Origin of the sequence: Halomonas elongata, assembly GCF_029081005.1 — a bacterium.
GTDB classification, from domain to species: Bacteria; Pseudomonadota; Gammaproteobacteria; order Pseudomonadales; family Halomonadaceae; genus Halomonas; species Halomonas elongata_B.
This window is the reverse complement of record NZ_JAJQTQ010000006.1, coordinates 110,843-168,513: the sequence shown is the minus strand read 5'-3', so window position 1 is coordinate 168,513 and position 57,671 is coordinate 110,843. Positions and strand designations below refer to the sequence as shown.

Annotated in this window: 51 protein-coding genes (2 of these 51 running past the window's edge); 27 read left to right on the top strand and 24 right to left on the bottom strand. The window is 64.2% G+C overall.

The features are described from left to right. Positions 1-415 carry the 5' portion of a glutamate racemase gene (gene murI, locus LU493_RS06785; RefSeq protein ID WP_275287031.1) on the bottom strand. The gene continues 362 nt to the left of window position 1, outside the view, so the window shows 415 of its 777 coding nt (coding positions 1-415); its start codon is at positions 413-415; the stop codon falls past the left edge of the window. Positions 416-567: 152 nt separating this feature from the next. After that, a complete protein-coding gene (locus LU493_RS06780; protein WP_275287042.1) occupies positions 568-1,113 on the bottom strand; it encodes a hemerythrin domain-containing protein in 546 nt (181 codons plus the stop codon). Between the two features lie 180 nt (positions 1,114-1,293). Between LU493_RS06780 and LU493_RS06775 the strand changes: the two genes are divergently transcribed. Further along, positions 1,294-2,634, top strand: coding sequence for a replication-associated recombination protein A (locus LU493_RS06775; RefSeq protein ID WP_275287030.1), 1,341 nt, complete (start codon positions 1,294-1,296; stop codon positions 2,632-2,634). Between the two features lies 1 nt (position 2,635). On the opposite strand, the gene LU493_RS06770 is transcribed toward LU493_RS06775, so the two are convergent. Then, positions 2,636-4,018, bottom strand: a complete 1,383-nt coding sequence (locus tag LU493_RS06770; RefSeq protein WP_275287029.1) for a PLP-dependent aminotransferase family protein — start codon at positions 4,016-4,018, stop codon at positions 2,636-2,638. Between the two features lie 131 nt (positions 4,019-4,149). Here LU493_RS06770 and LU493_RS06765 point away from each other — a divergent pair, with 131 nt between their 5' ends. Then, positions 4,150-5,307, top strand: a complete 1,158-nt coding sequence (locus LU493_RS06765) for an MFS transporter (protein WP_275287028.1) — start codon at positions 4,150-4,152, stop codon at positions 5,305-5,307. Between the two features lie 70 nt (positions 5,308-5,377). On the opposite strand, the gene lolA is transcribed toward LU493_RS06765, so the two are convergent. Further along, a complete protein-coding gene (lolA, locus tag LU493_RS06760) occupies positions 5,378-6,007 on the bottom strand; it encodes an outer membrane lipoprotein chaperone LolA (protein ID WP_275287027.1) in 630 nt (209 codons plus the stop codon). A 111-nt stretch (positions 6,008-6,118) separates the two neighbouring features. Beyond that, positions 6,119-9,268, bottom strand: a complete 3,150-nt coding sequence (locus LU493_RS06755; RefSeq protein WP_275287026.1) for a DNA translocase FtsK — start codon at positions 9,266-9,268, stop codon at positions 6,119-6,121. 405 nt (positions 9,269-9,673) lie between these two features. Between LU493_RS06755 and aat the strand changes: the two genes are divergently transcribed. The 3 genes from aat to infA all read left to right on the top strand — a co-directional run bounded on the left by aat (position 9,674) and on the right by infA (position 11,527). Next, entirely contained in the window at positions 9,674-10,411 is a 738-nt protein-coding gene (gene aat / locus LU493_RS06750; RefSeq protein ID WP_275287025.1) for a leucyl/phenylalanyl-tRNA--protein transferase, read from the top strand. Positions 10,412-10,441: 30 nt separating this feature from the next. Next, on the top strand, positions 10,442-11,179 hold the full coding sequence (locus LU493_RS06745) for an arginyltransferase (RefSeq protein ID WP_275287024.1): 738 nt from the start codon (positions 10,442-10,444) through the stop codon (positions 11,177-11,179). Between the two features lie 129 nt (positions 11,180-11,308). Continuing rightward, on the top strand, positions 11,309-11,527 hold the full coding sequence (infA, locus tag LU493_RS06740) for a translation initiation factor IF-1 (protein WP_013332816.1): 219 nt from the start codon (positions 11,309-11,311) through the stop codon (positions 11,525-11,527). A gap of 143 nt (positions 11,528-11,670) precedes the next feature. Here the strand turns inward: infA and clpA are convergent, their stop codons facing one another. The 3 genes from clpA to LU493_RS06725 form a co-directional block, all read right to left on the bottom strand. Continuing rightward, the gene (gene clpA / locus LU493_RS06735) at positions 11,671-13,950 is read right to left on the bottom strand and encodes an ATP-dependent Clp protease ATP-binding subunit ClpA (protein WP_275287023.1); all 2,280 of its coding nucleotides are present in this window, start codon (positions 13,948-13,950) and stop codon (positions 11,671-11,673) included. A gap of 138 nt (positions 13,951-14,088) precedes the next feature. After that, on the bottom strand, positions 14,089-14,454 hold the full coding sequence (clpS, locus tag LU493_RS06730; RefSeq protein WP_275287022.1) for an ATP-dependent Clp protease adapter ClpS: 366 nt from the start codon (positions 14,452-14,454) through the stop codon (positions 14,089-14,091). Between the two features lie 215 nt (positions 14,455-14,669). After that, the gene (locus LU493_RS06725) at positions 14,670-16,904 is read right to left on the bottom strand and encodes an NADP-dependent isocitrate dehydrogenase (RefSeq protein WP_275287021.1); all 2,235 of its coding nucleotides are present in this window, start codon (positions 16,902-16,904) and stop codon (positions 14,670-14,672) included. Between the two features lie 277 nt (positions 16,905-17,181). On the opposite strand from LU493_RS06725, the gene LU493_RS06720 reads away from it, so the two are divergent. From LU493_RS06720 to LU493_RS06675, 10 genes are all read left to right on the top strand, one after another. After that, positions 17,182-17,787, top strand: a complete 606-nt coding sequence (locus LU493_RS06720; protein ID WP_275287020.1) for a pseudouridine synthase — start codon at positions 17,182-17,184, stop codon at positions 17,785-17,787. Further along, positions 17,784-18,233: an NUDIX domain-containing protein gene (locus tag LU493_RS06715; RefSeq protein ID WP_275287019.1), complete on the top strand. Its 450-nt coding sequence runs from the start codon at positions 17,784-17,786 to the stop codon at positions 18,231-18,233. The genes LU493_RS06720 and LU493_RS06715 overlap by 4 nt, the downstream gene beginning before the upstream one ends. Before the next feature lie 141 nt (positions 18,234-18,374). Continuing rightward, positions 18,375-19,487, top strand: a complete 1,113-nt coding sequence (mnmA, locus tag LU493_RS06710; RefSeq protein ID WP_275287018.1) for a tRNA 2-thiouridine(34) synthase MnmA — start codon at positions 18,375-18,377, stop codon at positions 19,485-19,487. After that, a complete protein-coding gene (gene hflD, locus LU493_RS06705; protein ID WP_275287017.1) occupies positions 19,484-20,122 on the top strand; it encodes a high frequency lysogenization protein HflD in 639 nt (212 codons plus the stop codon). Before mnmA ends, hflD begins: the two co-directional genes overlap by 4 nt. Positions 20,123-20,150: 28 nt before the next feature. After that, positions 20,151-21,530, top strand: coding sequence for an adenylosuccinate lyase (gene purB, locus LU493_RS06700; protein WP_275287016.1), 1,380 nt, complete (start codon positions 20,151-20,153; stop codon positions 21,528-21,530). A 164-nt stretch (positions 21,531-21,694) separates the two neighbouring features. Then, a complete protein-coding gene (locus LU493_RS06695) occupies positions 21,695-22,870 on the top strand; it encodes a cupin domain-containing protein (protein WP_275287015.1) in 1,176 nt (391 codons plus the stop codon). 4 nt (positions 22,871-22,874) lie between these two features. After that, the gene (locus LU493_RS06690) at positions 22,875-23,309 is read left to right on the top strand and encodes a GNAT family N-acetyltransferase (protein ID WP_275287014.1); all 435 of its coding nucleotides are present in this window, start codon (positions 22,875-22,877) and stop codon (positions 23,307-23,309) included. A gap of 328 nt (positions 23,310-23,637) precedes the next feature. Beyond that, positions 23,638-25,236, top strand: coding sequence for an isocitrate lyase (locus LU493_RS06685; RefSeq protein ID WP_275287013.1), 1,599 nt, complete (start codon positions 23,638-23,640; stop codon positions 25,234-25,236). Positions 25,237-25,670: 434 nt separating this feature from the next. Then, positions 25,671-25,892: a hypothetical protein gene (locus LU493_RS06680; RefSeq protein ID WP_275287012.1), complete on the top strand. Its 222-nt coding sequence runs from the start codon at positions 25,671-25,673 to the stop codon at positions 25,890-25,892. Positions 25,893-26,151: 259 nt separating this feature from the next. Continuing rightward, the gene (locus tag LU493_RS06675) at positions 26,152-26,619 is read left to right on the top strand and encodes a glycine zipper 2TM domain-containing protein (RefSeq protein WP_275287011.1); all 468 of its coding nucleotides are present in this window, start codon (positions 26,152-26,154) and stop codon (positions 26,617-26,619) included. Positions 26,620-26,710: 91 nt separating this feature from the next. Here LU493_RS06675 and LU493_RS06670 read toward each other — a convergent pair whose 3' ends face one another. Further along, positions 26,711-26,992, bottom strand: a complete 282-nt coding sequence (locus tag LU493_RS06670; protein ID WP_275287010.1) for a hypothetical protein — start codon at positions 26,990-26,992, stop codon at positions 26,711-26,713. A 211-nt stretch (positions 26,993-27,203) separates the two neighbouring features. Here LU493_RS06670 and LU493_RS06665 point away from each other — a divergent pair, with 211 nt between their 5' ends. Continuing rightward, the gene (locus tag LU493_RS06665; protein ID WP_275287009.1) at positions 27,204-27,698 is read left to right on the top strand and encodes an FKBP-type peptidyl-prolyl cis-trans isomerase; all 495 of its coding nucleotides are present in this window, start codon (positions 27,204-27,206) and stop codon (positions 27,696-27,698) included. 144 nt (positions 27,699-27,842) lie between these two features. Here LU493_RS06665 and LU493_RS06660 read toward each other — a convergent pair whose 3' ends face one another. After that, on the bottom strand, positions 27,843-28,472 hold the full coding sequence (locus LU493_RS06660; RefSeq protein WP_275287008.1) for a CDP-alcohol phosphatidyltransferase family protein: 630 nt from the start codon (positions 28,470-28,472) through the stop codon (positions 27,843-27,845). Positions 28,473-28,489: 17 nt separating this feature from the next. Continuing rightward, positions 28,490-30,724, bottom strand: a complete 2,235-nt coding sequence (locus LU493_RS06655) for an FAD-dependent oxidoreductase (protein WP_428994533.1) — start codon at positions 30,722-30,724, stop codon at positions 28,490-28,492. Positions 30,725-30,795: 71 nt separating this feature from the next. On the opposite strand from LU493_RS06655, the gene msrA reads away from it, so the two are divergent. Continuing rightward, a complete protein-coding gene (msrA, locus tag LU493_RS06650) occupies positions 30,796-31,419 on the top strand; it encodes a peptide-methionine (S)-S-oxide reductase MsrA (RefSeq protein WP_275287006.1) in 624 nt (207 codons plus the stop codon). On the opposite strand, the gene LU493_RS06645 is transcribed toward msrA, so the two are convergent. Then, positions 31,341-32,636, bottom strand: coding sequence for an MFS transporter (locus LU493_RS06645; protein ID WP_275287005.1), 1,296 nt, complete (start codon positions 32,634-32,636; stop codon positions 31,341-31,343). The two genes, msrA and LU493_RS06645, sit on opposite strands and share 79 nt — an antisense overlap. 87 nt (positions 32,637-32,723) lie before the next feature. On the opposite strand from LU493_RS06645, the gene LU493_RS06640 reads away from it, so the two are divergent. Continuing rightward, on the top strand, positions 32,724-33,602 hold the full coding sequence (locus LU493_RS06640) for a LysR family transcriptional regulator (RefSeq protein ID WP_275287004.1): 879 nt from the start codon (positions 32,724-32,726) through the stop codon (positions 33,600-33,602). A gap of 173 nt (positions 33,603-33,775) precedes the next feature. Here the strand turns inward: LU493_RS06640 and LU493_RS06635 are convergent, their stop codons facing one another. Then, on the bottom strand, positions 33,776-34,417 hold the full coding sequence (locus LU493_RS06635; protein WP_275287003.1) for a C40 family peptidase: 642 nt from the start codon (positions 34,415-34,417) through the stop codon (positions 33,776-33,778). 295 nt (positions 34,418-34,712) lie between these two features. Further along, the gene (locus LU493_RS06630) at positions 34,713-37,172 is read right to left on the bottom strand and encodes a DUF1266 domain-containing protein (RefSeq protein ID WP_275287002.1); all 2,460 of its coding nucleotides are present in this window, start codon (positions 37,170-37,172) and stop codon (positions 34,713-34,715) included. 195 nt (positions 37,173-37,367) lie between these two features. Between LU493_RS06630 and LU493_RS06625 the strand changes: the two genes are divergently transcribed. Then, positions 37,368-38,813: an NAD-dependent succinate-semialdehyde dehydrogenase gene (locus LU493_RS06625; protein ID WP_428994530.1), complete on the top strand. Its 1,446-nt coding sequence runs from the start codon at positions 37,368-37,370 to the stop codon at positions 38,811-38,813. Between the two features lie 34 nt (positions 38,814-38,847). After that, a complete protein-coding gene (gene gabT / locus LU493_RS06620) occupies positions 38,848-40,146 on the top strand; it encodes a 4-aminobutyrate--2-oxoglutarate transaminase (RefSeq protein ID WP_275287001.1) in 1,299 nt (432 codons plus the stop codon). A gap of 281 nt (positions 40,147-40,427) precedes the next feature. Here the strand turns inward: gabT and LU493_RS06615 are convergent, their stop codons facing one another. After that, on the bottom strand, positions 40,428-41,852 hold the full coding sequence (locus LU493_RS06615; RefSeq protein WP_275287000.1) for an FAD-binding oxidoreductase: 1,425 nt from the start codon (positions 41,850-41,852) through the stop codon (positions 40,428-40,430). A gap of 93 nt (positions 41,853-41,945) precedes the next feature. On the opposite strand from LU493_RS06615, the gene LU493_RS06610 reads away from it, so the two are divergent. Together LU493_RS06610 and LU493_RS06605 are read left to right on the top strand one after the other, a co-directional pair. After that, the gene (locus LU493_RS06610) at positions 41,946-42,803 is read left to right on the top strand and encodes a winged helix-turn-helix transcriptional regulator (protein WP_275286999.1); all 858 of its coding nucleotides are present in this window, start codon (positions 41,946-41,948) and stop codon (positions 42,801-42,803) included. 18 nt (positions 42,804-42,821) lie between these two features. Beyond that, the gene (locus LU493_RS06605) at positions 42,822-43,025 is read left to right on the top strand and encodes a hypothetical protein (protein WP_275286998.1); all 204 of its coding nucleotides are present in this window, start codon (positions 42,822-42,824) and stop codon (positions 43,023-43,025) included. Positions 43,026-43,064: 39 nt separating this feature from the next. Here LU493_RS06605 and LU493_RS06600 read toward each other — a convergent pair whose 3' ends face one another. Beyond that, complete coding sequence (locus LU493_RS06600; RefSeq protein WP_275286997.1) at positions 43,065-43,307, bottom strand: GlsB/YeaQ/YmgE family stress response membrane protein; 243 nt, start codon at positions 43,305-43,307, stop codon at positions 43,065-43,067. A 51-nt stretch (positions 43,308-43,358) separates the two neighbouring features. Beyond that, positions 43,359-43,904 (bottom strand): DUF924 family protein, encoded by a 546-nt coding sequence (locus LU493_RS06595; protein WP_428994532.1) that lies wholly within the window; start codon positions 43,902-43,904, stop codon positions 43,359-43,361. A 226-nt stretch (positions 43,905-44,130) separates the two neighbouring features. On the opposite strand from LU493_RS06595, the gene LU493_RS06590 reads away from it, so the two are divergent. From LU493_RS06590 to LU493_RS06570, 5 genes are all read left to right on the top strand, one after another. Next, positions 44,131-45,726, top strand: a complete 1,596-nt coding sequence (locus LU493_RS06590; RefSeq protein WP_275286995.1) for a solute:sodium symporter family transporter — start codon at positions 44,131-44,133, stop codon at positions 45,724-45,726. 164 nt (positions 45,727-45,890) lie between these two features. After that, complete coding sequence (locus LU493_RS06585; protein WP_275286994.1) at positions 45,891-46,910, top strand: GlxA family transcriptional regulator; 1,020 nt, start codon at positions 45,891-45,893, stop codon at positions 46,908-46,910. Beyond that, a complete protein-coding gene (locus tag LU493_RS06580) occupies positions 46,901-48,070 on the top strand; it encodes an MFS transporter (protein WP_275286993.1) in 1,170 nt (389 codons plus the stop codon). The genes LU493_RS06585 and LU493_RS06580 overlap by 10 nt, the downstream gene beginning before the upstream one ends. A gap of 24 nt (positions 48,071-48,094) precedes the next feature. Then, complete coding sequence (locus tag LU493_RS06575; RefSeq protein ID WP_275286992.1) at positions 48,095-49,486, top strand: YcjX family protein; 1,392 nt, start codon at positions 48,095-48,097, stop codon at positions 49,484-49,486. Next, complete coding sequence (locus tag LU493_RS06570; RefSeq protein ID WP_275286991.1) at positions 49,483-50,532, top strand: YcjF family protein; 1,050 nt, start codon at positions 49,483-49,485, stop codon at positions 50,530-50,532. Before LU493_RS06575 ends, LU493_RS06570 begins: the two co-directional genes overlap by 4 nt. 231 nt (positions 50,533-50,763) lie before the next feature. On the opposite strand, the gene LU493_RS06565 is transcribed toward LU493_RS06570, so the two are convergent. The 7 genes from LU493_RS06565 to LU493_RS06535 all read right to left on the bottom strand — a co-directional run. After that, on the bottom strand, positions 50,764-51,078 hold the full coding sequence (locus LU493_RS06565) for a hypothetical protein (RefSeq protein ID WP_275286990.1): 315 nt from the start codon (positions 51,076-51,078) through the stop codon (positions 50,764-50,766). Between the two features lie 143 nt (positions 51,079-51,221). Continuing rightward, a complete protein-coding gene (locus LU493_RS06560; protein WP_275286989.1) occupies positions 51,222-51,581 on the bottom strand; it encodes a hypothetical protein in 360 nt (119 codons plus the stop codon). 58 nt (positions 51,582-51,639) lie between these two features. After that, a complete protein-coding gene (locus LU493_RS06555; protein ID WP_275286988.1) occupies positions 51,640-51,906 on the bottom strand; it encodes a PAAR domain-containing protein in 267 nt (88 codons plus the stop codon). Then, positions 51,903-52,814 carry a hypothetical protein gene (locus tag LU493_RS06550; RefSeq protein ID WP_275286987.1) on the bottom strand — a complete coding sequence of 304 codons (912 nt, stop codon included), beginning with the start codon at positions 52,812-52,814 and terminating at the stop codon, positions 51,903-51,905. Before LU493_RS06550 ends, LU493_RS06555 begins: the two co-directional genes overlap by 4 nt. 6 nt (positions 52,815-52,820) lie before the next feature. Next, the gene (locus tag LU493_RS06545; RefSeq protein ID WP_275286986.1) at positions 52,821-54,764 is read right to left on the bottom strand and encodes a hypothetical protein; all 1,944 of its coding nucleotides are present in this window, start codon (positions 54,762-54,764) and stop codon (positions 52,821-52,823) included. Then, a complete protein-coding gene (locus LU493_RS06540) occupies positions 54,761-56,128 on the bottom strand; it encodes a DUF4123 domain-containing protein (RefSeq protein ID WP_275286985.1) in 1,368 nt (455 codons plus the stop codon). Before LU493_RS06540 ends, LU493_RS06545 begins: the two co-directional genes overlap by 4 nt. 3 nt (positions 56,129-56,131) lie before the next feature. Beyond that, positions 56,132-57,671: the 3' portion of a type VI secretion system Vgr family protein gene (locus tag LU493_RS06535; protein ID WP_343076084.1), read on the bottom strand. The gene runs 227 nt beyond the window's last position; 1,540 of the gene's 1,767 nt are visible here — the last part of the coding sequence; its start codon lies off the right edge, out of view — the gene reads right to left on this strand; its stop codon occupies positions 56,132-56,134.

Here is a 57,671-nt window from a genome sequence, read left to right as displayed (position 1 = left end):
TCACCCGGCAATCCCCGGCGAATTCTCGAATCAGACGCAGGGTATAGGGGCGCGCCACAGTGGCGCTGGTCGCCAGCAGGCCGATATGGCGGGTCTCGCTCATCCCGGCCGCCGGCTTGATCGCCGGCACGGTCCCGACCACCGGCACCGCCAGGTGCTCGCGCAACGCCTCGAGTGCCAGGGTACTGGCCGTATTGCAGGCCACCACCAGTCCGGCACAACCACTGGCCGCCACCGCGGCCCCGCAGACCTCGAGGATGCGTTCTACCAGCCAGTCATCCTCGCGCACGCCATAGGGCATCATGGCGTTGTCGCAGGCATAGGCCAGCGCTGCCTCGGGAAGTCGCCGGCGCAGCGATGCCACGACCGACAAGCCGCCCACGCCGGAATCGAACACCAGTATCGGCCCCGACATCAGCGCACGCCCTCGTCACCCCCGGCCCTGCAAGGACCGGGGAACGAAAGGATGGCAAGAGCCGGGGGGCTCGGGTGATGATGCATGGGCGTCGCGCCTCGTCATGAAGTGCGACGCATTCTACCTCAAGGCAAGGCAGACGCTGAAGGTGGTCAGGTCACGGGCTCCGGTGCATCGCGCAGCTCGGCATAGAGTTCCGGGTAGGCCGCCTGCAGCCGCTCCAGCTCGGCGGCAGCACCAGCCGGCAGGGCCTCGGCGAGCTTGTCGAGATCCGCATCGTTGAAATGTTCACGAATCAATGGAAAGAGTTGCTCGCGCTCCTCGCGCAGATAATTGCGATGAGCCTCGAGATATCCCTTGAGATCGTCGGCGAAGCAGTCCATCGGCACCACGGCGTCCATCAGGATCATGTCGAGATCATTGGACAGTCGCTTGAGCCGGGCCCGGAGGGCGCGGTAGTCCCTGGACAAGCGCTCGGTGACGTCATCGCATTCCGGCGCCCGTTCGCGCAGGCGCTCCGTGCAGATCTCTTCCAGCGGCATGGTGAAACCATCCATGTAATCGAGGATATAATCCACGACTTCGCGCACCAGTTGGAAGTTGGGACGTTCACCGCCAGCCAAGGTCTTCTGCTTGAGCTGCAGAACGTGCAACATGCGCGCCATATTGGCATGATCCTGACGCAGTTGGTTCAGCATGGGCATGGCGAAGGCCTCCTCTGTATCGGACATGGACGGAAGGCACCTTGAGTTGGACGCGCCTTCTCGGCATGGGTTCCCCAAGTCGGGACGACGGAGTTATCAAGCTAGACCCTGGACGCCATCTTTGCCCGTTCCCGCCCATCACGTCATTCAATCGGCAGTCCCAAGGAGCCACACATGGACCTGTTCCAGCAAGCCGCCTCCGACCAGCATGCGCCCCTGGCCTGGCGCATGCGGCCTCGCCGCCTCGCCGACTACGTGGGCCAGCAGGCGCTGGTCGGCCCGGACAAGCCAGTACGACGCATGGTCGAGACCGGGGCGGTACGCTCGATGATCCTGTGGGGCCCTCCCGGGACCGGCAAGACCACCCTGGCGGAGATACTGGCCGAGGAATCCGGCGCCCACCTGGAGCGACTCTCGGCGGTGATGGCAGGCGTCAAGGACATTCGGGAGGCCGTCGACCGCGCCAGGGTCGCCCAGGGCCAGGATCGCGGCACCTTGCTGTTCCTCGACGAGATTCACCGGCTCAACAAGAGCCAGCAGGATGCCCTGCTGCCGCATGTGGAATCGGGCCTGCTGACGCTGATCGGCGCCACCACCGAGAACCCCTCCTTCGAGGTCAACTCCGCCCTGTTGTCACGGGCCAGGGTGCATGTCCTCAAGGCGCTCACCGACGACGACGTGGCCGAGGTACTACGACGCGCCCTCGCCGACGAGACCCGGGGCCTGGGCACCCGGCGCATCGCCGTGGATGACGAGGTCCTGGGCCTGCTCGCCCGTGCCGCCGCCGGCGATGCCCGCCGCGCCCTCGGGCTGCTGGAGACCGCCTGCGACTTCACCGAATCCGAGGGCCATGGTGAGCGACTGCCCCGCGAGGCACTGGAGGACATCATCGGCCATCAGGCCAGTGCCTTCGACAAGCAGGGCGATCACTTCTATGACCTGCTGTCGGCGATCCACAAGTCGGTGCGTTCCTCCCGCCCGGACGCCGCCCTGCTGTATATCGCACGCTTCATGCAGGGCGGTGGCGATCCCCTGGACGTGATTCGCCGCCTCACCGCCATCGCCTCGGAGGATGTCGGCAACGCCGACCCCCGCGCCCTGCCACTGGCCATGGCCGCCTGGGACGCCTACCTGCGTCTGGGCGACTACGAAGGGCAGCGTGCCATCGCCCACGTCGCCATCCATCTGGCCGTCGCTCCCAAGAGCAATGCCATTGACCAGGCCTGGAAGCGGGCCAAGCAGTTCGTCGCCGCCCAGCCACGCCTCGAGGTACCCACCTACCTGCGCAATGCGCCGACTCGGTTGATGGAGTCCCTCGGCCACGGCGAGGGGTATCGTTACGCCCACAACGAGCCCGACGGCTATCCCGCGGGCAGCCAACATGATTGCTGGCCGGACGAGATCCCCTTCGAGCGCTTCTTCGAGCCCAGCGAGCATGGCCAGGAAAAGCGCTTCCAGCAGATGCAGGCCTGGCGAGCCAGTCTCGACGATGCGGCAGATCGAGGGGAAGGCTGACTCAGAGCGGTGCGGTCAGGAAGTCCACCGCTCTGGCGTCATTGGTATAGGCCACGTTGATCCGCAGCCAGGGCGAGTCGTCGACGTCGGGCAGAAAGACCTGGCCCGGCGACAGGCGTATGCCTTGCCGGCGTGCCCGCGCCACCAGTTCGCCGGATGACGCGACAGCCGGGTGGCGCACCCACAGGAACATGCCGCCCTGGGGCGTGGCGTACATGTCCCAGCCACCCTCTCGCACCAGCTTAATGGCGGTGGCCATCTGCCCGGCGAGCCTGATCCTCAAGCGTTCCATCAGCTTGCGATAGGCGCCATTCCGCAACAGGGCCGCCACCACCTGCTCGGCGAACGGTGAGGTCGCGATGTTGCTCAGCATCTTCACGTCGACCAGCGGCTTGAGCAACTCGGGGGGCGCGGCGATGAAACCGACGCGCAGCGAACAGGACAGGCTCTTGGAAAAGGAGCCCACGTAAATCACCCGGCGTATACCGTCCAGTGAGGCCAGTCGGGACGAGGGGGCGTGCTGGAAGTCGGCGTAGATGTCATCCTCGACGATCCGCATGTCGTGTCGTTCGGCCAGCTGCAGCACGCGATGGGCCACGCTCGGACTCAGCGTGGTACCGGTCGGATTGTGGAAAACGCTGTTGCAGAAGAACAGTTTCGGTGAGTACCGCTGGAGCAATGTCTCGAGATGTTCGGGATCCGGCCCCTCCGCCGTGCGACGCACCCCGACGATCCTGACACGATGCAAGTGCAACAGGCCGAACAGGTTGTAATACCCCGGCGTCTCGACGAAGACGGTATCCCCGGGGCGCAGCAACCAGCGCACGATGATATCGAGGGCCTGGCTACCCCCACCGGTCATGAGCAGCTGGTTGGCATCGACATCGATGGCCAGCCGTCTCAGCCGCTCCTGTATCAGGGCACGCAGTTCCGGCGACCCGAGCGGCGTGCTGTAATCGAAGAGACCGCTCGACGATCCCCGCGTCACCTGCCGCACGGCATGAGCGAACGCTTCCTCCTCCCGCCAGTCACCGGGCAACCAGCCGCACCCCAGCTTCAGGGAATCGCCCTCATCCTGGAACTGGTTCCACATCTCGCCCGACACATCCGCCATGCCACTGCGCGCGCCCTGCTCGTCCGCGTCGATGACGCGTTCGGCGACATAGAACCCCGAGCCCGGCCGGGAGTGAACCCAGCCCAGGGCGACGAGCCGCTCGTAGGCCTCGATGACGATGTTGCGGCTGACCCTCAATTCCGAGGAAAGGCGTCGAATCGACGGCAAGCGTACACCGCTTGTCCCGTGGCGTGCGATCCAGTCCCGGATACCTTCGGTCACCTGCTGCACCAGCGGCCCGCCCTCGTCCGGATCGATCTGCAATTGCATAGTCCCTTCCTCCATCCACCGTTCCGGAAAAATCCTGAACAGTGCCCGCAAAATCGTTCGTGAGTGTCCCTTATCCGCTGCGGGCATCGGTGAGAGCGTGGCAACGGTCAACGCCACCTTCGGGAACTCCCATGCGCTCTCTCAATGCCTGGCGACTCGCCTTCGCCCTTTGCATGATCACCAGTGCCGTCAATCTCCAGGCGCCCTACTACGCGGCTCTCGCCGCCCATGATGGGCTCGGCGTCGGTGCTACCTCGCTCGCCTTCGCCGCCTATGTGGTCGGCATCCTGCCGGTACTGATCCTGCTCGGCGGCCTTCCGGATCGAGTGGGTCGGCGGACACTGATCATGGCCGCACTGTGCCTCTGCGGTATCGCCACCACCTTGACCCTGGTCGCGCCCGGCGTCACCAGCCTGGGTATCGCCCGCCTGTTGATGGGCATCGCCGCCGCCCTGACCTCGATATCGGCTCCCGCCTACATGCTAGCCTTATTCAACACCTCGGACAGCCGGCGCCCGACGAACTGGGTCACGGCCAGCACTTCTCTCGGCTTCGGACTGGGCGCGGCCGTGACCAGTGCCTTCCTGCTCCATGAACCGAGCCTGACGCCCCCCAGCCTGGGGGCGTATCTGGGCATGGCAGGGCTCGCGCTGATACTGCTGCTGGGCCTCGAGGACGCATCGAACGAGGCACCCCGCCGCGCTCCTTTCCTGCGACTTCCCGCCTATCCGTCGGGCAGCCTGCCGTTCGGCCTGTCGATTCTGTTGGCCTGGGCCACCGTGGGGTTGGTCATCGCCATTCTCCCCGCCACACTCGACCGGCATGGCCTGTCCGACTGGTCCGGGTTCGTGACCCTGGGCATCTGCAGCGGCGGCGTGCTGTTCCAGCCCCTGGCCAGGCGCCTGACGTCGGTAACATCCGTTCGGCTCGGCCTGTCCATCCTCCCGCTGGCCTATACGCTGATTGCCTGGGGCGCCCTCGCGGGCAGCCTCGGCAGCGTCCTGGCCGGAGCCCTGGCAGCCAGCAGTGCCTGCTACGGTTTCATCTATCTCGGCGGCCTGAGCGGAGTGCTCGATGCGGCCGACGGTCAACATTCCCGTGCCAGCGCCGGCTTCTTCCTGATGGCCTACATCGGCTTCAGCCTGCCGGTCGTGGTGACCGGCACCCTGGTGGACCTGTTCGGTCATGTGACGGCCCTGACGCTGTTCGGCATCGTCCTGCTTATCTCGACACTCGCACTGAATCGACACCTCGCATGCCAGCCCCGTCGTCGCTGCCATGCGACCTGACAGGATCGGCAACGACATCGCCCCCGCCGGCTGGACCCGACGGGGGCGATGAGGAAGCGGACGATGCGACTCAGGGGGATTCGCGAATCACATCGGTGTCCTCGGGCAGCTCGATCGAAAAGCGGGAATCCGACACTTCGACATTCTGCTGTGCATCATCGAACTCGATGGCGGTGCGCTGTCCCGTGCTGTCGGTCATCTGCAACCGGCCGAGCGTCTCGCCGTAGAAGGTCATCTTCAAGGACTCGAACAGAGTATCGGCATCGCGCGGCGTCAGGGTAAAGGTTTCCGCGGTCCCTTGTTGCGAGCGCGTCACCTCGTAACTCTCGGTGAGCTCGTCGGTGCTGCCGGACAACAACAGTGCCGGTGTGTGGGTCACTCGCTCATCGAGCGCCTGGATCGTGGCCTGCTGAAGATCGGGATCGTAGAGAGTGACGTCCTCTCCGTTCGACACCACGATCTGCTCATAGGGTGCATCCACTTCCCAGCGGAAGCGTCCCGGACGCGCCAGCCACATTCTTCCACTCGCTTCCTGGAGTTGCTGCCCCCCGCTGTCGAGAATCTCCTGGTCGAAATCGGCCACATAGGTCTTGACCGGTTCGAGCATGCGCGTCAGCCGCTCGGCACCCTCGTCGGCCACCGCAGAGAGCGGTGCCAGGGCCAGCAGGGCGCCGGCGGCGAGGCTCGTTTTCACTATCATATCATCTTCTCCCTGAACGGGTCCGTGATGGCTTCCTGTGGCATTCGGACCCCGGCAGTCCGGACGAGTTGCACGCTCGCCCGACCTTGCATGGTGCTTGCACGATGCGGCTCAGTCGCCGACGGGCGGCGGCGCCAGCACCTCGCGGGCGCCGTTGGTGCCCATGGTCGAAACCACGCCGGCCGACTCCATGGATTCGACCAGACGCGCGGCACGGTTGTAGCCGATCTTGAAGCGGCGCTGTACCGCCGAGATCGAGGCCCGCCGACTCTCGGTGACGAACTGCACCGCCTCGTCGTAGAGGGCATCCTGCTCGGCATCACCGCCATCACCGCTGCCCTCGGCCTCCAGGCCGGCCAGGGCATCGGCGGACACGCCGCCGGACAGGATCTCGTCGATATACTCCGGTTCACCACGTCGCTTCCAGTCCTCGACCACCCGGTGCACCTCGTCGTCGTCGACGAAGGCACCATGTACCCGGGTGGGCATGCCGGCCCCGGCAGGCAGATAGAGCATATCGCCATGCCCCAGCAGGTTCTCGGCGCCGCCCTGGTCGAGGATGGTGCGCGAATCGACCCGGGACGAGACCTGGAAGGCCATGCGAGTGGGAATGTTGGCCTTGATCAAGCCGGTCACCACGTCCACCGAGGGACGCTGGGTCGCCAGGATCAGGTGGATACCGGCGGCCCTGGCCTTCTGGGCCAGGCGCGCGATCAGTTCCTCGACCTTCTTGCCGACGATCATGAACATGTCGGCGAATTCGTCGATCACCACCACGATATAGGGCAGCTTCTCGAGCACCGGCGGCGCCTGGTGCATTTCCCAGGGCTGCGGCTCCCACAAGGGATCGGCAACCTGGGCGCCGGCACGCTCGGCCTCGTCGAGCTTCTCGTTGAAGCCGGCGATGTTACGCACCCCCATGGCAGCCATCAGCTTGTAGCGACGCTCCATCTCGGCGACGCACCAGCGCAGGCCATTGGCGGCTTCCTTCATGTCGGTGACCACCGGCGCCAGCAAATGCGGGATGCCGTCGTAGACCGACAGTTCCAGCATCTTGGGATCGACCATGATCATGCGCAGCTCGTCCGGCTGGGCCTTGAGCAGCATGGAGATCAACATGGCATTGACCCCCACCGACTTGCCCGACCCCGTCGTCCCGGCCACCAACAGGTGCGGCATCTTGCCGAGATTGGCCACCACGGCCGCACCACCGATGTCCTGGCCCAGGGCCACGGTCAGCGCCGAGGCCTCGTGCTGATAGCGATCGGAATCGATCACCTCACGCAGCCGGATCATGGCACGGTGGGGATTGGGAATCTCGATACCCACGGTGGGCCGCCCGGGAATCACCTCCACCACCCGGACGCTCTTGACCATCAGCGAGCGTGCCAGGTCCTTGGCCAGATTGCTGATCTTGGAAACCTTGACCCCCGCCGCCGGCTTGATCTCGAAACGCGTGATCACCGGCCCCGGCCAGGTGTCGACCACCTCGGCCTTGACGCCATACTCGCGCAATCGCGTCTCGAGCAGTTCGGCCATCTCGGTCAACTGCTCGTCGGTGTAATTGGGCTGGTGCGGTTCCGGGGGCGTCAGCAAGCGCAGGCTCGGCAGCTCGCCATCCGGCTCGGAGAATTCCTCGAACGAAGGGCGCTGGTTCTGCAAGTGTTCCACGGTCCAGAGGGCGGGCCCCTCCTCGTCGGCGGCGTCTCGCGCCTGGTCGGCAGTCGCGACCCGCGGCGCATCACCGTCAGCCTCGCCGAACGCCCTGGCCGACGCCCCTTCTTCCATCGTCGACACCGACGGTGATGGGGGGGCTGTCGCTTCAGTCATTCCGGGCTCACCGCCAACGGATCCGCCGGTTGCTTCCCTTGGCGCGTCGGCCGATGCAGGACTCGGCGACACCGGCTCATGGGACGTCCCGCGCGACGGCGCGTCATCGCCAACAGGCCTGCTTCCGGAAGATGGTGAGGCGGGCGCCGACGGCATGCTGGACGGGATCTCGTCGTCATCCGGCAATATCGGCTCGGGCACGGTTTCGGGTACCCGGCGCGTCGTCTGCGTTTCAGGCGGCGACGAGGGCTCGCTCACCGGCTCGTCCGGCGTTTCAGCCCCCGAGGCCCCCTCTTCCCGGGCCGAGATCGACGGCGCACCGGAAGGCGCCTCGTCGGACGGTGGCGCAACGAATGCCGAAGCCCGAGGGGACGGACGTTCACTGGGTTCCTGCTCGGCCGTCGGAGTCGACAACGATGTATTGCCCGGCGACAGCGAGACGGTCGGCTCCCTGGGCCCCTCTGACGCCTGAGCGGTATACGCCGCCTCAGGGCGCTTGGCCGAGGGCGTGCGATCGGGCACCTCCCAGGGAATCTCGGTCTTGCCGTCATCGCCGAATCCAGGATCGCGACGGCCCGCGCCTTCCAGTACCGGCGACTCACCGCTGTCGAGTCCCGGTACCAGGCGTCGCCACCAGGCCCCGCGCCGTGATGGTTCGCCCTCGTCGTCCGCCGCCTTTTCCTTCGTCGCCACGTCGGTATCGGACGACGATCGCTGGCGGCTCGCTCGTCGCGGCTCGGGCGATGCGCTTTCGGCGTCGGGCGCCTCGCGCTTCAGCGCGAACCGGCTCGATGCCCAGCGCCACAGCACCACAGCACGCAGCCCCAGCTCGTCCATGATGGTCAACCAGGACAGGCCCGTGAACAGTGGCATCCCGCACAGCATGGCGGCCAGCGCCAACAGCGAGGTCCCGCCACTGCCCAGCATGGGCAGCAAGGCCCCGACCAACCCTTCGCCGAGGATCCCCCCCGCGGCATAGGGCAAGGGACTGTCGGGACGATAGAAGTGCAAGGCCCCCAGTGTCGTGGTGCCCAGCAGCAACAGCACCAGTCCGCCACAACGAACGGCCAGCAAGGTGGCATCCCACTCGAAGTTCACCTGTCGCGAACGCATCAACCACCAGGCGGCAAACCCGAGCATGGCGGGCCACCACAAGGCACTGGCACCAAACAGTGAGTACAGCACATCGGCGAGCCAGGCCCCGAAGGCCCCCATCCAGTTGGCGACCTCCGTCTCCGGCCCACTTCGCGACCACCCTGGATCGCCGGCATCGAAACTGAACAGGGCCAGCAGCAGAAACACACAGGCTGCCAGCAGCAGGATCACCACGCCCTCGCGTGCCGACCCCTGCAGACGCAGGCCGAAGCGCCTGGCCGTTTCCTTGGCATTCGCCGCACGACCGTGCGACGCGGACTTCTTCTTGGCTGTCAAGCGGCCATCCCCTTGCGCCACATGGCGTCTTCCAGATTCCACAAAGGCCAATCATACCAGCCTGGCCGCACCGTCACAGGGGCCCGGAACCAATGCAGCAGGACACATCGACGGATCAGCCCGAGCGACAACGTTTAACTGCGATAGCCCCGCACCAGGGCCCAGGGCTATCGCAACTGAATCTGGCGAGGGGCGCCGGGGACATGCCGAAGAGGGGGTCCGATGCCATGGATGGCATCGGTAGCGCCCAGGGAAGGGTTCACAGCGCCCCCTCGCAGGCCTGTCGACGGATCAGCCCGAGCGACAACGTTTAACTGCGATAGCCCTGCACCGGGGCCTCGATGGCTTGAGTGGCGCCCCGGTGCCCGTCACACTATATCGTCCCAACGCAAGGAACGATCCCGCATGCTCCCCTGGCTGCCCGAGCGTCCCATCGGCTTCCCCCCGGTCGACACCGCCCTGGATGAACCCGGCGGCCTGTTGGCCGCAGGCGGCGACCTGAGTCCGGCCTGGCTGCTGGCCGCCTATCGACGCGGCATCTTCCCCTGGTACAGCGAGGGTCAGCCGGTCCTGTGGTGGAGCCCGGACCCCCGCATGATTCTCTTGCCCGGGGAGGTCCGGATACGACGCAGTCTCGCCAAGCGCCTGCGCAATGGCGGCTTTCGCATCACGGCCGATACCGCCTTCGATGCCGTGGTCAGCGCCTGTGCGGCCCCCCGTCGCGACCACCCCGGGACCTGGATTACCGACGAAATGCATGCGGCCTACGGCCGACTCCACGATCTCGGTGCGGCGCATTCGGTAGAAGTCTGGCGCGATGGCGTCCTGGTGGGCGGTCTCTACGGCGTCGCCCTGGGCCCCGTCTTCTTCGGCGAGTCGATGTTCTCGCGCGTGGCCGACGCCTCCAAGATCGCCCTGGTGGCGCTGGCCAGAAGCATGGCCCGTGGAGGCGGGCGCCTAATCGACTGTCAGATGCATACCGCCCACCTGGCCAGCCTGGGGGCCCGGGACATCGCCCGGGCCGAGTTCATCGGCTATCTTGAACAGTGGCTGGGTGATATGCCGGATGACGAACATCACCTGGAATCGAATGCCATCACCCCACCGACCTGGTCGTTCACACGGCTCGGCGAGACACCATGACGGAGCCACGGACGAGAGGAGACGGCAGCCTTGAGCAGTAACACTCCGCGGCAGCCGATACGCGACCTGCGTTTTTTTCTGACCGTGCCGCACTCATGCAGTTACTTGGAGGATCGCGAGGCGACCACGCTGTTTCTCGATCCCCAACAATCCCCGGGAAGCGGTGTCTATGATGCCCTGACGCTGCTGGGGTTCCGGCGCAGCGGTCATCATCTCTACCGCCCCCACTGCGAGGGATGCCGTGCCTGTATCTCGGTACGCATTCCGGTGGACGACTTCGCGCCGAGTCGTACCCAGCGCAAGCTCATGCACCGCAATGCCGATTTGAGCGAACACGTGCGCCCCGCCACCTTCGATGCCGAGCACTACTCGCTCTATGCCCATTACATTCGCACGCGGCACAGCGACGGTGACATGTATCCGCCAAGCTATGAGCAATATCGCACTTTCCTGACCCTGGACCAAGACTACGCCAAGTTGCTCGAATTGCGCCTCGGCGATCGACTGCTGGCAGTCTCCGCCTTCGACCAGCTCGAGCACGGCCTGTCGGCGATCTATACCTTCTTCGACCCCGCCAACCAGTTCGAGCGCCGTTCCCTCGGCACCTATGCGGTGCTGGCACTGGTGGAGCGCGCCCGTCAGCTCGGGCTCCCCCACGTCTACCTGGGATACTGGATCCAGGAATGCCGCAAGATGGCCTACAAGCAGAATTTCCGGCCCCTGGAACAGCTCGATGGCCGACACTGGCGACGCCTGATCCTCGATTGAGCGGCCTCACCTTTTGCCTTGACGGGCGGCATGCGGCACAATATCGCGCTATCCTTATCGGCATGGCCGGCTTTCCGCCGAGTATCGTGCCGCTTGTTTGTTCGTCATCACCAGCGAGGAATCGCCTATATGGCACGCGAAGACCATATCGAAATGGAAGGCGTCGTCGTCGATACCCTTCCCAACACCATGTTCCGGGTCGAACTCGAGAACGGACACGTGGTGACCGCTCATATCTCGGGCAAGATGCGCAAGAACTATATCCGCATCCTGACCGGCGACAAGGTCAAGGTCGAGCTGACCCCCTACGACCTCTCCAAGGGGCGTATCGTCTACCGCTCCCGCTGAGGAAACGCCCGGGCCACCCCTGACGCGTCTACGCTCGCCGGTCGGCAGCCCTTCTCCTGCCGGCCTTGGTTGCCGGCCCCGGAACGAAAGACGCCCCGTCCGAAGACAGGGCGTGGGGTCATGGGAACGAGTGACGCGCCACCTCAGGGCGCGTCGGCCAACTCCGATTCCGATGCCAGGTGCAGTTCGTCGTCCTCGACGCTGACATGCACCACGCCACCGTGTTCGGCCAGTTCCCCGAACAGGATCAACTCGGCCAATGGCTTCTTGAGCTTTTCCTGGATCAAGCGGGCCATCGGGCGCGCCCCCATGTCCGGATCATAACCGCGCTCGGCCAGCCAATCGCGAGCCGCCTCGTCTACCTCGAGCTGCACGCGCTTCTCATCCAGTTGGGCCTGGAGCTCGACCAGGAACTTGTCCACCACATTGCGCACCACCTCGGTGGGCAGGGAATGGAACTGGATAATGCCATCCAGGCGATTCCGGAACTCCGGCGTGAAGGTCTTGCGGATCTCTTCCATGGCATCGGTGGAATGATCCTGAACCTGGAAGCCAATGGAGCGACGCGTGGTCAACTCGACGCCGGCGTTCGAGGTCATGATCAGGATCACATGGCGAAAATCCGCCTCGCGCCCATTGTTGTCGGTCAGCTTGCCATGGTCCATGACCTGCAGCAGCAGGTTGAAGACCTCGGGATGCGCCTTCTCGATCTCGTCGAGCAGCAGCACGCAATGCGGCTGTTTGGTGATCGCTTCGGTCAGCAGGCCGCCCTGGTCATAGCCGACGTAGCCCGGCGGCGCACCGATAAGCCGTGACACCGTATGGCGCTCCATGTACTCGGACATGTCGAAGCGCACCAGGTCGATGCCCATGATGTGCGCCAGCTGGCGAGCCACTTCCGTCTTGCCGACCCCGGTCGGACCGGCGAACAGGAAGCTGCCCACCGGCTTGTCTGGCGACTTGAGTCCGGCCCGGGACAGCTTGATCGCTGCCGACAGGCTGTCGATGGCCTCGTTCTGGCCGAACACCAGCATCTTGAGGTCACGGTCGAGGTTCTCGAGCAGCTTGCGATCCGAGCTGGAGACGCTCTTCGGTGGAATCCGTGCAATGGAGGCCACCACCGCCTCGACCTGATCCACGTCGATGCAATCGACCCGCACTTCCGGCGGCAACAGGCGTTGGTGTGCACCCGCCTCGTCGATGACATCGATGGCCTTGTCCGGCAGGAAGCGATCATTGATGTAACGATCCGCCAGTCGCGCGGCCGTCTCGAGCGCCTCGTCGGTATACTTGAGCTGATGGTGTTCCTCGAAGCGCGAACGCAGCCCCTTGAGGATGCGCACGGTGTCATCCACCGAAGGCGCCATGACATCGACCTTCTGGAAGCGGCGCGCCAGCGCCCGATCCTTCTCGAAGATGCCACGGAATTCCTGGAAGGTCGTGGACCCGATGCAGCGCAGTTCCCCCGAGGAGAGCAGCGGCTTGAGCAGGTTGGAGGCATCCATCACGCCCCCCGATGCGGCACCGGCACCGATCACCGTATGGATCTCGTCGATGAACAGGATGGAGTTGGGCTGCTTGCGCAGCTCGGCCAACAGCCCCTTGAGGCGCTTCTCGAAGTCGCCGCGATACTTGGTGCCGGCGAGCAGCGCCCCCATGTCCAGCGAATAGACCACGGAATCACCGATCACGTCGGGCACGTCCTCTTCGACGATACGCTTGGCCAGCCCCTCGGCAATGGCGGTCTTGCCGACGCCGGCTTCGCCTACCAGCAAGGGGTTGTTCTTGCGTCGGCGCGCCAGGATCTGCACGACCCGCTCGAGTTCATGATCGCGACCGATCAACGGATCGATCTTGCCGATGCGCGCCTGCTCGTTGAGATTGGTGGCATAGCCGGTCAACGGATTGCTGCTGGTCTCGCTGCCGGCCTCCTCGGCTTCCTCGGCATCGGGCGATGGCGAAGAAGAAGCATTGTCGTCGTGCCCGGAAACCTTGGAGATGCCATGGGCGATGTAGTTGACGGCATCCACCCGGGCCACGTTCTGCTGCTTGAGGAAGTAGACCGCCTGGCTCTCCTGCTCCGAGAAGATCGCCACCAGCACATTGGCACCGGTGACCTCACTCTTGCCGGAAGACTGCACATGAAAGACGGCACGCTGCAGCACCCGCTGGAAGCCAAGCGTCGGCTGCGTCTCGCGATCCCCCTGGTCCTCGGGGATCAGCGGCGTCGTGGAATTGATGAAATCCTGCAGGTCGGACCGCAGCTTGTCGATATTGGCCCCGCAGGCCTTGAGCACATCCGCCGCGGAGGCGTTATCCAGCAGAGCCAGCAGCAGGTGCTCCACGGTCATGAACTCGTGACGCTTTGAACGCGCTACGGTAAAGGCCGTGTTGAGGGTCAGTTCAAGTTCTTTGCTCAGCATGGCAGTCCCCTTCTCGCCGCTTAGGGCTTGCGTCGGATCTTTCTCGGTCCGGCATCATCAACATCGGGTACAAATGGCAACGTTGCAAGTGACCTCACCAACGTTATTTCGCCATCGGCCCCTGGACCATGCCGATGCTCAATCGTCCGTCGCTTCGATGTCGCACAGCAACGGATGCTGGCACTCTCGTGCATATTGATTGACCTGGTGGCTTTTGGTTTCCGCGATATCCCGGGTAAAAATGCCACAGGTGGCCTTGCCCTGGGTATGTACCGCCAGCATGACCTGCACCGCAGTCTCGCTGTCCATGTGGAAGAAGGTCTGCAGTACCTCGACAACGAACTCCATGGGGGTGAAGTCGTCATTATGCAAGACCACCTTGTACATCGGCGGATGCGCCAGCTCCGGCTCGGACGACTGCACCGCAACATCGCCGTCGCCCTCTTCATCCGGCTCCGAGGGCCGCGTCATCCCGGCTCGGTACGGGGCCAGGCGGTCCGCCATCCCACTCTCCTCTCTTTTGAACATAAGCACCACTTCGCTTCTCGACAAGCCGCCGTCGACGCCCCTCGACGGATATTGGACGTCATCGGCGCACGCGGGTTCATCGCGGGCTCTTCACCCTGCTATAACGCTGTGCGTCCCTCAATGCAACGGCCCCGCCATTGAATCAGGCGGGGCCGGGACACCTTGGTACCGATGACAAGAGCCGGACTGGATCAGCGCCTGGCCACCAGCTCCAGGGCAGCATTGAGGGTTTCGCTGGGGCGCATCACGGTATCAGCCAGCTTGCCATCGGCATGATAGTAGCCACCGATCTCCATCGACTGCCCCTGGACACCATTCAGTTCCTCGACGATGGTGGCTTCCTTGCCTTTCAGTTCCTCGGCGAGCTTGCCGAACAGTGCCTTGAGCTCGGCATCCTCGTCCTGGGCGGCCAGTGCCTCGGCCCAGTACAGGGCCAGATAGAAGTGGCTGCCGCGGTTATCCAGCTCGCCGACCTTGCGCGACGGCGACTTGTTGCTGTCGAGGAACTTGCCATTGGCCTCGTCCAGCGCCTTGGCCAGCACCCGGGCGCGGGCATTGTCGAAGGTCTTGCCCAGATGCTCCAGGGAAGCGGCCAGGGCCAGGAATTCGCCCAGGGAATCCCAGCGCAGGTGGTTCTCCTCGAGGAGCTGCTGGACGTGCTTGGGCGCGCTGCCGCCGGCCCCGGTCTCGAACAGGCCGCCGCCGTTCATCAACGGCACAATGGAAAGCATCTTGGCGCTGGTACCCAGTTCCATGATCGGGAACAGGTCGGTCAGGTAATCGCGCAGCACATTACCGGTCACCGAGATGGTGTCCTCGCCCCGGCGGATCCGCGCCAGCGAGAATTGCATCGCCTCCATCGGCGCCATGATACGGATATCGAGGCCATCGGTATCGTGGTCCTGGAGGTAGGCCTCGACCTTCTTGATCAGCTGCGCATCGTGGGCGCGCTCGGCATCGAGCCAGAACACTGCCGGCGCACCGCTTTCGCGGGCGCGGGTCACGGCCAGCTTGACCCAGTCCTTGATCGGGGCGTCCTTGGTCTGGCACATGCGCCAGATATCACCGGCCTCGACCGGATGCTCGAACAGCACCTTGCCGGCCGCGTCGGTGACGCGTACGGTGCCATCGGCCGGGATCTGGAAGGTCTTGTCGTGGGAGCCGTACTCCTCGGCCTTCTGGGCCATCAGGCCAACATTGGGCACACTGCCCATGGTGGTCGGATCGAAGGCGCCATGCTGCTTGCAGTCATCGATGACGGCCTGGTAGATACCGGCATAGCAGCGATCGGGAATCACCGCCTTGGCGTCGTGCAGGGCATCGTCGGCGCCCCACATCTTGCCGGAATCGCGAATCATCGCCGGCATGGAAGCGTCGATGATCACGTCACTGGGCACATGCAGGTTGGTGATGCCCTTGTAGGAATCGACCATGGCCAGGCGTGGACGCTCGGCATAGAGCGCCTCGATGTCGCTCTCGATCTCGGCCCGCTTGGCCTCGGGCAGCCTGGCGATGGTGGCGTAGAGATCGCCGATGCCATTGTTGGCATCGAAACCGACCTCCTCCAGGGCATCGGCATGCTTGTCGAGCACGTCGCGGTAGAATTCGTTGACCACCATGCCGAACATGATCGGATCGGAGACCTTCATCATGGTCGCCTTGAGGTGCAGGGAGAACAGCACGTCCTGCTGCTTGGCATCGGCGATCTGCTCGGTGACAAAGGCACTCAGGGCCTTGCGGCTCATGACCGCGCCGTCGACGACCTCGCCGGCCAGCACTGGCGTCTGTTCCTTGAGCACGCTGGTGCTGCCGTCTTCGCCGATCAGCTCGATCTTGACCGCGCCATCGGCGCCGATCAGGGCCGACTTCTCGCTGCCATAGAAGTCACCTTCGCTCATGTGGGCGACATGGGAGCGCGAGTCGGCCTGCCACCCGCCCATGCGATGAGGATACTTGCGAGCGTAGTTCTTGACCGAGCGCGGCGCACGACGGTCGCTGTTGCCTTCGCGCAGCACCGGGTTGACCGCACTCCCCTTGACGCGATCGTAGCGGGCCTTGATGTCACGCTCGCCGTCGCTGCTCGGCTCGTCGGGATAATCGGGCAGCGCATAGCCCTGGCCCTGCAGCTCCTTGATGGCCGCCTTGAGCTGCGGCACCGAGGCACTGATGTTGGGCAGCTTGATGATATTGGCTTCCGGGGTCTTGGCCAGCTCGCCCAGCTCGGCCAGGTGATCGCCCAGTTGCTGCGCCTCGGAGAGGTAATCGGGGAATTGCGAGATGATACGCCCGGCCAGGGAGATATCACGGGTCTCGACGGTGATGCCGGCGGAATCGGTGTAGGCATCGATGATCGGCAGCAGGGAATGGGTCGCCAGGGCCGGCGCTTCGTCGGTCAGCGTATAGATAATCTTCGGCGTTTTCGACATGTTGGCGTAGATCTCTCTGGTCACTGCGGTGCATGAAACGGGAGTCGGTAGCGCTCGCTCACGATGTCTGGACGACAGGAACCATGGTGAGAACAGCCCGGCACAGCAGTCGCAAGGAGGCATCGGCCATCCCTCGGGGCTGATCACGCCAGATCCAGAAATGACGAGGGCGCTCCGGCGAGCGAGGCGCAGTATATCAGCCTGCCGCCAGCAACGCATGAACCCGGATCAGAGAGGATCCCTGCCATCCCGACGCCGTGACCGGTAAGATACCCCCATGAGCCGCCTATATCTCTTTCACAAGCCCTACCGCGTCCTCTCGCAGTTCACCGACCGCGGCGATGCGACGGGCCGACGCCGCGCGACCCTGGCCGACTATCTCGACGAACCCGGCATCTACCCGGCCGGCCGGCTCGATCACGACTCCGAGGGACTGTTACTGTTATCCGACGATGGCGATCTGATTCACCGCATCAGCCACCCGAAACACAAGCAGCCCAAGACCTACTGGGTCCAGGTCGAACGTCATCCGGATGATGCGGCCCTCGCGGCGCTGCGCGATGGCATCGAGCTCAAGGACGGACCGACCCGTCCCGCTCGGGTACGCCGGCTGGATGGCGTCTCCCTGCCCGACCGCCAGCCGCCGGTGGACCCGCAACGCCATCCTGTTACCCAATGGCTGGAGCTCATCATCACCGAAGGACGCAACCGCCAGGTCCGCCGCATGACCGCGCATGTCGGCCACCCCACCCTGCGATTGGTGCGGATGGCCATCGGCCCCTGGTCACTCGACGGTCTCGCGCCGGGGCAATGGCGCCACGAGACGCTCAATGCGCCGCGCAGCAAGCCCCGACGCCGCTCTTTCACGAGGAGGCGCCCATGAGTCGCTGGCACCCTTTCGTCAGCGTGGCCACCGTAGTGGAACGCGCCGGCTGCTATCTGATGGTCGAAGAGGATCGCGGCGGTCCGCAATCCCTTTTCAATCAGCCCGCCGGCCATCTGGAACCCGGCGAGCGCATCCGAGACGGCGCCCTGCGCGAGCTGCGCGAGGAAACCGCCTGGCAGGTAGGCATCACCGACTACCTGGGGCTCTATGTCTACCAAGCGCCCGATGGCAAGACCTTTCACAGCCACGGCTTCCACGGCATGGCACTCGCCCACCTCGGCAACGAACTGGACCCGGCCATTCGGGCGGTTCACTGGCTGTCGCTGGAAGAACTGGAAGCCCTGGAGCGCGAGGACCGCATGCGCAGCCCTCTGGTCATGAAACGTATCCGCGACGCCATCGCCCAACGCTTCTACCCCATGGACGTGATTCACGAGCGCTGACCGCGCTTCGCTCGAAGCTCGAAGCTCGAAGCTCGAAGCTCGAAGCTCGAAGCTCGAAGCTCGAAGCTCGAAGCTCGAAGCTCGAAGCCAGGATAAGGTATAATCCTGCCCCATTTGCGACCCATTCAACCCGAGAGCGCCATGACAGCCACCAACGGCAAGGTCATCGTCGGCATGTCCGGCGGTGTCGACTCCTCCGTATCCGCCCAGTTACTGCTCGAGCAGGGCTACGAGGTCGAAGGCCTGTTCATGAAGAACTGGGACGAGGACGACGGCACCGAATACTGCACCGCCAAGGAAGACCTGGCGGATGCCGAGGCCGTGTGCGCCAAGCTCGGCATTCATCTGCACACTGCCAACTTCGCCGCCGAGTACTGGGACAACGTCTTCGAGCACTTTCTCGCCGAGTACAAGGCCGGCCGCACGCCGAACCCGGATATCCTCTGCAACCGCGAGATCAAGTTCAAGGTATTCCTCGAGTATGCCGAGATGCTGGGCGCCGAGTGGATCGCCACGGGGCACTATGTGCGCCGTGCCGAGCGCGACGGGCACGCGCGACTGCTCAAGGGCCTCGACGCCAACAAGGACCAGAGCTACTTCCTGCACGCCGTCCCCGAGTCCGCCATCGCCCGCAGCCTCTTTCCGGTCGGTGAGCTGGAGAAGGCCGAGGTGCGCGAGATCGCCGAGCGACACGACCTGGCGACGGCACGCAAGAAGGACTCCACCGGCATCTGTTTCATCGGTGAGCGACGCTTCCGCGACTTCCTGCGCCAGTACCTGCCCGCCCAGCCGGGTACTATCGAGACACCGGAAGGCGACGTCATCGGCGAGCACATGGGGCTGATGTATTATACCCTCGGGCAACGCCAGGGCCTGGGCATCGGCGGGCTTGCGAACTACTCCGATGCCCCCTGGTACGTGGCCGGCAAGGACCTCGAACGCAACGTGCTCACCGTCGTGCAGGGCAAGCATCACGCCCTGCTCTACACCGACACCCTGGCCACCGAAGCCATGGACTGGGTGGCCGGCGAGCCACCGGCTCGCGAAGGCCGCTATCACGCCAAGACACGTTATCGTCAGGCCGATGTGCCCTGTACCATGCGCGTCCTCGATGATGGCGGCGTCGAGGTGCATTTCGACGAGCCTCAGCGGGCCGTGACGCCCGGCCAGTCACTGGTGCTCTACGACGGAGACACTTGCCTCGGCGGTGGTGTGATCCGTGCCATCTGGAATGCCGCGGAGACTGCCGCATGACCGCAACCACCCCCATTCATCCGGCCCCCGACGCGCCTGCAGGACGCCAGGCTCTGGCGCTGGCCGGCGTCTTCCAGGCCGCCAGCCTGGTCGACGAGCTGGCACGTACCGGTCAGGTCGACCAACGCGCCTGGGACACCCTGGTCCACGCCACGCTGGATACCCATCCCGAGAGCTTCGAATCCATCTACGGTGGCCATCCCAACAACCTGCGCCAGGGCCTCGACACGCTCGAGGGCGTGCTGGGACGTCGCCAGGCCAACCCGGTGGTGATGCGCTACGGCTTCTCGCTTCTGATGCTGATGAACAAGCTGCGCGGCAACAACGCCATGATGGATGACCTCGGGCAGCGACTGACACGCGTCCAGGGCCAGGCCGAGCATTTCGGCGAGACCCACGAGAACATCATCGCCAGTCTCGGCGAGGTCTATCAGCAGACCCTTTCCACCCTCAAGACGCGCATCGTCGTCCAGGGCGATCCTTCACTGCTGCAGAGCCGCATGATGCCGGAGCGCGTGCGGGCCTGCCTGCTGGCCGGCGTCCGCTTTGCTCTGCTCTGGCATCAGCAAGGCGGACGTCGCTGGAAACTGATCTTCCAGCGCAACGCCCTGAAGAAAGCCCTCGACACCCTGTAACCGACCACGTCCATCCGGAACACGAATCATGCAGCCCACGTCTCTTCCCTTGTCCGCCCTCACCGCCCTTTCACCCGTCGATGGCCGTTACGGCGGCAAGGCCGACATCCTGCGCGAGCATTTCAGCGAATTCGGTCTGATCCGCGCCCGCGTCACCGTCGAGGTCCGCTGGCTGCAGCGTCTCGCCGCCCATCCCGACATCGCCGAGGTCCCGGCACTGTCCGCCGAGGCCAGCACGGCACTGGATGCACTGGTACGTGACTTTTCGGTCACCGACGCCGAACGCATCAAGGACATCGAGCGCACCACCAATCACGACGTCAAGGCCGTCGAGTACTTCATCAAGGAGCGCATCGCCGACACGCCGGAGCTGCACGCCATCACCGAGTTCGTGCACTTCGCCTGCACCAGTGAGGACATCAACAACCTCTCCTACGGCGTGATGCTGACCGACGGCCTGGCCACCCTGCTCCCGGTGATGCATCGGGTCGCCGAGGATATCGCGCGCCTGGCCGACGACCACGCCGACCAGCCGATGCTGTCGCGTACCCATGGCCAGACGGCCAGCCCCACCACCCTGGGCAAGGAAATGGCCAATGTCGCCTATCGCCTGCGTCGTCAATTGAAGCAGATCGAGTCGGTGGAGATTCTTGGCAAGATCAACGGTGCGGTGGGCAACTACAACGCTCACCTGACCACCTACCCGGAGATCGACTGGGAAGCCAACGCCCGCACCTTCGTCGAGGAGCTGGGCCTGACCTTCAACCCCTACACGACCCAGATCGAGCCCCACGACTACATCGCCGAACTGTTCGACGCCGTATGCCGCTACAACACCGTGCTGATCGACTTTGACCGCGATGTCTGGGGCTACATTTCTCTCGGCTACTTCAAGCAGAGTACCGTGGCCGGTGAAATCGGCTCCTCGACCATGCCGCACAAGGTCAATCCCATCGATTTCGAAAACTCCGAGGGCAACCTGGGGCTCGCCAACGCCATCCTCGGTCACCTGGCGGAAAAACTGCCGATCTCCCGCTGGCAGCGCGACCTGACCGATTCCACGGTGCTGCGCAACCTCGGCATCGGCCTGGCCTATGGCCTGATCGCCTATCAAGCCTCGCTCAAGGGGATCGGCAAGCTCGAGGCCAATGCCGCGCGCCTGGCCGAGGACCTGGATGCCAGCTGGGAAGTCCTTGCCGAACCGATCCAGACGGTGATGCGGCGCTACGGCATCGAAAAGCCCTACGAGAAACTCAAGGAACTGACCCGCGGCAAGCGCATCGACCAGGATGGCTTCGCCGCCTTCATCGATACGCTGGAGCTTCCCGCCGCCGTGAAGGAAGACCTCAAGGCCTTGACGCCAGCGACCTATACCGGCAACGCCGAGGCCCAGGCGCGCAAGCTTTAAGCTGGAAGCTGGAAGGCAACATGAACCCCGACGGCATGGGGTCAAGGTTTTTTCTTCCAGCTTCAAGCTTATGACTTCAAGCTCAAGCCCGCGAAGCGGGCGCTCTTCCAGCTTCACGCTATGGCCCGGTTGCTCACTCATCCCATTCGAGTCCCAGGATCCTTATGTCAACCGATACGCCCCTCACCCTGCTCGGCGGCCGCACCGCCGCCGACTTCCTGCGCGACTACTGGCAACAGCAGCCACTGCTGATCCGTGGCGCCTTCCCCGATATCGAGAGCCCGCTCGAGCCCGACGAGCTCGCCGGCCTGGCCTGCGAGGACAACATCGAGGCACGCCTGGTCGAGGAGCACGGCCCCGAAGGCCCCTGGCAGGTCAGCCACGGCCCCTTCGACGAGGCGACCTTTGCCCGGCTTCCCGAACGCGACTGGACACTGCTTGTCCAGGCGGTGGATCACTATGTCCCCGAGGTAGCCGAACTGCTGGAACGCTTCGACTTCCTTCCCCGCTGGCGGCTCGATGACATCATGATCAGCTATGCGCCGCCGGGCGGCAGCGTCGGCCCCCACGTGGACCAGTACGACGTCTTCCTGCTCCAGGCCAGTGGCCAGCGCCACTGGCAGCTTGGCGGACGCGTACCGGAAGACGCGCCGATCATCGCCGGCATCGACCTGCGCATTCTGGAACGCTTCGAGGTCCAGCCCGGCCAGGACTGGGTGCTGGAACCCGGCGACATGCTCTACCTGCCACCGGGTTGGGCCCACCATGGTGTCAGCCAGTCCGATGACTGCATGACCTTCTCGGTCGGTTTCCGTGCGCCCTCGGCGGACGAAGCCATCACTTCCTTCGCCGACTATCGTGGCGAGCAGCTCCCCGCCTCGCATCGCTATGCCGATGGCGGCATGGATGTCCCCGAGGACCCTGCCCAGCTCGACGACGCCTCGCTGTCCCGCATGCGAGCCCTGATCCTCGAGACACTGGACGATCCCGCCCAGTTGGCCCAGTGGTTCGGCCGTGTCATGACCCAGCCCAAGTATGTCGACCAACTGGTGCCCAGCGAGACGCCCATCGAAGAAGACGAGCTTGTCGCCGCACTACACGCCGGCGAGATACTGGAACGCAGCCTAGGCTCACGCTTCGCCTGGCGCGCCCTGGATGACGAACGCGCCACCCTGTTCGTCGACGGTGACGGCATCGACTGCTCCACGGCCCTGGCCCGCGACCTGGCCGGTACCACGACGCTCGACGCGCGCCTGCTGAACGATCCCGAGGCACCACGGGTCCTGACCCATCTGCTGGATGCCGGCAGCCTGGACTGGCGCCCCCACGACGAGGAATGAACGCATGACACACGCACCGGCAATCCGCGAGGGCGACTGGGCCGAGCTCGGCGAAGACGCTGGCGAGATCCGCCGCGTGGTCTTCATCGAGGAACAACGGGTCCCCCGGGAAGAGGAGTGGGACGGTCGCGATGAAGACTGCCGCCACTTCCTGGCGATCGACAACGATGGCAAGGCACTCGGGACCGCGCGTCTGCTGCCCGACGGTCATATCGGCCGGGTGGCCGTACTGAAGGAGGCCCGTGGTCGAGGTATCGGCCTCGCCCTGATGGACGCCGCCATCGCCTCGGCACGCCGCCGTGGCGATCCCTGCGTGGCCCTGTCCGCCCAGGTCCACGCCCTGGCTTTCTATGAACGACTCGGCTTTCGCGTCCACGGTGACACCTTTCTGGACGCCGGAATTCCGCATCGCAACATGACGCTGACCCTTCGCGATTGACCCTCCTTTTCCGCTCCCTCCACGAAAGAAGACTACAGAAACCCATCGCTTCACAGGGTTTCTGTAGTCGAGCTACGACGCTTTCTTCTCCCAAATACCAATGGTGAAAGCCCGCCATACGGGGCCATAGTGATCAACAAGACGAGTGAGGCAACACTCGCTGGTCAACATTTCCGTCGTCCACCGGCGTGACACGCACACTTTTCAGGTGTCAGCCAAGGCGAGAAAGGCAATACGCCAATCGCTACGAAAGACGACGACATTTCGCAGTTGCAGCACAGACGTGACCCAGCAGCAGTTCCTTGACCCGAACGAGAGGATCACCCCCATGGCAGCTTTCAACGACGAACGTCAGACACTGGCCCAGGACCGTGAAGCCCGGCGCGGCAAGTGGGACAACATCAATCCCGACCATGCGGCACGCCTGCGCCTGCAGAACCGCTTCCGCACCGGCCTGGACATCGCGCGCTACACTGCCGCCATCATGCGCGAGGACATGGCCGCCTATGACGCCGACACCTCGAAGTACACCCAGTCTCTGGGCTGCTGGCATGGCTTCATCGGCCAGCAGAAAATGATCTCCATCAAGAAGCACTTCGGCGAGACCAAGGGGCGCTACCTCTACCTCTCCGGCTGGATGGTCGCCGCCATGCGTTCCGAGTTCGGGCCACTTCCCGACCAGTCGATGCACGAGAAGACCAGCGTGCCGGCGTTGATCGAAGAGCTCTACACCTTCCTGCGTCAGGCCGATAGTCGGGAACTCAACCATCTCTTCCGGGAACTGGACGACGCTCGAAAGGCCGGCGACGAGGTAAAAAGCAAAGAGCTGCTGGGCAGGATCGACAACTTCCAGACCCATGTGGTGCCGATCGTCGCCGATATCGACGCCGGTTTCGGCAACGCCGAGGCCACCTACCTGCTGGCCAAGAAGATGATCGAAGCCGGTGCCTGCTGTCTCCAGATCGAGAACCAGGTCTCCGACGAGAAGCAATGCGGGCACCAGGACGGCAAGGTCACCGTGCCCCACGAGGACTTCATCGCCAAGCTCAATGCCGTGCGCTATGCCTTCCTCGAACTCGGCGTGGAGGATGGCGTGATCGTCGCCCGTACCGATTCCCTGGGCGCGGGCCTGACCCAGAAGATCGCCGTCAGTCGCGAACCCGGCGACCTGGGGGATCAGTACAACCGCTACCTCGACGGTGACGAGATCGCCTCCGCGGACGATATCGCCAACGGCGATGTGGTCATCAAGCAGGACGGCAAGCTGGTCAAGGTCAAGCGTCTGGCTTCCGGTCTCTACCAGTTCAAGCCGGGCACCGGTGAGGACCGGGTGGTGCTGGACTGCATCACCAGCCTGCAGAATGGTGCCGACCTGTTGTGGATCGAGACCGAAAAGCCGCACGTCGGTCAGATCAGGGGCATGGTGGACCGCATCCGCGAGGTCTGCCCGGATGCCAAGCTGGTCTACAACAACTCGCCGTCCTTCAACTGGACCCTGAACTTCCGCCAGCAGGTGTTCGATGCCTGGCAGGCAGAAGGTCGCGATGTCTCTTCTTATGACCGCGCCGACCTGATGAATGCCGAATACGACGACACCGAACTCGCTGCCCTGGCCGATGAGTGGACCCGGAACTTCCAGCGCGACGGCGCACGCGAGGCGGGGATCTTCCATCACCTCATCACCTTGCCGACCTACCACACGGCCGCCCTGTCCACCGACAACCTGGCACGCGGTTACTTCGGCGACGAAGGCATGCTGGCCTACGTGGCAGGCGTGCAACGCCGCGAGATCCGCGAGGGCATTGCCACCGTCAAGCACCAGGACATGGCCGGCTCCAATATCGGTGACGACCACAAGGAATTCTTCCACGGCGAGGCGGCCCTCAAGGCCGGCGGCAAGGACAACACCATGAACCAGTTCGGCTGATCGAACGCATCGGCAACACCCTCGGGGAGGCTTCGGCCTCCCCTTTTACTGTCTGCTCATCCGGGGCTTTCGCCTCACGCCAGTGAAGGATACCGACAACATCCGCGACGATTCTTGCACGATGTAGTCGAGTTACAACCGGGAGTGCGCCCAAGGAGGCATTGTCGCTTTTGCTGTCCTGCACCATAGTCAAGTTACAGCGCAGGCCAGCGTTTCGTTACCCCGATTCACGATCCTGCTCTGAGCTACGAACCGCGGCGCTTTCCTGAATGATCCGGGCGCCAAAGGCGATGGTCTTCCAAGCTTGTGACCATTTCGCAACTGCAGCACCGGGCACTTACCTGGCCCGGCATGAGTAGCAAACACACGACAATGCCATCGCGGATGGCGAACTCACGCGAGACGTTATCCAGGCACATCAAGAGGTGTTACACATGAACTGCATCGAACTGAGCCAACGAGCGGACCTCATTGCCAGCACGTTCAGCAAGCAGGACCTGGCCAAACTGGTACTGGCCCTGAAGGGGAATCGCGAATCTCTGCAGCACGCCGTCAAGGTCATCGATACCATCGACAACCGCATGGGCTACTCGCTCGACGATGCCTGGGACGAAGTATTGACCGGCGAAGCCCAGCCGCTGGACGAGGCTGAATAAGGCGCCCCGCCCCCTCGTCGTCAAACGGCATCGGCCCACCCCGCCGCCAGGCGTGGGTGGGTTTTTTCATGGAGGTGTCGGGACACCGGGCACGACGCCCCGCCGCCAACGACAAAAGCGCACGATGTCGCCGGCTACTGGTCAAATGCATACCCCCGAGATAGACTCGAGAACAGATCCACTCACCATTTGCCGTTTTCCGACAGCACGTTATCGACCAGCACTGCTGTCGCGCTCACACTTGGCAAGGAGGTCACACATGAAGCGTCTTCTCCCCGTACTGGTCCTGAGTACCCTGACACTCGCTGGCTGCGCCAACACCTCGCCCTATTCAGGTAACGTCTACTCCGGCGACCAGGCGAAATCCGCCCAGAACGTCACCCTGGGCACCATCACCGCCATCCGCCCGGTCCAGATCCAGGCCGACAGCCGTGCCGGCGGTATCCTCGGCGGCGGCGGCGGGGCCATTATCGGTGGCCTTCTGGGCAACCAGATCGGCGGTGGCTCCGGGCGCCAGCTCGCCACCGTGGCCGGTGCCATCGGCGGTGCCGTGGCCGGCAGCAAGATCGAGGAATCCTCCAACATGATCAATGCCACGGAACTCGAGATCCGCAAGAACAACGGCGAACAGGTCGTCGTGGTGCAGAAAGCGGACCAGAACTTCCAGGTTGGCCAGCAGGTCCGGCTGATCGGTACCGGTCGCAACGTCAGCGTCGCGCCCTACTGAGCCGACGCCACCGTCACGTACCGAAAGCATGAAGAAAAGGGCCCGCAGACTGGCTGCGGGCCCTTTTCTTCGTCGGGTCATCAAGACGACGTCAGTGGAAATCGATCTTGTTCATCGCCCAGCACATCAACTTGCCACCGATCACCGCCAGCAGGCCGAGGATCAGCAGCGTCAGCAGCATGTCCACGGGCCGTACGAGGGCAGTCGCCCCCAGCACCGCGATGGCGGGACACCAGACCCAGCGATCATCCTCGCTGCGCAAGGCACCGGGCAGCAGCTTGTGCAGCATGTCACTGACAGACGCCTCCCAGCGTTTCAGGCACAACAACAGGATCACGGCGAAGGCGATCACCCAGATCAAGGTCACGATCATGACGTTCTCCACAACAGGACGGGAAGACAGCGAGGAAATATCCGATGCCCAAAGGGTATCCCCGCCCGCCACGGCACGCAACCAGCGTGCCCATGACGTGAATCCGGTTCAGGCGCACGAGCGATAACCTGAAAAATCCCCAGAGCCGCTGACAGAGCCGGAGATCCCACGTTACCATGCCATCTTACATGCACTCACCAAAGGTTCATCAATGCAGATTGCGCAAAATTCGGTTGTCGCGTTTCACTACACCCTGACCAACGATGCAGGTGAAGTGCTGGACAGCTCAGAAGGTCGTGAGCCGCTGACCTACCTCCATGGCGCCGGCAACATCATTCCGGGGCTCGAGAAGGAAATGGAAGGCCGCGCGGCTGGCGACAAGCTTCAGGCCCAGGTCACGCCGGAGGAAGGCTACGGCGAAGTGCAGCCGCAGCTGGTGCAGGAAGTCCCGCGGGATGCCTTCCAGGGCGTCGAAAACGTGGAAGCCGGCATGCAGTTCCAGGCGCAGACCCAGGGTGGGCCGCTGATGGTCACCGTGACCAAGGTCGAAGGCGACACCGTCACCGTCGACGGTAACCATCCGCTGGCGGGCCAGCAGCTGAACTTCGACGTCGAGATCGCCGAGGTTCGCGAGGCCAGCCAGGAAGAGATCGAACATGGCCATGTGCATGGCGAGGGCGAGAGCGAGGGCGACCAGGAGCACTGAGTGCTCATCCGCGCCGAGCCAATGGTTCGATATCGGGAGCGGCCGACGGGTCGCTCCCTTTTTGTATCCCCCGCTTGTGTCCACCTGTTGTGACCCAACTGCTCCACTGCTCTCCTGCTAAGCCACCATGTGGATCCGAAAGCGTCAGTCCACCCCCTCCGATAGCGTTGCCAGGGTCCGATAGCCCCCCCACAGTCGCGTCGCGGTCGTGATCAGACAAGCCACGGCGAACAGCGTCGCCAGGATAGGGAAATATCCGGGCCACAGGCAGAATGCCACCAATGCCAGTACCGTCTCTGTACCCTCGGTCAGGCCATGCAGATAATAAAAGGCCTTTCGCTGGAAGCGGGGACGCTCCAGCTCATGGCGGGCGGCCATGATCGCGAAGGCCAGAAAGGAGGTCCCGGTACCGATGAACGAGAACAACAGAAAAGCGCCGGCCAGGGCGTTGGCCGCCGGATCGGCCAGGACGAATCCCAGCACCACGGCGGCATAGAAGACGAAATCGAGACCGATATCGAGAAAGCCCCCGGCGTCGCTGGTGTGACCGATATGCCGAGCCAGGGCGCCATCCAGGCCGTCACCCAACCGATTGAGCAGGATCACCACCAGAGCCGCCGTATAGGCCTCCCAAGCCAGCAGCGGCAACGCCAGCATGCCGACCACAAACGCCGCCAGGGTCACCTGGTCGGGGCGCACACCGGTGCGTGCCAATCCGTTCGCCATCAAGCGCAGCGGGGCCTGGGTCAACGGCATGGTCCAGCGGTCGAGCATGATGTCTCCTTGTGTTCTCAGCGACGTCGCCAGGCAAAATAGCGACCGAGCCAGGCAATCACTCGCTCCGGCTTGTGGGCATTCTTCCAGACGCCGGCAGTAGCTTTCACCGCCTCGGAACGAGTCGGATAGGGGTGTACGGTACCCAGCAACTTGTCCAGGCCGATGTCGTGCGTCATCGCCAGGGTGAACTCGGCCAGCATCTCGCCGGCACCATGCCCCACGATAGTGGCTCCCAGGATGCGGTCCTTGCCCGGTGTCGTGAGCACCTTAATGAAGCCATCGCGGCGTCCGTCGGTGATGGCGCGATCCAGCTCGTCCAGCCCATAGCGCGTCACTTCATGATCCAGGTCGCGTGCCCGGGCCTCGCGCTCGTTGAGCCCGACCCGTGCCACCTCGGGATCGGTGAAGGTCACTGCCGGCAGTGCCCGATAGCTGACCCGGAAGCGTCTGAACTCGCCGAACAAGGCATTGACCGCAGCATGCCAGGCTTGATGGGCACTGGCGTGAGTCAACTGATAGGGGCCGGCCACGTCACCGCAGGCCCAGACATTGGGCAATACCGAGCGCAACGTCTCGTCCACCGACAGGGTACCGTCCTCGCGCAGCTCGACACCCAAGGCTTCAAGTCCCAGCCCGGATACCTCGGCGCGCCGCCCCACTGCCACCAGCAGTCGATCGAATGCCAGCTTCTCGGTGTTACCGACACCCTCGACCTCCAGGGCATGGCCGCCTTCCTGCACCATGACTTGCCGCGCGTGCGTCTCGAGCCGTACCTCGACACCCTCCTCGATCAACCGGGCCACCAGCGCATCGGACACCTCATCGTCTTCTTTCGGCAGCAGCCGCTCGCCCCTCTCGACCAGGGTGACCCGACTGCCCAATCGGGCGAAACTCTGCCCGAGTTCGCAACCGATGGGACCACCACCGAGAATCACCAGACGAGGCGGCAACGACTCGAGCGACCAGAGGTTGTCCGATGTCAGCACATCGATGCGTTCGATGCCCGGCAGCGCGGGTATTCGTGGCCGTGCGCCAGTGGCGATGATGACATGCCGTGTGGTAATCAGGCGCTCGCCGACCCGCACCCGCCAGGGATCCTCGAGACACGCCGCCCCCTCGACCACCTCGACGCCCAGCCCCTCATAGCGCTCGCGACTGTCATGCGGCGCTACCGTCTCGATCGCCCGGTGCACATGGGCCATCACCTCGGTGAAGTTCACCTCCGGCTCGCCGACCCGAACCCCATGACGCGGCGCCTCGCGTGCCTCGGCGACGATCCGGGCGACCCGAATCAGGGCCTTGGACGGTACGCAACCGGTATACAGGCAATCGCCGCCCATGCGCTCGCGTTCGACCAGAGCGACTCGCGCCCCGACCGCCGAGGCGATGTAACTCGCCACCAGGCCCGCCGAACCGCCACCGATCACCACGACATCCTGTTCGAAGGCGGCCGGCCGGGCGAAACGGCGACTCAGCCGGCGTCGCTCGGTAAGCGAGACCAGCCCCCTGGCCAGCCAGGGGAACACGCCGATCAACACGAAGGCACCGATCAGGGTCGGCGACAGGATGCCCGACAAGGTGGTCAGTTCCCCGAGCTCGCGCCCCGCATTCACGTAGACCGCCGTACCGGGCAGCATGCCGAGCTGGCTGACCCAGTAGAAGGTAACCAGGCGCATCCGCGTCAGCCCCATCACCAGATTGATGACGAAGAAGGGAAACAACGGAATCAGACGCAACGTGAAGAGATAGAAGGCCCCCTCGCGTCGGATACCGGCATTGATACGCTCCAGTTGGGGGGCGAAGCGGCGTTCCAGCGGCTCTCGCGCCAGGGTCCGAGCGATCGATGCCGCCAGGGTGGCCCCCAGGCTACTGGCGAAGGAGATGATCACCAGCCCCCAGCCCAGGCCGAACAATGCGCCTCCCAGCAACGTCATCAGCGCCGCTCCCGGCAGCGATAGGGCCGCCATGACCACATAGAGCGCGAAGAAGGCCCCCACCGCCATGGCGGGCCTTGCCTCGAGCCAGGCATGAAAGCGTGCCTGCTGGGACTTGACCGCCTCCAGGCTCAGGTACTGGTCGGCACCACTCAGGAAGAAGGCCGAGACGGCCAAGACGATCACGCCCAGCAGCAACAGGCGACGCTTGTTGGTCAAGATGGACCTCCGAAGGGCCGGATTCACGTCGGTGGTGCCTGAAGGCAGGCACGACGATGACTTCCCTTTGACAGGGGTTGTACGGAACCCTGACATCATATGATCATCGAATCCACAGGACACTCGCCTTTCCTGTGGCCGGACGGGTCCTCCCGAGGAGCGCTACCATGCAGATCTCGTCACTTCATCCACGATGCTGGCCGCTGATGTTGATCGCCGGCCTGGCACCTTTCGCCATGGCCGACGACACCGATACAGCCAGCGCCGTCTTCGCCGCCGGCTGCTTCTGGTGCGTCGAGGAAGCCTACGATAAGGTCGACGGGGTGGTAGCCACCACGTCGGGCTTCAGTGGCGGAGACGTGGCCGATCCCGACTACGATCAGGTAGTTGCCGGCGGCACCGGCCACGCCGAGGCGGTCCGGGTCGAATACGACCCCGCCCGGGTGGACTATGCCACCCTGCTTTACGTCTTCTGGCGCAACGTCGACCCCTTCGCCGAGAATCGGCAATTCTGCGACCAGGGGCCCTCCTATCGCAGCGCCCTCTTCCCGATGAACGCCGAACAGCGGCGACTCGCCGAGTCCAGCCGCGAGGAGGTGGCCGAGCGCTTCGACCGAGACGTCGCCACCGAGATCAACGACTTCGACGCCTTCTACCCGGCCGAGACCTACCACCAGAATTTCTACGACAAGAATCCGCTGCGCTACCGTTTCTACAAGTCCGCCTGCGGACGTTCGGAACGACTCGAAGAGATCTGGGGTGACGAGGCCGAAGCCAGCTCGACATCCTGAGACCGCCCTCGGGCCCGGGCCGGCTCGTTCACCGCGGACCGCCGACGCTCGCCGCGATGCAACCACCAGGCAATCGCGAAGGTACCGGCCAGGATCAGCCAGGAAGCGAGCACCACGCCCCTCCAGCCCGCCATCCACCAGAACGGCTCGAGCCAGAGCCCGCCCAGGCTCGCCCCGGTGTAATAGAACACCAGATACAATGCCGAGGCACTGCCCCGATCCTGTTGTGCATGGCGCCCTACCCAGCTCGAGGCCATCGAGTGAGCCAGAAAGAAGCCGAAGGCGTTGATGGTCAACCCCGCCAGGATCAGCGGCAACCGCCCGGAGAGCGTCAAGGCCGTACCCGTCATCAGCAGCAGGATACCGAATGCCATGCATGCCGGCTGGGAATTCGAACGTGACAGGCGACCGGAGAGCGTCGAGCCCAGGGTTCCGCCGAGATAGGTCAGAAACAGCAACCCGAGCCACCGCTCTCCCAGCTCGAAGGGAGGCTGGGCCAATCGGAAGGTGATATAGCTGTACTGGTTGATGAAGATCAGGAAGTTCAGCCCCCCCAACAGATAGGCGCCCAGCAGCACGGGATTGCGCAGATGCCCGACCAGCCCCGCTCGAGCCTCGCTCAGGCGGAATCGACGCGGCTCGAAGCGCCGCGCCGGCGGCAGCAGACGCCAGAACACCGCCACCCCGACCAGGGTCAGTCCCCCCACCGTCAGGAAACTCGCCGAGATGCCGCCCGTCTCGGCCACTGCACCACCGATCACACGCCCACCGATGCCTCCCAGGGTATTGGCGCCGATATAGAGCCCGACCGCCGACAACAGGGCAGGCCTGTCGAATTCATCCCCCATCCAGGCGATCGCCACCGCCGGTAGCCCTCCGAGCACGAAGCCCTGCACGGCACGAAGCACCAGCAGCATCTCAAAGCCCGGCACAAAGGCGAGTGCGACCGACAGCAGCCCGGCGAGCATCAGGGTCAGGCGCATGATACCGGCGCGGCCGATGGCATCCGACAAGGGGCCGAAGACCAGCAGTGCCGCGGCCAGGGAAAGCGTCGAGACCGACATCGCCAGACTGGCCGCCAGCGTCGAGACCCCATGGGCCTCGCGCATCATCGGCAGCAGCGGCTGCGGGACATAGAGATTGAGAAAGACCAGCAAGGATCCCAGACACAGGGCCAGGGTCGCGCGCCACCAGGCGCGACTGCGAACGACGATCATGACCACCTCCGACTTGGATGGCCATGATCGTCCGACTAACATGATAAGCCAAACAGAATATTCTGATGATCTTCATCACCAAGGCTTATGACCCTACCCTTCGACCTTCGCGCCCTGAGAGTCTTCCTGGTGGCCGCCGACCAGGGCGGCTTCGGGGCCGCCGCCCGGGAACTGCACATCGCACAATCCGCGGTGAGCCAGTCCATCGCCAATCTGGAGCGACGTCTCGAGCTGACCCTGTTCCATCGCCATGATCGCCGGATCGCTCTCACTCCAGAGGGTGAGGCGCTGGTCGGGCATGCCCGCCAGTTGCTCGAACGTGCCGAAACCGCCCATCTAGCCATGCGCGAACTGCACGACCTGGTCAAGGGCGAGGTCCGCATCGGCATCCCCTCGATGCTCGGCTCGTATTATTTCCCGCCCCTGCTGATGGGCTTCAAGGCACGGTATCCCGGTATCCGACTGACCGTGGTGGAAGCCGGCGCGCGCCGCTTGCAGCATATGATTGCCAGTGGCGAACTGGACCTGGGGGTGGTCATCGATGACGGTGCCAGTCGACACCTGGAGAAACGCCACCTGACGCGGGAAGAGATGGTCGTCTGTGTGCCCCGGGAACATCCCTTCGCCGAACACGACGCCGTGACCCCGGCGGCCTTCTTCGCCGAACCCCTGGTGCTGTTCCAGGACGGCTACTTCCACCGCGAGTTCATCGACGCCTTGTCGCATCGCTGCGGCACCGAGGCGGATATCGCCTTCGAGTCCAACCTGATTCCCTTGACCAAGGCCATCGTGCGCCGAGGCTTCGGCATCACCACTTTCCTGCGGCGCGTCGTGGAGGAACCCGAGCTGGCAGCGATCTCGTTCGAACCGCCGAGCTGGATGGACCTGTCGCTGGCCTGGGCCGAAGGCGCCTACCTGTCCCGGGCGGAACAGGCCTTCGTCGACTTCGTGGTCGCCAATCGTTAGACGACCATCAGGATCGACACGATCTAACCCTTAGGTCTTTACGAAAAGTCGGCGAGCGAAGGTGAGACAAGGCGAAATCGGCCGAGAAAGCGCAGTTTACAAGGAGTAAATGAGCATTTTGAGACCTGATTTCAACACCGTATCACCGAGTGCAGGCACTTTTCGTACAGATCCTAACCCTCGCCGGAGGCAATCACACTGCTATCGAGCCGCTGCGCCAGATGCCGAGTATCCAGCGCACGCCGGCTCTGCCAGTAATAACGCTGCCAGTACTGGTTATCCAGGGAAGAGAGCTTGACGCCACGAGAGGAAGACGCGTGCAGGAAGCGGCCATCGCCGACATAGATGCCCACATGCCGATAGGCCCCGGGGGGCCGGAAGAACACCAGATCACCGGGGCGCAGTTCGTCCCGGGATACGCGTCGCCCCTCATGAACCTGGCGAGCCGTGGTACGCGGCATCTCGAGGCGGAACGTATCGGCGAAGACATTCTGCACCAGCGCCGAACAGTCGATGCCCCGGCGCGAGGTTCCCCCCAGACGATAGGGAGTGCCCAACCAACGCTCGTGCTGAGCCAGCAGGGCCCGACGAACCAGGGTGGGAGGAGGATTGCCCAGTTGCCGTGCCTGCAGGATGGGATTGTCCGCCAGCGACATCATCGGCCCGTCGCCCTGGGGCAGCCCCGGCAGGTCACGGGCAAAATAATGGTCCTTCGACGTTTCCGGCGACGAAGAACCTCCCGAGGCGGCGCAACCCGCCAGCATGGCACATGACAACACCACGGGAACGAGGCGACGCGACGTCGGGTTGATCATCCCTGCTCCCTCACCCTGTCATACTCCTTGGATTTCGTTCTTGGCTTTCCGGGCTTGGTGCACGACCGCCCAGTTCGGTCAACCGGCATCGACTCAAGCCCCTTGCGTTCACGGCTCGCCGACACCACTTTCGTGGCACTTCCCGCCTGGCTCGACACCGTCCGGGTCGCGACCGCAAGGTCGATCATGCGCCGATGGACTTATAGCGCCTCAGCATAGACATTTTTCGCATAATAGCCAAGAACAATGGCTTATACACGACAGCATTCAAGCATGGGTGTCCATGATCGAGTGGTCAGTGCAACAACCGCTCATCCCCCGGCAACGTATCCACATGCATCGGCGCCCAATGACGCGGACGCGCACCGGGGAAGTCCAGGCTCGCCCAGGGGCCTGCCAGCGGCGGCGCGGCGGCAAGCCAACTCGCCAGGGCCTGGCGAAAGCCGCTCAGGAAAGCCTCACGCTCGGGAGTTTCCCCCATGAAGAAGGAAAAGCCGGCATAGAGGCCTCGCGCATACTCCTCCCATCCCCCGTAGTGGCTGGCGGCCAGGGCATGGGCACGCCGCAGCCTGGCGAGAAAGTCCGCCTCCTTCAGCCAGCCCAGTTGCCGACCGGCGATGGCAAGATCCACCGCCTGCGCCAGATCCCAGGCAGCAAGGTTCAGGTCGTTGCAGCCATCCTCGTTGGCTCGAACACGCTGCAGGCGCAGCAGGTGGTTGCGCTCCTCCTCGCCACACTCATCGCTCTCCAGGGTCGCGATCTCCGAGGCCAGGCGTGCCGGGTTGAGCGTATAGGGCGCATAGTTGATCTGATATTCCTGGCGATCGCCGACTTCCAGCAGATAGTCGATGAACTCCGCCAGCCCTTCCGGACCATGCACGGCGTAATGGCCATCCACCCACTCCCGTATCGAGGCGCACTCGCGCTCACTCTCCGGCTGCGGCAGGCTCCAGATCGCGCTGTTGAGGGGGCCGACCAGCGCCATGGCGGTGAACTGGCTGAGTCCCGGGCGCATGCCCGGTTCCCGCCACTCGCCGCCTCGCCAGTCGAGCCAGTGGAAGAGACTGCCCGGATCGTCGCGGTGCCAGAGGATCTCCGCCGCCAGGGAGGGCTGATCCGGCTCGGGCAACAGGGCTTCCCACTGTGCCCAGGCCGACAGCAGGCGTCGGGAATCGGGATAAAAGCGACACAATGATCCCTGCAACGCCGTCGCCAGATCCGTCAGGCGAGATGCCTCGAACCACTCGCTGTCCATGGCCATCTGCAGGTGGAAGGCGAACTTCTCCGCCATATGGATGGTCGCGGCATGACGGCTGGCACGCCCCAGGGCATCACGTCCCGCCAGATCGTCGCCGGCGACCCGCCCGAAGGGCGTTCGGGAAGGCGGCAAGGCACCATGGGCCGCGTCGGCCGCGAGCTGATTGAGATGATGCGCCTGGGCCGGCAGCCAGTACCGGGCCAGCGCTTCCTCGCCCTCGTCGGCATGCAGGTCGAGAATCTCGACGAGATAGCTTCGGGCATCTTCACACCGCGCCGACGGCAGGCTCGGTGTCACCCCCTGGCGCATCGCCAGCTCGGGCTCCCGCACCGCTGCCAGGGCCAGGACCCAATGCCATGGATCGCGACGCCAGTCGCGCATGCGCTGTCGAGAGGCTTCGATCAGCTCGGCATCGATCAATTCCTGGAGGGCCGGCTTCCAGGGACTCACTGGTGAGTGCAGGAGCAGTCGCCAATCGGCATCGACATTGCCCAGTAGATCCTGCCCCTCGAAGAGGCTGCGACCGCGCTGGTAGGCCCGGGCGAGTGCCGGCCAGTCGCTGTAGCGGCGCTGCACCAGATCCGCACCATGCAGCGCGACGTCCCGGGCCTCATCGTCGGCGAGCCAGCCGAGGCAGGCGCCGGCCCAGGCCAGGTCGATCATGCGCAACCAGTCCCAGGCGGCCCACTCCAGGGGCTCGCCCCTCTCCACGAATCCCAGCAGAACACGACCGAAATCGCGATCCCGAGGAGCGAGCCCTGCATGCCAGCGACGACGCGCCTCGGCATCGGCCTCGCGCAACCAGTTGGCATCGAGATCCCAGCCCTGTCGATCCCCCTGGGCGCCCAGCCACAAGAGCAAGCGGATCAGTCCCTCGCGTCCCGTCACCTGCCAGGCCTCGGCCAACCAGACCTCTAGCCCTTGCCAGTCCAGCGAACTCGCCGAGGCCTCCAGCACTGGACTGAAGGCGGCCCGCAGCCGCCATACCCGCGCCTCGGGCTCGTCGGGCCACAATGCCGGCGTCTGTCGGTTGGCAAGCAGCCAGTCGCGCAGCATTTCCCAGGTCACCCCCTCGCCATCACCCTCCAGGGTGGCCAGGGCCTCGCAGGCCTCGGCGAAACCGTCATCACCGTGGACCCAGCCGACATCGTTACGTGCACGACGCAGCGCCGCCAGCCAGTCCTCCAGGCTGGCATGGTGGACGTGAATCTCTTCGGCCAGGCGCTGTCCCCATTGCCGGGCCCGCGATTCACTCAACCACTCGGCCGCCCCCGCCAGGGCCGTCACCTCCAGTGCGGCCAACAGTCGTGCCGGATCGGGATGGGCGCTATCCAGAGCTTCCAGCAGGCGCCAGCCCAATTCACCGCGATCGACGACATCAAGGCTTGCCAGGCGGGTGCGCGCCACCTCTGGCGCGAGCGCGAGGGGATCGGGTGCGAAGGCCCAACCGCACAACACCAGTTGCTGGGCCCACCAGGCATTCATGGGATCGACCAAGGCACACCTCGCCACACATCAGGATCGGGGAACGCAAGATGCGTCCCTGTGAATTCGGCGACACAGTGTAACGGAAAGCACGCGCCGCGCCGATGCTCGAAACCCTTTCAAGGAAAGATCTCGAGGGGGCTTGGCGCCATGTTGCAAATAATGCACACTCGTCAAACAAGATAGTCACCAAGCGAGTCTGCCCTCATGAACGCCGATACCCCGTTGCTCATCGACAAGGCCTACATGGCTGGCCAATGGCGTGACGCCGAGCGTCGCTTCGCCGTCACCAACCCCGCCACCGGCGAGACCCTGGCCAACATTCCCGATCTCGATGCCGAGGACGCGCGCCAGGCCGTGGCCGCCGCCGAAGCAGCCTGGCGAGATTGGCGACGCAAGACCGCCAAGGAGCGTGCCTCGCTGCTGCGCGCCTGGTTCGAGCACATCATGGCCAACCAGGAAGCCCTCGCCCGACTGATGACCCTCGAGCAGGGCAAACCACTGGCCGAATCCCGAGGCGAAGTCGCCTATGGCGCCAGCTTCGTCGAATTCTACGCCGAACAGGCCAAGCGCGTGGCCGGCGAGACCTTGCCCGGCCACGGCGCCGACAAGCGCATCCTGGTGCTGCGCGAATCCATCGGTGTCGTGGCCGCCATCACGCCCTGGAACTTCCCCCTGGCGATGATCACCCGCAAGTGCGCACCGGCACTGGCCGCCGGCTGCACGGTGGTGATCAAGCCTGCCGAGGCGACGCCCCTGACCGCACTGGCAATGGCCCGGCTGGCCGAGGATGTCGGCATTCCCGCGGGGGTCATCAATGTCGTGACCGCGGCCCGCCCCGCCGAAATCGGCGAGGTGCTCACCACCGACCCGCGGGTGCGCAAGGTCTCCTTCACCGGCTCCACCGCGGTGGGCAAGCGGCTGCTGGCCCAGTGCGCCGGCACGGTCAAGAAGACCTCCATGGAACTCGGCGGCAACGCTCCCTTCATCGTCTTCGACGATGCCGATCTGGATGCCGCCGTGGAAGGCGCGGTGGCCTCCAAGTTCCGCAACTCCGGCCAGACCTGCGTGTGCACCAATCGCGTGCTGGTGCAATCGGGTGTCTACGACGCCTTCCTCGACAAGCTGGCCGCCCGCGTCGCCGAGCTCCGGGTCGGCAACGGCCTGGAGGAAGGCGTGGCTCAGGGGCCGCTGATCAACGACGCCGCCGTTGACAAGGTCCGCGAGCATATCGCCGATGCCCTCGACAAGGGGGGGCGTCTGATCTGCGGCGGCCAGTCTCACGAGCTGGGCGGCACCTTCTTCCAGCCCACGGTGATCGGCGATGTCGACGACAGCATGCGCGTGGCCACCGAGGAAACCTTCGGTCCGCTGGCCCCGGTGTTCCGCTTCGACACCGAGGAAGAGGCCATCGCCATGGCCAACGCCACCGAATCCGGCCTGGCCGCCTACTTCTACGCCAACGACTACCGCCGTATCTGGCATGTCATGGAAGCCCTGGAGTATGGCATGGTGTCGGTCAACGAAGGCCTCCTGTCCACCGAGCTTGCGCCCTTCGGCGGCGTCAAGGAGTCCGGGCTGGGACGCGAAGGGTCGCACCACGGCCTGGATGAATACACTGAACTAAAATACGTCTGTGTCGGCGGCTTGTAATCGCCTTCTCACTTTTCGATCCCGGGAGATCCTCATGAACAACGCCCAGCTCAACGAACTCAAGCAGCGCTATGTCGCCAGCGGCGCCGCCAGTCCCGCCACCGCATTCGCCGATCGCGCCGAGAACGCCGAAATCTGGGATGCCGACGGCAACCGCTTCATCGATTTTGCCGGCGGCATCGGCGTGCTCAACATCGGCCATCGCCATCCCAGGGTTGTCGAGGCGGTCAAGGCACAACTGGACCGCGTGATGCATACCTGCCAGACCGTGATGCCCTATGAAGGCTACGTGAAGGTGGCCGAGAAGCTCAGCCAGGTCACGCCGGTACGCGGCCATGCCAAGGTCATGCTGGCCAACTCCGGTGCCGAGGCCCTGGAGAACGCCGTCAAGGTCGCCCGTGCCGCCACCGGCAAGAACAATGTGATCTGCTTCGACGGCGGCTATCACGGCCGCACCTTCATGACCATGGCCATGAACGGCAAGGTCGCCCCCTACGCCACCGATTTCGGCAGCATGCCGGGCAACGTCTTCCGTGCGCCCTTCCCGGTGCCCTACCACGGGGTCAGCGAGGATGAAGCCCTGCGTGGCCTGAAGATGGCGCTCAAGACCGACGCCAACCCCAAGGACACCGCAGCGATCGTGCTCGAGCCGGTGCTCGGCGAAGGGGGCTTCTACCCGGCGCCGCCCAGCTTCCTCAAGGCGATCCGCGAGATCTGCGATGAGCACGGCATCCTGATGATCATCGACGAGGTGCAGTCCGGCTTCGGCCGTACCGGCAAGCTGTTCGCCATCGAGCACAGCGGCGTCGAGCCCGACATCATCACCATGGCCAAGAGCATGGCGGACGGCATGCCGATCTCCGCCGTGGTCGGCACCGACAAGCACATGGACGCCTCCGGCGGCAACTCTCTGGGCGGCACCTACACCGGCAGCCCGGTGTCCTGCGCGGCGACCCTCGCGGTCCTCGAGGTCTTCGAGCAGGAAAATATCCTCGAGAAGAGTCAGGCGCTGGGCAACAAGCTGGCCGACCGTTTCGCCGCCTGGCAGCGTGACTTCGCCTGCATCGACAATGCTCGCAACATGGGCGCCATGGCCGCCTTCGACGTGGTTGCCGACAAGGCCGCACACACGCCGGATGCCGACCTGACGGGAGCACTGTGCAAGAAAGCTCGCGAAAAGGGACTGATCCTGCTGTCCTGCGGCATGTACGGCAACACCGTCCGCTTTTTGATGCCGGTGACCATCGAGGACGCAATTCTCGAGGAAGGGCTGGACATCATCGAGACCTGCCTCAAGGAACTGGTCGGTCAGCAGGCCGCCGCCTCCGCCTGATCGCCTCCGTCATCGCCCGAACGCACGCCGCCCGGCCAATGGCCGGGCGGCGTGCGTTCGCTGCTGCAGGATTGTAATCCGCTTCGGGGTACACGTCGGCGAAGAATCGGCCGTGGCCATTGGAAACGCCACAGTACTCGGCACCTTCCAGGCGGCACCCGCATGTAGTGAATCATCTCCTGCATGGCGGGACCTCCAAGAGTTGCGGGCATTGCCACGACCATGCCCTCTCAGTCCGTCTGAACGTTGAGGTCGAATGGACTCGCCCGTTCCCCCATTCTTCAATCGGACGCAATATTGCGATTGACGCGGAAACGGTTGTCCGGATCCCAGCGTCGCTTGATCTCGGCGAGTCGCCGGAGAGCCGGGCCAAAGGCCGCTTCGACACGCTCCCGGCCTTCATCCTCGGTCAGGAAGTTGATGTAAGTGCCGCCAGTGGAGAAAGTCTTCAGGTCATGCCAAGCCTCCCGGGCCCAGGCAATGTTCGTCGCATCGTCCTCCGGCTGCTCCCAGGCAGCCCCCACGTTGAAGATGTAGCGCGCATCGCGATTGCCCACGGCCGAGTGGTCGTTGTCGAGCTCATTCAGGGCGCCACCGAGCTGGAAGAGAATAACTGCCGAGTGCGGCGAGCGGATGCGCCCGGCATGTTCGATGACCTTGTCGCACAGCGCCGGCTTGATACCCGGCAGATACTCGCTCTTCCAGTAGTAGCGCCGTCCCTTGGGCTGGGTGGCATCGAGCAGCTTTTGCAGCTGCGCATAGGGCCGGCGCACCAACACGTCACCGATGGGTTGGCCGAACGCCTTGATCGGCGCGACCACCGCCTCGCCCTCCTCCGGCTGGCCGCTGTAGCAGGCCAGCAGCGCCACGATCGGCGCGCCATGGTATTCCTTGGGCAACCAGGGCGCCGGCGGTGCCGGCCGCAGCAAGGCGACCAGGGTCAGCTCGGGCGGGGCCTGCTCGGCCAGGCTGCTATAGAGCTCTAGTACCGCCGGTGCCTCGCTGGCGGGCCAGGCCACCAGCCCCCCTACGACCTCCGGGCCGACGGGGTACAGCTGGTAGTCGAAACCGGTCACTACGCCGAAGTTGCCACCACCGCCACACAAGCCCCAGAACAAATCAGCATGCTCGTCGGCACTGGCGTGTACCAACTGGCCGTCGGGGGTGACCACGTCCATACCCAGCACGCTGTCAGTGGTATAGCCCCAGCGCCGACTCAGGTAGCCAAAGCCGCCGCCCAAAGTAAGTCCGGCGATGCCGGTGGTGGATATGAAACCAAGCACAGTGGCCAAGCCATGTACCTGGGTCTCGCGGTCCACGTCACCGAGCACACATCCCGCCTGGGCATGAGCCACCCGGCGTTTGCGATCGACCCAGACGCCACGCATCGGTGAGAGGTCGAGCATCAGCGCGCCGTCGGCCACCGCCAGCCCAGCGATGTTGTGGCCGCCCCCCTTGATGCTGAGCAACAGGTCGTGCTCGCGGGCGAAGCGCACCCCCGCCATCACGTCTGCAACTCCCAGGCAACGTACCACCACGGCCGGCCGCCTCTCTATCATGGCGTTCCACAGGCTACGCGACGCCTCGTAGGCTGGATCGTCAGGCGTCAACAGCTCGCCTTGGAGCTGCATCTGCAAACCGGCAAGCATGTCCGGCGTCAACTCAATATCGGTACCCTTGAGGGTTATCGCTTTGATGATCTTCATGGTCAGGCCCCCTGTCGCCACCAGCATTCGAGGCATACGCTCCCCGTCCACGCCCCACCGAGAAGGCCGTCTCCAGCGGTCGGAGCAACAGCCATGGCTCGGTACCTGGTCACGCGGAACATGCAGATAAATCACACTGCTAAACTTAGTGGAATCGTCGACGGACCGGGAATTCACGATCTGTACCGCTCCCGACGGACGAGCGGCGACGCTGAAGCCTCGCTATCTCGAGGAGATTCTCTCATGACGGATTGGGGATATAAGCAGTTCTGCCCCGTGGCCATGGCCTCGGAGGTGCTGGGCACCCGCTGGACCATCCTGGTCATCCGCGAACTACTGTGTGGTAGCCACCACTTCAATGACCTGCGCCGCGGGCTTCCACATATCTCACCGGCCCTGTTGTCGAAACGACTGCGCGAACTGGAAGAACTGGGGGTGGTGAGCCGCCAACGTGACCCCGAGAATGGCAACCCGTTTTACCGGCTGACAGATGCAGGCGAGGAATTGCATCCGGTCGTCATGGCGATAGGCTGCTGGGGGCAACGCTGGTTGGAAGCGCAACTCTCCATGAAGAATCTCGACCCCTCGCTGCTGATGTGGGACATGCGCCGCAACCTTGATCCCGACCCCTTGCCGTCCCGGAAAGTCACGATTCAAATTCTGTATCACGATGTGACACCCGGCCAGGCCAAGTGGTGGCTAGTCATCGACAAAGCGGGCGCAGATGGCATCGTCGACCTCTGCAGGAAGGATCCCGGCCATGATGTCGACCTCTACGTGGCCAGCGACCTGCGCAGCATGACCGCCATCTGGATGGGCCTGATGACCGTGGCGGAAGCGATCGACAGCGGCAAGCTCCAACTGACCGGAGCCCTTCAATTGAAGGCCAGCATGCAGAGCTGGTTGGGGCTGAGCACCTTTGCCAGCGAACCTAAACAGGTCGACACCTGAACGGCGCGTTCCTGCGGCATGTACGGCAACACCGTCCGCTTCCTGATGCCGGTGACCATCGAGGACGCGATTCTCGAGGAAGGCCGGGACATCATCGAGATCTGCCTCAGGGAGCTGGTCGGTCAGCAGGCCGCCGCCTCCGTCATCGCCCGAACGCACGCCGCCCGGCCAATGGCCGGGCGGCGTATTGCTGTCATGGAGACTCATTCGAGCAGGGCGTGATGCGAAACGTCGCCGGGCGAAGGCCCTGTTCGAGCACGTTCAGGCCTTCTTGACCTTGGCGATGATCCACAGCAGCACCACGGCTCCCACCACGGCGGTCACCAGCGAACCGATGAACCCGCCGGAAGACAGGCCGAGCAGGCTGAACAGGAAACCGCCGACCACCGCGCCGACGACTCCCACGCCGATATTGCCCAGCAGTCCGAAACCGCCGCCACGCATGATGTTGCCGGCGATCCAGCCCGCCAGGCCCCCGATGATCAACCAAGCAATGATACCCATGCCGTTCTCCTTTCCGGTTGGTGGTTTCCATGATGGTGCCTTGCCAGGATGTCAGAAGGAAGACCCCGGCTGTTCGAGAAACGCCAGTTCCTCGGGTGTCGAGTTTCGCCCCAGGATGGCGTTGCGATGCGGGTAGCGCCCGAAGCGCTCGAGGATCTCGCGGTGTCGGTGTTCGAAATCCAGATTGCGCTCCAGGCCGGGTTGGTCGAAAAGGCGCAGCGCCTCGTCGTGGATGGCCCGCGACTCGCTGTGCATGTAAGGCATATAAAGGAAGGCTCGCTCCATTGGGACGAGCGCTCGATCATCGCCCCGGGCGACCGCTTCCTGGGCCAGGACCAGGGCAATGGGATCGGCGGCAAAGGCCCGAGCCGTGTCGCGGTGGATATTGCGCGAGAATTGATCGAGCACGATCACCTCCGCCAGTCTGCCACGTGGCGTTTCTCGCCAGCGCCATAGCTCGCCGCGCAGCGCCGCCGCGAGCGTATCGGCGAAACGCTCGGCAATGTCGGCATCCAGGGCCGGATCCTTGCGAAACCATTGCGTGGAATCCAGTGTCTCGAACCAGAAAGCCAGCACCCGCGCGGGCCCTTCCTGCATCGTCATCTCGTCATTCCTCGATTCATGGCCACCTGGCCCGTCATCCAGCTTAGCAGCTGGTCATGATCAGCCAACCACGCCATACCGGAAGATACTAGACGAAAGGCGTATGGCATATACCTTCACGACTCCTAAACTCCTCGCGTCGCTGTAATTTTACGAAATTTTACTTCGCAAGGCGCGAGCGACACGGCAATAAACCCTGATGTTTACGGAATCTTCTGACATGCATGCCCTGACTCTCGCTTCCTTCCTGTTCTTCACAGGTCTGGTGGCCTTCATCACCTGGCGGATCACCCGCCGCGACGATCACAAGAGCGCCAACGGCCTCTTCCTGGCCGGCCGCAGTCTGACCTTTCCGTTGATCGCCGGCTCGCTGTTGATGACCAACCTCTCCACCGAGCAGATGGTCGGTCTCAACGGTTCAGCCTTCAGCGATGGCCTGAGCGTGATGGCCTGGGAAGTGGTCGCCGTCATCGCCCTGGTGCTGCTGGCACTGTTCTTCCTGCCACGCTTCCTGCGCAGTGGCATCGCCACCGTGCCTCAACTGCTGGAGATACGCTTCGACAAGGCCACCCAGCGCATCACCAACGTGATCTTCCTGCTCGCCTATGCGGTGATCCTGCTGCCGATCATCCTCTACTCGGGCGCCATGGGACTGCAGGGCATGCTCGACCTGCATGGCCTGACAGGCATCCAGTCCGATACCACCCTGCTGTGGCTGACCGTCTGGCTGGTGGGGCTGATCGGTTCGCTCTACGCCCTGTTCGGCGGCCTGCGTACCGTCGCCGTGTCCGACACGCTCAACGGCATCGGACTGCTGGTCGGCGGCTTCGTGATCGTCTATTTCGGCCTGCAGGCGATCAGCGACGGCAGCGGCGTGCTGGCCGGCTGGGAGACCCTCAAGCAGACTCACCCCGACAAGCTCGATTCCATCGGCGGTGCCGACCAGCAGGTTCCCTTCTTTACCCTGTTCACCGGCGTCTTTCTGATCAACGTCTTCTACTGGACCACCAACCAGCAGATCATCCAGCGGACCTTTGCCGCCAAGAACCTGGCCGAGGGCCAGAAGGGCGTGCTGCTGACCGGCTTCTTCAAGCTGCTCGGCCCCATCTACCTGGTACTGCCCGGCATCATCGCCTACCACCTCTATGCCGATCAGGGCATCAAGGCCGATGAAGCCTATGGCCACCTGGTGTTCAACGTGCTGCCGCCCTATCTCACCGGCTTTTTCGCCGCGGTGATGGTCGGTGCCATCCTGTCCTCCTTCAACTCTGCACTGAACAGTACCACGACCCTGTTCAGCCTCGGCTTCTACAAGGGCGTGCTGAACAAGGAAGCCAGCGAGGCGCAGGTCGTGCGCGCCAGCAAGATCTTCGGCTGGATCATGGCCGTCATCGCCATGACCATCGCCCCCCTGCTGGCCGGCCAGGAGAGCCTGTTCGGCTATCTGCAGAAGATGAACGCCATCTACTTCATCCCGATCCTGGCAGTGGTACTGGTCGGCCTGCTGACGCGCCGAGTGCCGGCCATGGCCGCCAAGATCGCCCTGGTCGGTGGCTGTCTGCTGATCTTCGCCGGCTACTTCATTCCGCCGTTCGACAAGCTGCCCCAGGTCATGCATGAGTTCCACTTCGTCGCCGCCGTCTTCGTGCTGCTGGTCGTGGGCATGCTGATCATCGGCAAGCTGCGTCCCCGGACCGACGCCTGGGTTCACGAGGACAGCGGCGCGGTCGACCTCACCCCGTGGAAGGGGGCGGTTCCCGTCGGCATCACCCTGGTGATCCTGGTCATCATCATGTACGCCGCCTTCGCCGGCTGACACCACCCTCACCTTTCCTCGCCAGCCTCGACGCCCCGCTGCCATTGAGCGGGGCGTCGTCGTTTTCGGCACCACCATGTCCTTATCGGTGGGGTATTGGTCATTGTGGACACCTGCGCTTTCCACCAGACTCAAGCACATGCCGTTGAGCCCCGGAGTCGCCGATGACAGCCCCATTATCCCATGCACGTCGTGTCGTGCTGCTCGCCTACCCCGACTGCCAGGTCCTCGATATCACCGGCCCCTGGCAGGTGTTCGCCAGCGCCAATGCACTCGCCGGCCGGCCACTCTACGAGCTGAGCCTGGTCGCCCGCTCCCCCGGCACCCTGGTCACCAACAGCGGCCTGGTGATGATGGCCGATCTCGACTGGCAGGGCCTGGCGTCCCTCGGCGCTCCGGACACCTTGCTGGTGGCCGGTGGCAGTGGCGTCTTCGCCGAATGCCGGGCCGGGCACCACCTCGACGAGCTACGCGGGATGGCACCGCAAGTCAGGCGTCTCGGCGCCATCTGCACGGGTGCCTTCCTGTTGGCCCGAGCCAGGCTACTCGATGACCACCGAGCCACCACCCACTGGCGCCATGCCGAAATGCTGGCACAGGCCCACCCGCAGGTGCATGTCGAGCCCGACGCCCTCTACGTCAACGATCGCGACCGCTATACCAGCGCCGGGGTGACCGCTGGCATCGATCTCGCCCTCTCGCTGGTCGAAGCCGACCAGGGGGCCGCCCTGGCGGGCCGCGTCGCCCGTGAGCTGGTGATGTTCCTGCACCGTCCCGGTGGCCAGGCCCAGTTCAGCGAGGCGCTGTTGAGCCAGCAACGTACTACCGGCCCCTTGCGCGAACTACTCGACCAGTTGCACGCCGATCCCGCTGCCGATCACGACCTCGAGAGCATGGCGGCACGCATGTCGGTCACGCCGCGCCATCTGTCGCGGCTGTTCCGGCGGCACCTGGACACCACCCCAGGCGCCTACCTGACCCGGTTGCGACTGGAAGGGGCACGCATGCAGCTGCTCGACACTCACCCCGGCCCATCGCTCGAACGCCTGGCCGCCCGGTGGCGATTGGGCCATGCCGAACAACTGCGACGTCTCTTCCACCGCCGATACGGCGTCTCGCCATCGGTCTATCGCCAACGCTTCGGCTCCGCCATAACACCCACCGAGGAAGCCCCATGCCCCTGACCGTTTCCCTGCTTTCGCTCTGCCAGGCCTTGCTGGTAAGCGGCAATATCCTGCTGATCGCCGTCTCCCCGCTGATCGGCGCCCAGCTCGCCCCGGCCCCCGCCTGGTCCACCGCCCCGGTGGCGACGCAATGGCTGGGCTTGATGTGCGCCACCATTCCGGCGTCCTTGATCATGGCCAGGCTGGGCCGCCGGCGCGGCTTCGTGCTCGGCAACCTGATGGGCATCGCCGGCGCGGGGCTCGCCGTGCTCGCCTTGCACTCACAGCGCTTCGACCTCTTCCTGGTCGCCACCTGGCTGATCGGGATCGGCATCGGCTTCGGCCAGCTCTATCGCTTCGCCGCCGTCGAAGCCGCGCCCGAGGGCGGACGCGACCGCGCCATCGGTCTGGTGATGGGCGGGGGCGTGCTGGCGGCCTTCTTCGGTCCCTGGCTGGCGCGCCACAGTCACAGCCTGGCCGATACCCCCTATCTGGGCAGCTTCATCGGTCTGGGCACACTCTATCTGTTCGCCCTGATCCTGCTCGCCTTCGTGCGCATGCCGGCCGGCACCCATGATGCCTCCGTCGGCGAGCGGCGCCCGCTGGGCGAGATCGTTCGCCAGCCGGTCTTCGTGCTGGCGGTGGTCAGCGCCATGATCGGCTACGGCGTGATGAACCTGGCCATGACCGCCACGCCGCTGGCAATGGCCGAGGCCGGCCACGATTTCGACCACGTCGCCGCCACCATTCAGTGGCACGTGGTCGCCATGTTCCTCCCCTCCTTCGTGACTGGCCGACTGACCGCTCGCTTCGGGGCTTCGCGAATGATCGCCTGCGGCTGCCTGCTGCTGATCGCCAGCGCCCTGACCGCCCAGTTCGATGCCGGCCTGGCGGGCTTTCACGGCGGCCTGATCCTGCTCGGGGCGGGCTGGAACTTCACCTTCCTGCCGGCCACCGGCCTGCTCACGGAAACGCACAGCCCTGCCGAGAAGGCCCGCACCCAGGCCGCCAACGAATTCCTGGTATTCTCCACCGTGGCCATCACTGCACTGCTGGCGGGCCCCGCGGCCTCCAGCCTGGGCTGGCCGCTGCTCAATGCCGTACTGATCCCGATGTGTGCCGTGCCCCTGGTGCTGCTCGGCCTTGCCTTCCGTGTCCATCGCCCACAGATTAGAGGCTGACATGGACGCCAGGCGGACCCTTGAATGCCCCAGGATTTGACACGCGACCTTCAGGACCTGATCGAACGCGGCCGTGACCGTCAGTTGCGACTGGCGGTCACCGGCCTGTCACGCGCCGGCAAGACCGCCTTTCTCACCTCACTGGTCGACCAGCTCCGCCACGCCGGCCTCGAGGCACGGCTGGATCTGCTCGCCGCCGCCCGGGAGCAGCGGCTGCTCGGCGCCCAGCGCGTCGCCCAGCAGGACCTGGGCGTGCCGCGCTTCCCTTACGATCAGGCGATGCAGGCCCTCGGCAACGAGCCACCGAGCTGGCCGGCGCCGACCCGTGGCATCAGCGAATTGCGCCTGAAGATCCGCTACCGCCGCGCCCACGCCACCTGGTGGCGCGGCAACACCGCCGAACTGACGCTCGACCTGTTCGACTATCCGGGGGAATGGCTGCTCGACCTGCCGCTGCTCGACCACGACTTCGCCAGCTGGAGCCGCACACAATGCGAGGGCGACGGCCCCGCCCGACGCGCCCTGTTCGAGGAATGGCACACCGCCATCGCCGATCTGGACCCCGCCAGCGAAGTCGACGAGGCGCGTCTCGCCGAACTCACCGAGCACTACGCCATTGGCCTGCGCGCCGCCCGCGAGGCCGGCTTCTCCGACCTGCAGCCCGGCCGCTTCCTGCTGCCCGGCGACCTCGCCGGCGCCCCGGTACTGCAGTTCTTCCCCCTGCCCGGTCTCGATGACTGGACGCCCGAGGCCCTGGCGGCTCTGCCCGACACCAGCCTCTATGCCACCCTGTCGAGGCGGTTCGCCTACTATCAGCAGCATATCGTGCGGCCTTTCTACCGAAACCACTTCCGACGCTTCGATCGCCAGATCGTGCTCATCGATGTGCTCGGCGCCCTCAATGCCGGTCCGGAGCGCTTCGAGGACCTGTCACGTGCCCTGTCCCGCTTGATGCAGAGCTTCGACTACGGCCAGCGCAGCCTGCTGTCGCGCTTGTTCACGCCGCGCATCGACCGGCTGGCCATCGCCGCCACCAAGGCCGACCATGTCACCCCGGAACAGCACGCCCGGCTGGTCACCTTGCTCGAGGCGCTGCTGGTCGAACCGCTCAAGGATCTGCGCTTCGCCAACGTGCCCGTCAAGGCCCTCTCCCTGGCTTCGGTACGCGCCACTGAGAGCCATGAGGTCACGCGCCAGGGCCGAACCACCCCTGCCCTGCGGGGTACCGACCTGAACGGCGAAGCCGTGCTGACCTTCCCCGGCGAGGTGCCGACACGCCTGCCCGACGCCGGTTTCTGGTCGCGCCAGGGTTTCGATTTCACGGCCTTTCGTCCCCTGCCACGGGCACCTGGTCCCTTGCCCCATATCCGCATGGATGCCGCCCTCGACTGGCTGATCGGAGACAAGCTGACATGAACGACGCCCCTCACCGGGATACACCGGACCCCCGACCGGGTCAGCGCTTCGCTTCTGAGGCCTACCGGCCCGAACCGGACCCGGCACCGGCCCGCCGCTTCGACAACGACCTGCCCAGCCGCGCCCTGTCTCCCGGCGACGAGCCGGACGATCGCGTGCATCCTGATCCGTCGGCGCACCTCGGTCGACCACGCAAGCGGCGCTGGGGGCTGCTCGGCACCCTCGCCGGCGCACTAGGCCTGGGAGCGGCCGAGTTCGTCACCGGTCTGCCCGCCAGCGTGGCCGACGGCGACTGGCTGACCACCGGCTGGCAGCTGCTCGGGCTCGGCGCCGTGGGACTGGGCGGTCTGGCGATCCTGCGTGAACTCTGGCGGCTGCGCCGACTCGGCCGACACAACCGCCTGCGCGAGGCACTCACCCGACTGCCCGAGTGTTCACCCGAGCAGGCCATGGCGCTGGCACGACGCCTCAAGACCCAGCTCGACCTGCATGACGATCACCCTCACTGGCAGAGCTTTCTTACCGCGCGCGAGCCCCATCACGACGGCCAGGACCTGGCCCCGCTGCTGGCCCATCATCTACTGGCACCCCGCGACCGCGAAGCGCGGCGACTCATATCACGCATGAGCGGCGAGACCGCCGTCATGGTGGCGGTCTCGCCGCTGACTCTGGTCGACATGGGCCTGGTCGCCTGGCGTCACCTGGCGATGATCGACCGGCTGTGCCGACTCTACGGACTGGAACTCGGCTACGCCGCCCGGATCAGCCTGCTGCGCGACGTGCTCCGGCAGATGGCCTTCGCCGGCGCCACGGAGCTGGCCAGCGACGCCAGCATGCAGATGCTCTCGCTGGATCTCGCCGGCCGTCTTTCCACCCGAGCCGCCCAGGGCCTCGGCGTCGGCCTGCTGGGCGCGCGACTCGGGCTGCGCACCCAGCGCCTGACCCGACCGCTGACGTTCGACGATACGGAACGCCCGCGCCTGGCCGACCTGCGCCGGGAACTCTGGCAGCAACTGCGCCGCCTGGAGGGCAAGGACAAGAATTGAAAGTGTCTCGAACAACTGCACGGATTGGTTAACACCTGCCCGACATTCTTTCTGCGCGATGGATCGAGCACCGACGGCCATTCATGGTGGGCCTCACCGTCGCGGGAGTCACCGAATCCGCACCGATGTCGAACCGATAGACAAAGAGGATTCATTGCGCCTCGCGGGAAACGCAGTAGCTCTTACGATGATCGAGACAACGGCAAGATCCCCTGCCGGCTGATAAGCAGATCAAGGGCCACTTCGCCGCAGGCGGTCTCGCTTGATCCTGATGCCCTCCAGAGGGCGGTCGGGAAATAACCGGCAAAGGGTCTCCAAGGGGGCATCGAGGTGGTCTTTCAAACGCTGCAACTCGGGCTCCGACCAGTGCTTGACGGGCGCCCACTGTAGCTTGTAACGCTTGTTGACCACTGCTTTCTTGGAATGATAGGGAAATAACCTGGCCAGCTCCTCCGCAGGCAGGTACTTGTGCTCTTCGAGGCATCGCAGTTCCTCGGCACTCCAGATATCCCCTTTTCCGCCATCACCCTGTGGCAGGTAACTCACTCCTTCCGTCCTGGCTCGCGCTTTAATGGCAGCCTCGGTGCGGTGGGGCAACATCCGCTGTACCTCCGCAATACCGCCCCGAGGAAAGTGGCATCTCAAAATGGCCAACTCCTGCTCGGCCCAGTGGACCATCGAAAATGCCTTCAGGCCGAACTTCCTGGCCGCCTGGCGGATGGCGGATGGCGGATGGCCAGGACGCTGCGATGTGGCAGTAAACGGCGCCGGATCTCCGGTGCCTTGAGCGCTGGATAGTACCGCGCCACCAGGCCCAGTTCCTCCTCGCTCCACGGCTGCTTTTCCTGTACCTTCAACTCCCACTTTTTCAGCCCCAGCTTATGGGCCATGCACTGAATCGCTGCCGGCGTGCGATGAGGAAAATGACGTGCCTGCAGCTCACGCCAGGTCATGTCCAGGTAGTAGCGCTCAAGCAGAACAAGCTCTGCCTCGGTCCATTCACGTGAGGTGCCTTGGCGATGACGCCACCGACGCCGGGAGGTGCTCATTCACGATTCCTCCATATGCCCCAACGTTCACCGAACTCCCGCTTGCAGAATGCAACCACTACGGCTGCACCTTGGCCTGGCTGGCGGCGGAGATGATCTCGCCGCCGTGGTCGGTCTTGCAGCCGAGGTAGGCCGTGGGCTTGCCATCGGTGCTGGAACTCCCCGAGCCCTCGATGATGGTGGCGCCGCAGGTAGTCTTGTCACCCACCCGGGCCACGGGCTGGCCCTCGACCCGGGAGCGGGGCGAACCGGAGACGATCGGCGTGACGCCGTGGCCATTGCAGGGGCAACGGTGCAGGTCGCCCTGGCGTGCGATGGGTTTCATCGGCAGATTTCCCACTGGCCATTACGGCGGATAAAGTAAGGCCTAACAAACGAAGCACCGTGCTCGGTTCCAACATGGCTAAACACAATGGGCACACTAACACCCTGTGTGGTCAGCCAGGCTACGCGATTATCCGCCGCTAGGTTCAGCGTCATGGGCTCTTCGGGGAAGTCGTCCAACTGGTAGGTATCTGGGTTATCGAAGTACATATTGTAGCTGAAGCGGTGACGCACATAGGCTTCTGGCGTATCGGTGGCAAGAGCGAGCTCTTGGGTTCTTGTTGAGGCAGCCGCCAAAAGGGCATCGTTATCGCCCGCGGCAAACAGCTTATGCAATCGACGGTACTCACGGGCAAGGCTGTCGCGGGTGGCATCATTATCGCGCAAAACATCACCCTCTTCCCAGCACCAGGTGGGCATAGGCTGGCGGTTGGTAAAGGGAACCGTCAACCGGAAGTAATCCTTGTCCCAACGTATCTCACTGCTTATTGGTTGCAGTGGAGCAATTGGCTCTCTTGTCACGATGCGGGGCTTGGCACCCTCCTGGCCTGGCTTCATCACCACCTCAAACGCCGTACTGGCTTCAGTGCTGGGATTTTGGCCAGACCGCCAATATTCCAAAGAGAGACGCAGCTCTTGTTCAGGCTTGAATGGGTCGTCTGACGGCACTGGCCAGGCATAGAACTGAATCGCATTTCGGCCATTACGGATATACTGCGTGACAGGCAGCATCGTATTATGCACACTAGGCACGCCTTTAAAATCAAGCATGATATTCTGTATATCCAGTGATGACGCCAGGCCATTGACCTTCCATCTTACGCCAAAATGGTACTCTACTTTCTGCGACATCGCCTGTACCTCAAAACTCATCAATACTGATAAAAAAAGTGCGAAAATTACTTTCATATTAAACTACAGCCCGCTGTTAAACTGATGAAACTCCCCCACCCAACTCTCGGCAAGCCGATAGGAATGGGTTCCGCCATCCTTTTGCCATCGAGCACCACCGGAAGTCTCAATAACTTGGGAACTACGGCTGCTAACCCGTCGATTTGGCGCTGGCCTACCTCCATCATTGGGTCTCCTGTCACCCACTGAATCCGTATCCGCTTTTTTATAGCCCTGCACGCGAACCATAGCGCCGCCATGGGAGAGCTGGTAACCCCATTTCCCATCCTTTATGGTAATATCGATGCTGCCGCTGGTGGCGATTTCCACTCGATACTTGAAGACCGTTTCCTCGGTAAAAAGGCTGTCGAAGTACCCCATCATCCCGCCACCTACAACAGCGCTCAATTTGATATTGACCTGGCCTTGGGGTGCCTCAAAAACATCTTTCTGAACATTGTACTCGGCTCTAAGCATGTGGTTGCCGAGCGTGTCTTCCGTAGGCGAGGGGCCAACCCCCAGGCCTACCTCCATAAACAACTCGGGAGTAAAGCCATATTCTATTACCCACAAATCACGGCCTGATTCGGCATCTTCCAGAAAAGCAAGCAGAGATCTCCCGGCAGCGCCCGCAGGCGTCGTCAGAGGCAACGCTCTTAACACCCTTTTGAGGGCTTCATAGATATCGACCCTGACGCCGCACTCATAAGCCAGGGAAAGGCCGGGGGTTATGTTCCACGAGGCCCCGGGCGCACCGTCTTCCTCGACCTGTTCGGTCGTGGCACCAAGCATCAGCTCTGGCCCAATGCTGTAGAAACTAAAAACCCTGTCGCCATCATTTTCGGTAGCACTCAGATTTTTGGCGATACTCTGCGAGGCATCGGTAAGGGTGCTGAAGAATCGTTCAACCGTACTTTTCTGATTCCTCTGATTATCGGCACGCCGAATCGATGGCCCGGTATCATACGTCTCGGTTTGACTCGGGCTGGTACCTACCGTGATAGTCCTGCTCTTGGCGCCACATACCACTGTCATGTCGGCATGTATGCCCCACCCCTGCCGAGTTGATACTTGCCTGACTCGCGGCCCCATCTCTTTTTGGTCAGCCAGTTCACGACCTTCACGTTCTTCGACAAATCGTGTGCCCAGGCTTGGTGGCGCTATCGTCACCAGACCATCGAACTTGAGTTGCGGTAGCGTCACCGAGGTAAAACAGAAGTCGTTGGTGCCATCATGGCTGATGCGAAAGTCCTGCTCACTCACCATGGCTTTGCGGTTCATGATGATATCCAGCAGCATGGCGGCCGTTTTAACGGCGAGCTCCGCATCCGGTGGTATAAGCCCCATGAGTGCACCGGGCAAGGAGATGGGTGGCACGGGCTCGGTCATCAGCGAAAAATCGACGGTCGTGGTCAAGCCTGGGGTGAGCACGGTGCCGCTCAGGTCGTCGGTCCAGTACAGCGTATGCAGCCCGTGAGAGCAGGGATCGAGTGTGATCGCGATGCTGCCCTCGTCTTTAAGCCGCGTGCCCGAGAAAAAGTCTTCAAGGGTGCCTGCCCCCGTCACGAACTGGTCGGCGACAAAGTAGATCCTGCCATCGTCGAGTTCACCCTCACCCTGCAACGTCACCCGGGCATTGCTTCCCGCGTGGCAGGCAATCTCGACTTTCTTGATACAGGGCGACAGTGAGGCGCACTTAACACAGGCGGCACCGAACTCAGTATCGTGGGTGGGGCCTTTCGGTACGGGCAGAGGGGGAATCGGGCTTTCGGTAAGCGGTTGTCCCCCGTTACTCAAGAAATCGTCGTAGTGAGCCTGGGTGGTCGCGGCTTCCAGTGCGTCACGCTGTACCTCGTCGGCCTGTATGGCGTGTCGAATCGAGGTCAGCGTTTGCTGTGCGTTCGAGAAGCACTCCGGCTGGTCCATCGCAAGCTGCGCAATATCTTCAATGCTCGGCTGATAGCTCATGAGCGTTCTTCGTCCATGATGGGCCGGTAGTTATCCTCGCTGGCCGGGTCACCCGCCGCGCCCAGCAGCGAGTGCCGCACGCGGCCATGGGGCAACCAGGCCACCAACTGCTCACGCTTGCGCCAACTGGCGGTACGCGGGTTGGCGAGTATCTTCCCGGCCTCCGGGTGGCGTTGCGGGAAGTCCGGTCCCAGTTCCATCACGCACCTGGCCAGCGTGTCAGTCTGTCGGGTGGAGGTCAGCTGGTAGCGCTGCCCCAGTTGGGTGGCCTCCTCGACAACGCGACGCCGCTTGTCCGCTGGTGATTGGGGGTAAGACTCAGCAAGCGATCGAGCCAGCGCTTGTCGTGATCTGAGTTGGGCCAGCTTGCCGAAATGCTGGTACTCCGCCTCGCCAATCGCGAACTGGCGACCTGGTGCGTTGCCGGCAGGCATTGCTGCATTGGCCGTGACGCGCAACAACCGCCCTTGCACCTCGTCGGCGTCGACATCCAGGCCAATCGCCGGCATCAGTTCGAGCTCGGACGGGAACGTCATCGAAGGCGAAAGGCTCATCACCATGCTCTCCATGGGCGCCATCAGAGCGATCAGTTTCCATCTCGCCAACGCCTGGCTCATGTCCAGCGCCACTCGCGGATCGTAGAAGCGGAAATACACCGGTGCCTGGTCGTTGGCCGAGGTCCACAGCATGGTGAACTTGCGCAGATGGGTACGCAGCTGTTTCAGGGTGGCCGTGGACTGCAGCAGAATGCCCCAGTGCTGGTCCTGGGGCAGGCCCTGAAGCCAGGTGGCCAGTTCGCTGTCGGGCTCGAGGCGCACCAGCCAGGGCGCCATGGCGCGGGTGTCGGCGTCCGCCGAGGCATACAGGCAGGCGCTTTGCACCTCGCTCTCGGCGACCCGGGCCATGACCTCACGGCAGTTCACGCCGTCGATGACGGCCCACAGGGGCGGCTGGTCCGAGTCGAACAGGTGGTCCCAGTCCGTCTCGCTGTAGGTGGCCGGCGACGGGGCCGGCTCGGCCGGCGCGTCATGGATAGCCGTCGGCTCGGGTTCGTGCAGGATGGGCAGCATCTCGCCACAGCCCACCGGCGCCGCCTCGGTGAGGCCGTTGGCCAGATCCACCAGCGGCTGCTCCATGCCCTGCTCGCGAAAGCGCTGGATCAGCGGCCTCACCTGCTCGAAGGCCGTCAGCACGAGGCCGGCCTCGTGCAGCGACTGCTCGACACGCTGACGCGCTTCGACGGCATCCAGGGCCCAGACCACCGCCACGCTCACCGCCTCGTCGGCCGCTGCCAGCCATTGCCGAGCATCAGCCGAGGGCGCGCGAACCTGGCAACGACCCACCCAGTTATCACGCTGTGACATGGATCAGTCTTCCTCTGCCGGACAATGCGAGACGAAGGGAGCGCCCTCTCCGGCGGCGGCTTCCAGGACGGCCGGGATGGCCGGCGTGGCGGCGGCGCCGGGGGATGCCGAGCCGACATTCAGCGCCGGAGTGACGTCGACACTGCCGTTGGCGACCACTAGCGCGGTGCCACCGGACACGAGAGTGATCTTGCTGGCGTCGAGCACGATCTCGCCATCGGCCTTGACGGTCAGGTCACCGCCGACCTGGGTGCCACTGTTGCCCTTGACGGTCTGCCCCAGGTCGCCGCCGATCTTTTCGCTGCGGTCGGTCGCGACCGTGACATCCTGCTTGCCCTCGATACTTTCGACCCGATTCCTGGCGACCGTCAGGAAGGCGTCGTTGCCGATGGACGCCGTATCATCGAACTCCACCCGTTTCTTGCGCGAGTTGTTGACCTGGAGTTCCAGATTGCGCTGGGCATGCAGGTAGATGAACTGAGCATCCGTCTTGTCCTCGAAACACAGCTCATTGAAGCCATCCCCTTGATGGGTCTGGGTCTTGAAGGTGGTGCGCGTCTTGTGCGCCGGCAGTTCGTAGGGCGGCACGTTCACCGCGTGGTGGGTCCGCCCGGTGATGATCGGCTGGTCCGGATCGCCTTCCAGGAACGACACGATGATCTCGTGGCCGATCCGGGGGATGGCCTGGAAGCCGTAGCCGCCGCCGGCCCAGCCCTGACTGACGCGAATCCAGGCGCTGGCGGTTTCATTCGGCTCGGCGTAGCGGTCCCAGGGGAACTGCACCTTGACCCGGCCGTGTTCGTCGCAATAGATCTCCTCGCCTTCGGGGCCGACCACGAAGGCGATCTGCGGGCCGTCGACACGCGGCTTGGGCTGGGGGGCGGCCTGCCAGGTAATGTCGGCGGGCGCCAGCGTCAGCCGGTTGTTGAGCGTGGTCTGGCCGGCGGCCTGTGCGGCGTCTTCTTCCAGGGCCTGGGGCTGGGTGCCGTGGTGCGCCGCGCTGACCACCTGCCAGTCGCCCGGGGCCGGCAGGTCGTCGCCGCCGAGCGTGAAGCGGCGGCCGGGCGCCAGCTCGGCGAGATTGCTCTCGGCCTCGGCGGTGGTGGCGTCGCGGCGCAGCCATTCGAGACGGTGGCGGGTGAAGGCCTTGCCGGAGGGATCGGCCTTGAAGCGCCCGGGGTAGTCGAAATGCTCGTAGTCATCCCGCTGCGCATGCTGGCCAAGCCCCTCGCCCTGCTTGTCGTGCCGTTGCGCATAGGCCGGCTGCTTGAAGCTGTAGTCCTTGAGGGTCGCGTTGGCCGGGCGCACGCGGCTGGTCTGGCGCAGGCGGCGCACATGCGTCTCGGGCGGGGTACCGCCGGCGCGGGAATGGTAGGTGCGCTCGCCGAGCGAGCTCAGCGCCTGGGGGGAGTCAGCGAATACCAGGCGGTGAACGCCGCCTTCAGCGTCCTCGAATTCATGGAAGAAGCTGAAGCCTTCCTCGGCGGCCAGGCGCTGGAGGAACTGCAGGTCGGTCTCGCGGTATTGGACGACATATTCGCGC

What these genes read in the sequence shown, in the direction of transcription:
- LU493_RS06695 (WP_275287015.1), top strand. Translation starts at nt 21,695, where the DNA reads ATGTCAACCGATACGCCCCTCACCCTGCTCGGCGGCCGCACCGCCGCC.
- LU493_RS06775 (WP_275287030.1), top strand. Translation starts at nt 1,294, where the DNA reads ATGGACCTGTTCCAGCAAGCCGCCTCCGACCAGCATGCGCCCCTGGCC.
- aat (WP_275287025.1), top strand. Translation starts at nt 9,674, where the DNA reads ATGCTCCCCTGGCTGCCCGAGCGTCCCATCGGCTTCCCCCCGGTCGAC.
- LU493_RS06645 (WP_275287005.1), bottom strand. Translation starts at nt 32,636, where the DNA reads ATGATCGTCGTTCGCAGTCGCGCCTGGTGGCGCGCGACCCTGGCCCTG.
- gabT (WP_275287001.1), top strand. Translation starts at nt 38,848, where the DNA reads ATGAACAACGCCCAGCTCAACGAACTCAAGCAGCGCTATGTCGCCAGC.
- LU493_RS06545 (WP_275286986.1), bottom strand. Translation starts at nt 54,764, where the DNA reads ATGAGCTATCAGCCGAGCATTGAAGATATTGCGCAGCTTGCGATGGAC.
- LU493_RS06680 (WP_275287012.1), top strand. Translation starts at nt 25,671, where the DNA reads ATGAACTGCATCGAACTGAGCCAACGAGCGGACCTCATTGCCAGCACG.
- LU493_RS06640 (WP_275287004.1), top strand. Translation starts at nt 32,724, where the DNA reads ATGACCCTACCCTTCGACCTTCGCGCCCTGAGAGTCTTCCTGGTGGCC.
- LU493_RS06550 (WP_275286987.1), bottom strand. Translation starts at nt 52,814, where the DNA reads ATGAAAGTAATTTTCGCACTTTTTTTATCAGTATTGATGAGTTTTGAG.
- LU493_RS06765 (WP_275287028.1), top strand. Translation starts at nt 4,150, where the DNA reads ATGCGCTCTCTCAATGCCTGGCGACTCGCCTTCGCCCTTTGCATGATC.
- LU493_RS06540 (WP_275286985.1), bottom strand. Translation starts at nt 56,128, where the DNA reads ATGTCACAGCGTGATAACTGGGTGGGTCGTTGCCAGGTTCGCGCGCCC.
- LU493_RS06570 (WP_275286991.1), top strand. Translation starts at nt 49,483, where the DNA reads ATGAACGACGCCCCTCACCGGGATACACCGGACCCCCGACCGGGTCAG.
- LU493_RS06685 (WP_275287013.1), top strand. Translation starts at nt 23,638, where the DNA reads ATGGCAGCTTTCAACGACGAACGTCAGACACTGGCCCAGGACCGTGAA.
- LU493_RS06665 (WP_275287009.1), top strand. Translation starts at nt 27,204, where the DNA reads ATGCAGATTGCGCAAAATTCGGTTGTCGCGTTTCACTACACCCTGACC.
- LU493_RS06675 (WP_275287011.1), top strand. Translation starts at nt 26,152, where the DNA reads ATGAAGCGTCTTCTCCCCGTACTGGTCCTGAGTACCCTGACACTCGCT.
- LU493_RS06715 (WP_275287019.1), top strand. Translation starts at nt 17,784, where the DNA reads ATGAGTCGCTGGCACCCTTTCGTCAGCGTGGCCACCGTAGTGGAACGC.
- LU493_RS06575 (WP_275286992.1), top strand. Translation starts at nt 48,095, where the DNA reads ATGCCCCAGGATTTGACACGCGACCTTCAGGACCTGATCGAACGCGGC.
- infA (WP_013332816.1), top strand. Translation starts at nt 11,309, where the DNA reads ATGGCACGCGAAGACCATATCGAAATGGAAGGCGTCGTCGTCGATACC.
- LU493_RS06605 (WP_275286998.1), top strand. Translation starts at nt 42,822, where the DNA reads ATGTACGGCAACACCGTCCGCTTCCTGATGCCGGTGACCATCGAGGAC.
- LU493_RS06610 (WP_275286999.1), top strand. Translation starts at nt 41,946, where the DNA reads ATGGCTCGGTACCTGGTCACGCGGAACATGCAGATAAATCACACTGCT.
- mnmA (WP_275287018.1), top strand. Translation starts at nt 18,375, where the DNA reads ATGACAGCCACCAACGGCAAGGTCATCGTCGGCATGTCCGGCGGTGTC.
- LU493_RS06625 (WP_428994530.1), top strand. Translation starts at nt 37,368, where the DNA reads ATGAACGCCGATACCCCGTTGCTCATCGACAAGGCCTACATGGCTGGC.
- LU493_RS06615 (WP_275287000.1), bottom strand. Translation starts at nt 41,852, where the DNA reads ATGAAGATCATCAAAGCGATAACCCTCAAGGGTACCGATATTGAGTTG.
- lolA (WP_275287027.1), bottom strand. Translation starts at nt 6,007, where the DNA reads ATGATAGTGAAAACGAGCCTCGCCGCCGGCGCCCTGCTGGCCCTGGCA.
- LU493_RS06720 (WP_275287020.1), top strand. Translation starts at nt 17,182, where the DNA reads ATGAGCCGCCTATATCTCTTTCACAAGCCCTACCGCGTCCTCTCGCAG.
- purB (WP_275287016.1), top strand. Translation starts at nt 20,151, where the DNA reads ATGCAGCCCACGTCTCTTCCCTTGTCCGCCCTCACCGCCCTTTCACCC.
- LU493_RS06580 (WP_275286993.1), top strand. Translation starts at nt 46,901, where the DNA reads ATGCCCCTGACCGTTTCCCTGCTTTCGCTCTGCCAGGCCTTGCTGGTA.
- clpA (WP_275287023.1), bottom strand. Translation starts at nt 13,950, where the DNA reads ATGCTGAGCAAAGAACTTGAACTGACCCTCAACACGGCCTTTACCGTA.
- msrA (WP_275287006.1), top strand. Translation starts at nt 30,796, where the DNA reads ATGCAGATCTCGTCACTTCATCCACGATGCTGGCCGCTGATGTTGATC.
- LU493_RS06555 (WP_275286988.1), bottom strand. Translation starts at nt 51,906, where the DNA reads ATGAAACCCATCGCACGCCAGGGCGACCTGCACCGTTGCCCCTGCAAT.
- LU493_RS06660 (WP_275287008.1), bottom strand. Translation starts at nt 28,472, where the DNA reads ATGCTCGACCGCTGGACCATGCCGTTGACCCAGGCCCCGCTGCGCTTG.
- LU493_RS06655 (WP_428994533.1), bottom strand. Translation starts at nt 30,724, where the DNA reads ATGTCAGGGTTCCGTACAACCCCTGTCAAAGGGAAGTCATCGTCGTGC.
- LU493_RS06670 (WP_275287010.1), bottom strand. Translation starts at nt 26,992, where the DNA reads ATGATCGTGACCTTGATCTGGGTGATCGCCTTCGCCGTGATCCTGTTG.
- LU493_RS06590 (WP_275286995.1), top strand. Translation starts at nt 44,131, where the DNA reads ATGCATGCCCTGACTCTCGCTTCCTTCCTGTTCTTCACAGGTCTGGTG.
- hflD (WP_275287017.1), top strand. Translation starts at nt 19,484, where the DNA reads ATGACCGCAACCACCCCCATTCATCCGGCCCCCGACGCGCCTGCAGGA.
- LU493_RS06600 (WP_275286997.1), bottom strand. Translation starts at nt 43,307, where the DNA reads ATGGGTATCATTGCTTGGTTGATCATCGGGGGCCTGGCGGGCTGGATC.
- clpS (WP_275287022.1), bottom strand. Translation starts at nt 14,454, where the DNA reads ATGGCGGACCGCCTGGCCCCGTACCGAGCCGGGATGACGCGGCCCTCG.
- LU493_RS06690 (WP_275287014.1), top strand. Translation starts at nt 22,875, where the DNA reads ATGACACACGCACCGGCAATCCGCGAGGGCGACTGGGCCGAGCTCGGC.
- LU493_RS06560 (WP_275286989.1), bottom strand. Translation starts at nt 51,581, where the DNA reads ATGAGCACCTCCCGGCGTCGGTGGCGTCATCGCCAAGGCACCTCACGT.
- LU493_RS06595 (WP_428994532.1), bottom strand. Translation starts at nt 43,904, where the DNA reads ATGCAGGAAGGGCCCGCGCGGGTGCTGGCTTTCTGGTTCGAGACACTG.
- LU493_RS06585 (WP_275286994.1), top strand. Translation starts at nt 45,891, where the DNA reads ATGACAGCCCCATTATCCCATGCACGTCGTGTCGTGCTGCTCGCCTAC.
- LU493_RS06780 (WP_275287042.1), bottom strand. Translation starts at nt 1,113, where the DNA reads ATGCTGAACCAACTGCGTCAGGATCATGCCAATATGGCGCGCATGTTG.
- LU493_RS06725 (WP_275287021.1), bottom strand. Translation starts at nt 16,904, where the DNA reads ATGTCGAAAACGCCGAAGATTATCTATACGCTGACCGACGAAGCGCCG.
- LU493_RS06635 (WP_275287003.1), bottom strand. Translation starts at nt 34,417, where the DNA reads ATGATCAACCCGACGTCGCGTCGCCTCGTTCCCGTGGTGTTGTCATGT.
- LU493_RS06770 (WP_275287029.1), bottom strand. Translation starts at nt 4,018, where the DNA reads ATGCAATTGCAGATCGATCCGGACGAGGGCGGGCCGCTGGTGCAGCAG.